This is a genomic window from Vibrio chagasii (assembly GCF_002954585.1).
Classification (GTDB): domain Bacteria; phylum Pseudomonadota; class Gammaproteobacteria; order Enterobacterales; family Vibrionaceae; genus Vibrio; species Vibrio chagasii_A.
This window is the reverse complement of the sequence record NZ_MSCI01000002.1, coordinates 1,511,587-1,569,257: the sequence shown is the minus strand read 5'-3', so window position 1 is coordinate 1,569,257 and position 57,671 is coordinate 1,511,587. Positions and strand designations below refer to the sequence as shown.

At 43.3% G+C, this 57,671-nt stretch carries 48 protein-coding genes and 1 pseudogene; 22 read left to right on the top strand and 27 right to left on the bottom strand.

The genetic code is table 11. The features are described from left to right. Positions 1-3 precede the first annotated feature (3 nt). Positions 4-2,148, top strand: coding sequence for a TonB-dependent siderophore receptor (locus BTO10_RS15400; RefSeq protein WP_258098899.1), 2,145 nt, complete (start codon positions 4-6; stop codon positions 2,146-2,148). A 624-nt stretch (positions 2,149-2,772) separates the two neighbouring features. Here BTO10_RS15400 and BTO10_RS15395 read toward each other — a convergent pair. After that, complete coding sequence (locus BTO10_RS15395; protein ID WP_105025120.1) at positions 2,773-3,624, bottom strand: alpha/beta fold hydrolase; 852 nt, start codon at positions 3,622-3,624, stop codon at positions 2,773-2,775. Positions 3,625-3,725: 101 nt separating this feature from the next. Here BTO10_RS15395 and BTO10_RS15390 point away from each other — a divergent pair, with 101 nt between their 5' ends. Continuing rightward, positions 3,726-4,619: a LysR family transcriptional regulator gene (locus BTO10_RS15390; protein WP_105025119.1), complete on the top strand. Its 894-nt coding sequence runs from the start codon at positions 3,726-3,728 to the stop codon at positions 4,617-4,619. Between the two features lie 25 nt (positions 4,620-4,644). Here BTO10_RS15390 and BTO10_RS15385 read toward each other — a convergent pair whose 3' ends face one another. Further along, the gene (locus BTO10_RS15385) at positions 4,645-5,046 is read right to left on the bottom strand and encodes an ACT domain-containing protein (protein WP_105025118.1); all 402 of its coding nucleotides are present in this window, start codon (positions 5,044-5,046) and stop codon (positions 4,645-4,647) included. Between the two features lie 474 nt (positions 5,047-5,520). Between BTO10_RS15385 and BTO10_RS15380 the strand changes: the two genes are divergently transcribed. From BTO10_RS15380 to BTO10_RS15355, 5 genes are all read left to right on the top strand, one after another. Next, a complete protein-coding gene (locus BTO10_RS15380) occupies positions 5,521-7,113 on the top strand; it encodes a S8 family peptidase (RefSeq protein ID WP_105025117.1) in 1,593 nt (530 codons plus the stop codon). A 469-nt stretch (positions 7,114-7,582) separates the two neighbouring features. Beyond that, the gene (locus BTO10_RS15370; RefSeq protein WP_105025115.1) at positions 7,583-8,398 is read left to right on the top strand and encodes a TauD/TfdA dioxygenase family protein; all 816 of its coding nucleotides are present in this window, start codon (positions 7,583-7,585) and stop codon (positions 8,396-8,398) included. 311 nt (positions 8,399-8,709) lie between these two features. Further along, positions 8,710-10,488 carry an ABC-F family ATP-binding cassette domain-containing protein gene (locus tag BTO10_RS15365; protein ID WP_105025114.1) on the top strand — a complete coding sequence of 593 codons (1,779 nt, stop codon included), beginning with the start codon at positions 8,710-8,712 and terminating at the stop codon, positions 10,486-10,488. Positions 10,489-10,696: 208 nt separating this feature from the next. Continuing rightward, positions 10,697-11,560, top strand: coding sequence for an AraC family transcriptional regulator (locus BTO10_RS15360; protein WP_105025113.1), 864 nt, complete (start codon positions 10,697-10,699; stop codon positions 11,558-11,560). 227 nt (positions 11,561-11,787) lie between these two features. Next, positions 11,788-13,836, top strand: a complete 2,049-nt coding sequence (locus tag BTO10_RS15355; protein WP_105025112.1) for an ATP-binding response regulator — start codon at positions 11,788-11,790, stop codon at positions 13,834-13,836. 28 nt (positions 13,837-13,864) lie between these two features. On the opposite strand, the pseudogene BTO10_RS15350 reads toward BTO10_RS15355, so the two are convergent. Next, a pseudogene (locus BTO10_RS15350) lies at positions 13,865-14,434 on the bottom strand (alpha-hydroxyketone-type quorum-sensing autoinducer synthase); the annotation flags it as partial. A gap of 244 nt (positions 14,435-14,678) precedes the next feature. Continuing rightward, positions 14,679-16,067 (bottom strand): aminotransferase-like domain-containing protein, encoded by a 1,389-nt coding sequence (locus tag BTO10_RS15345; RefSeq protein ID WP_105025111.1) that lies wholly within the window; start codon positions 16,065-16,067, stop codon positions 14,679-14,681. A gap of 105 nt (positions 16,068-16,172) precedes the next feature. On the opposite strand from BTO10_RS15345, the gene BTO10_RS15340 reads away from it, so the two are divergent. Both BTO10_RS15340 and BTO10_RS15335 read left to right on the top strand, forming a co-directional pair. Next, positions 16,173-17,087, top strand: coding sequence for an EamA family transporter (locus tag BTO10_RS15340; protein ID WP_105025110.1), 915 nt, complete (start codon positions 16,173-16,175; stop codon positions 17,085-17,087). Between the two features lie 273 nt (positions 17,088-17,360). Further along, positions 17,361-18,233: an aspartoacylase gene (locus tag BTO10_RS15335; RefSeq protein ID WP_105025109.1), complete on the top strand. Its 873-nt coding sequence runs from the start codon at positions 17,361-17,363 to the stop codon at positions 18,231-18,233. 85 nt (positions 18,234-18,318) lie between these two features. Here BTO10_RS15335 and BTO10_RS15330 read toward each other — a convergent pair whose 3' ends face one another. The 4 genes from BTO10_RS15330 to BTO10_RS15315 form a co-directional block, all read right to left on the bottom strand. Beyond that, positions 18,319-19,332, bottom strand: a complete 1,014-nt coding sequence (locus BTO10_RS15330) for a CobW family GTP-binding protein (RefSeq protein WP_105025108.1) — start codon at positions 19,330-19,332, stop codon at positions 18,319-18,321. Further along, the gene (locus BTO10_RS15325; RefSeq protein WP_105025107.1) at positions 19,322-19,882 is read right to left on the bottom strand and encodes a carbonate dehydratase; all 561 of its coding nucleotides are present in this window, start codon (positions 19,880-19,882) and stop codon (positions 19,322-19,324) included. Before BTO10_RS15325 ends, BTO10_RS15330 begins: the two co-directional genes overlap by 11 nt. A 36-nt stretch (positions 19,883-19,918) precedes the next feature. Next, entirely contained in the window at positions 19,919-21,265 is a 1,347-nt protein-coding gene (locus tag BTO10_RS15320; RefSeq protein ID WP_105025106.1) for a dihydroorotase, read from the bottom strand. Positions 21,266-21,333: 68 nt separating this feature from the next. Beyond that, entirely contained in the window at positions 21,334-21,807 is a 474-nt protein-coding gene (locus BTO10_RS15315; RefSeq protein WP_105025105.1) for a Fur family transcriptional regulator, read from the bottom strand. 583 nt (positions 21,808-22,390) lie between these two features. On the opposite strand from BTO10_RS15315, the gene ihfA reads away from it, so the two are divergent. The 5 genes from ihfA to BTO10_RS15290 all read left to right on the top strand — a co-directional run bounded on the left by ihfA (position 22,391) and on the right by BTO10_RS15290 (position 25,231). Next, positions 22,391-22,687 carry an integration host factor subunit alpha gene (gene ihfA / locus BTO10_RS15310; protein ID WP_004734853.1) on the top strand — a complete coding sequence of 99 codons (297 nt, stop codon included), beginning with the start codon at positions 22,391-22,393 and terminating at the stop codon, positions 22,685-22,687. Between the two features lie 234 nt (positions 22,688-22,921). After that, a complete protein-coding gene (locus tag BTO10_RS15305) occupies positions 22,922-23,224 on the top strand; it encodes a c-type cytochrome (RefSeq protein ID WP_105025104.1) in 303 nt (100 codons plus the stop codon). After that, positions 23,224-24,360, top strand: a complete 1,137-nt coding sequence (locus BTO10_RS15300) for a sulfite oxidase (RefSeq protein ID WP_105025103.1) — start codon at positions 23,224-23,226, stop codon at positions 24,358-24,360. The genes BTO10_RS15305 and BTO10_RS15300 overlap by 1 nt, the downstream gene beginning before the upstream one ends. A gap of 8 nt (positions 24,361-24,368) precedes the next feature. Further along, positions 24,369-24,800: a cytochrome C gene (locus BTO10_RS15295; protein ID WP_105025605.1), complete on the top strand. Its 432-nt coding sequence runs from the start codon at positions 24,369-24,371 to the stop codon at positions 24,798-24,800. After that, positions 24,800-25,231 carry a c-type cytochrome gene (locus tag BTO10_RS15290; RefSeq protein ID WP_105025102.1) on the top strand — a complete coding sequence of 144 codons (432 nt, stop codon included), beginning with the start codon at positions 24,800-24,802 and terminating at the stop codon, positions 25,229-25,231. Before BTO10_RS15295 ends, BTO10_RS15290 begins: the two co-directional genes overlap by 1 nt. A gap of 97 nt (positions 25,232-25,328) precedes the next feature. Here BTO10_RS15290 and BTO10_RS15285 read toward each other — a convergent pair whose 3' ends face one another. Further along, a complete protein-coding gene (locus tag BTO10_RS15285) occupies positions 25,329-26,108 on the bottom strand; it encodes a RelA/SpoT domain-containing protein (protein WP_105025101.1) in 780 nt (259 codons plus the stop codon). Between the two features lie 322 nt (positions 26,109-26,430). Between BTO10_RS15285 and BTO10_RS15280 the strand changes: the two genes are divergently transcribed. Then, the gene (locus tag BTO10_RS15280; protein WP_105025100.1) at positions 26,431-27,084 is read left to right on the top strand and encodes a thiopurine S-methyltransferase; all 654 of its coding nucleotides are present in this window, start codon (positions 26,431-26,433) and stop codon (positions 27,082-27,084) included. A 92-nt stretch (positions 27,085-27,176) separates the two neighbouring features. Here BTO10_RS15280 and purT read toward each other — a convergent pair whose 3' ends face one another. The 5 genes from purT to sbcB form a co-directional block, all read right to left on the bottom strand. Further along, the gene (purT, locus tag BTO10_RS15275; protein ID WP_105025099.1) at positions 27,177-28,352 is read right to left on the bottom strand and encodes a formate-dependent phosphoribosylglycinamide formyltransferase; all 1,176 of its coding nucleotides are present in this window, start codon (positions 28,350-28,352) and stop codon (positions 27,177-27,179) included. Positions 28,353-28,519: 167 nt separating this feature from the next. Continuing rightward, positions 28,520-29,407 carry a cytidine deaminase gene (cdd, locus tag BTO10_RS15270; protein ID WP_105025098.1) on the bottom strand — a complete coding sequence of 296 codons (888 nt, stop codon included), beginning with the start codon at positions 29,405-29,407 and terminating at the stop codon, positions 28,520-28,522. Positions 29,408-29,683: 276 nt separating this feature from the next. Continuing rightward, entirely contained in the window at positions 29,684-30,361 is a 678-nt protein-coding gene (locus tag BTO10_RS15265) for an LrgB family protein (protein ID WP_105025097.1), read from the bottom strand. A 2-nt stretch (positions 30,362-30,363) separates the two neighbouring features. Next, entirely contained in the window at positions 30,364-30,735 is a 372-nt protein-coding gene (locus BTO10_RS15260; protein ID WP_105025096.1) for a CidA/LrgA family protein, read from the bottom strand. Positions 30,736-30,759: 24 nt separating this feature from the next. Continuing rightward, a complete protein-coding gene (gene sbcB / locus BTO10_RS15255) occupies positions 30,760-32,184 on the bottom strand; it encodes an exodeoxyribonuclease I (RefSeq protein ID WP_105025095.1) in 1,425 nt (474 codons plus the stop codon). A gap of 976 nt (positions 32,185-33,160) precedes the next feature. On the opposite strand from sbcB, the gene BTO10_RS15250 reads away from it, so the two are divergent. The 4 genes from BTO10_RS15250 to BTO10_RS15235 are packed head-to-tail and all read left to right on the top strand — an operon-like array spanning position 33,161 to position 37,303. Continuing rightward, positions 33,161-33,595 (top strand): DUF4402 domain-containing protein, encoded by a 435-nt coding sequence (locus BTO10_RS15250; RefSeq protein WP_105025094.1) that lies wholly within the window; start codon positions 33,161-33,163, stop codon positions 33,593-33,595. Positions 33,596-33,647: 52 nt separating this feature from the next. Further along, positions 33,648-34,097 carry a DUF4402 domain-containing protein gene (locus tag BTO10_RS15245; RefSeq protein ID WP_258098815.1) on the top strand — a complete coding sequence of 150 codons (450 nt, stop codon included), beginning with the start codon at positions 33,648-33,650 and terminating at the stop codon, positions 34,095-34,097. Continuing rightward, positions 34,094-34,798 carry a fimbrial biogenesis chaperone gene (locus BTO10_RS15240; RefSeq protein WP_105025093.1) on the top strand — a complete coding sequence of 235 codons (705 nt, stop codon included), beginning with the start codon at positions 34,094-34,096 and terminating at the stop codon, positions 34,796-34,798. Before BTO10_RS15245 ends, BTO10_RS15240 begins: the two co-directional genes overlap by 4 nt. Positions 34,799-34,852: 54 nt before the next feature. Beyond that, positions 34,853-37,303: a carboxypeptidase-like regulatory domain-containing protein gene (locus BTO10_RS15235; protein WP_105025092.1), complete on the top strand. Its 2,451-nt coding sequence runs from the start codon at positions 34,853-34,855 to the stop codon at positions 37,301-37,303. A 70-nt stretch (positions 37,304-37,373) separates the two neighbouring features. On the opposite strand, the gene BTO10_RS15230 is transcribed toward BTO10_RS15235, so the two are convergent. Continuing rightward, complete coding sequence (locus tag BTO10_RS15230; RefSeq protein WP_105025091.1) at positions 37,374-38,120, bottom strand: ADP-ribosyltransferase; 747 nt, start codon at positions 38,118-38,120, stop codon at positions 37,374-37,376. 281 nt (positions 38,121-38,401) lie between these two features. Here BTO10_RS15230 and BTO10_RS15225 point away from each other — a divergent pair, with 281 nt between their 5' ends. Beyond that, positions 38,402-40,231: a ricin-type beta-trefoil lectin domain protein gene (locus BTO10_RS15225; RefSeq protein WP_105025090.1), complete on the top strand. Its 1,830-nt coding sequence runs from the start codon at positions 38,402-38,404 to the stop codon at positions 40,229-40,231. A 51-nt stretch (positions 40,232-40,282) separates the two neighbouring features. On the opposite strand, the gene BTO10_RS15220 is transcribed toward BTO10_RS15225, so the two are convergent. Then, the gene (locus tag BTO10_RS15220; RefSeq protein WP_105025089.1) at positions 40,283-41,131 is read right to left on the bottom strand and encodes a sterol desaturase family protein; all 849 of its coding nucleotides are present in this window, start codon (positions 41,129-41,131) and stop codon (positions 40,283-40,285) included. A 75-nt stretch (positions 41,132-41,206) separates the two neighbouring features. Continuing rightward, entirely contained in the window at positions 41,207-42,220 is a 1,014-nt protein-coding gene (locus BTO10_RS15215; protein WP_105025088.1) for a DUF2804 domain-containing protein, read from the bottom strand. 158 nt (positions 42,221-42,378) lie between these two features. Between BTO10_RS15215 and BTO10_RS15210 the strand changes: the two genes are divergently transcribed. Next, on the top strand, positions 42,379-43,413 hold the full coding sequence (locus BTO10_RS15210; protein ID WP_105025087.1) for an AraC family transcriptional regulator: 1,035 nt from the start codon (positions 42,379-42,381) through the stop codon (positions 43,411-43,413). A 52-nt stretch (positions 43,414-43,465) separates the two neighbouring features. On the opposite strand, the gene BTO10_RS15205 is transcribed toward BTO10_RS15210, so the two are convergent. Both BTO10_RS15205 and BTO10_RS15200 read right to left on the bottom strand, forming a co-directional pair. After that, a complete protein-coding gene (locus BTO10_RS15205; RefSeq protein WP_181143999.1) occupies positions 43,466-44,398 on the bottom strand; it encodes a chromosome partitioning protein ParA in 933 nt (310 codons plus the stop codon). 39 nt (positions 44,399-44,437) lie between these two features. Further along, the gene (locus BTO10_RS15200; RefSeq protein ID WP_105025085.1) at positions 44,438-45,772 is read right to left on the bottom strand and encodes a sphingomyelin phosphodiesterase; all 1,335 of its coding nucleotides are present in this window, start codon (positions 45,770-45,772) and stop codon (positions 44,438-44,440) included. 347 nt (positions 45,773-46,119) lie between these two features. On the opposite strand from BTO10_RS15200, the gene BTO10_RS15195 reads away from it, so the two are divergent. Then, positions 46,120-46,641, top strand: a complete 522-nt coding sequence (locus BTO10_RS15195) for a DUF2058 domain-containing protein (protein ID WP_004741822.1) — start codon at positions 46,120-46,122, stop codon at positions 46,639-46,641. Positions 46,642-46,802: 161 nt separating this feature from the next. Here the strand turns inward: BTO10_RS15195 and BTO10_RS15190 are convergent, their stop codons facing one another. The 8 genes from BTO10_RS15190 to BTO10_RS15155 form a co-directional block, all read right to left on the bottom strand. Next, complete coding sequence (locus BTO10_RS15190; RefSeq protein WP_004741823.1) at positions 46,803-46,985, bottom strand: hypothetical protein; 183 nt, start codon at positions 46,983-46,985, stop codon at positions 46,803-46,805. Between the two features lie 196 nt (positions 46,986-47,181). After that, on the bottom strand, positions 47,182-48,801 hold the full coding sequence (locus tag BTO10_RS15185; protein ID WP_105025084.1) for a M91 family zinc metallopeptidase: 1,620 nt from the start codon (positions 48,799-48,801) through the stop codon (positions 47,182-47,184). Between the two features lie 4 nt (positions 48,802-48,805). Continuing rightward, complete coding sequence (locus BTO10_RS15180) at positions 48,806-51,091, bottom strand: hypothetical protein (RefSeq protein WP_105025083.1); 2,286 nt, start codon at positions 51,089-51,091, stop codon at positions 48,806-48,808. Positions 51,092-51,270: 179 nt separating this feature from the next. Continuing rightward, positions 51,271-52,743 (bottom strand): aerolysin family beta-barrel pore-forming toxin, encoded by a 1,473-nt coding sequence (locus BTO10_RS15175; RefSeq protein WP_105025082.1) that lies wholly within the window; start codon positions 52,741-52,743, stop codon positions 51,271-51,273. A gap of 400 nt (positions 52,744-53,143) precedes the next feature. After that, positions 53,144-53,905: a YdcF family protein gene (locus BTO10_RS15170; protein ID WP_105025081.1), complete on the bottom strand. Its 762-nt coding sequence runs from the start codon at positions 53,903-53,905 to the stop codon at positions 53,144-53,146. 210 nt (positions 53,906-54,115) lie between these two features. Then, on the bottom strand, positions 54,116-55,489 hold the full coding sequence (locus BTO10_RS15165) for an L-cystine transporter (protein ID WP_105025080.1): 1,374 nt from the start codon (positions 55,487-55,489) through the stop codon (positions 54,116-54,118). A gap of 185 nt (positions 55,490-55,674) precedes the next feature. After that, positions 55,675-56,370, bottom strand: a complete 696-nt coding sequence (locus BTO10_RS15160) for an NAD-dependent epimerase/dehydratase family protein (RefSeq protein ID WP_105025079.1) — start codon at positions 56,368-56,370, stop codon at positions 55,675-55,677. Between the two features lie 220 nt (positions 56,371-56,590). Continuing rightward, positions 56,591-57,076: a type II secretion system protein gene (locus BTO10_RS15155; RefSeq protein WP_105025078.1), complete on the bottom strand. Its 486-nt coding sequence runs from the start codon at positions 57,074-57,076 to the stop codon at positions 56,591-56,593. Positions 57,077-57,671 lie beyond the last annotated feature (595 nt).

Below are 57,671 nucleotides of genomic sequence, written 5' to 3'. Positions count from 1 at the left end.
GTTTTGAGTACTCCATCTTCACTTTTTAAGTTATCGCCACTTCCAATGGCTATTTCTGCTGTAATTTCAATTCCTGCGTTTGCAGAGACTGTTGATTCCCCAAATGAGGATATCGAACGTGTTGTTGTTCTCGGCAGTCAGTTTAATCATTACAAGGCAGATGAAGCATTTGGCGCAATGCGAAGTGACATCAGCTTACTTGACACGCCACAATCAGTCGCCGTTATCCCTAGTTCAATGACTAATGAACAATTGGCGCATAACCTGGGCGATATTCTTGAAAATGATTCGAGCGTTACCGCTGGGGGACAAAAGTGGGGCTTTCAATACTTTAAAATTCGCGGGTTCGATTTAAGTGCAAGCTCTGGATATCTTGTTGATGGCCATCAACACTTTTCATATTACCAACACCCTACAGAAATTTTGGAGCGAGTAGAAGTACTCAAAGGTCCTTCAAGTATGCTTTATGGTCAATCTGGTCCTGGCGGTTTGATTAACATGGTTACGAAGAAACCAACATATGAAAACATGGCCAAAGTGGGTTTTGACGTGAATAGTAATGGTTCTACTCGCTATAGCGTAGATGCAGGCGGTAGCTTGAACGATGATGAGACAATTCGTTACCGTACTGTACTTGCAAAGCAGGACTCTGTTTCTGCTAGAAAATACAAGCAAAACGGCAAACACAATGAAGGCGATAAATTTGTTGGCTATTTGAACTTAGAGTTTGATGTTACTGAAGACCTACTATTGTCTCTTGCTTATAGTAAAACCAATGATAAATCAGGCATAGACGGTGGGCGTCTCGATGATGAAGGAAATCTTATTGGTAATCGAGAAACTATTTGGGATATGCCATGGGCGCAAACAGATAAAGAAGTGACCAACATTAGTGCTGATTTGATATATCAAATTAATACTGATTGGAAAGTTAAACTTGGGTATAACGAGCAACAATATGATCGAAACTATGTAGCCTCTCAACCAAATCAATGCAATAAAAATAATTGTTACGATGATATGGAGGATGGATATTTTATTAAACCATTTGATCGTTACGACGATTGGAATTTTCAAACGGGATATGTCGACCTAACGGGGCGAACCTACGGTTTGGGATTAGAGCACCAGCTGCTTTTAGGTGCCAATATTCTTGACTATGATTACGCGCAAACACGTTATACATACAATGATGCAAACGGTAACAACTTCATCGAAGTTAAGCCTGGGGAGAATGTAGCTAAACCGGATTTTTATAACAATAGCACACGGTCGACAAGCGATAGTTCATACAAACACTTTGGGTTCTACGTACAGGACTTGATGACTATCAACAATTACTGGAAAGTTTTAGCTGGTGTCCGATACGACGAACAGCATAAAGAGGGCTATGGTAACAACAGCTATGCGCTTTCTCCAAAAGCCGGTTTGATTTTAAATCCTACACTGGATAGCAGTATCTACCTGAATTACTCGAAAAGTTTCATGCCACAGGGAGCGGTTAATAATCAAAGTGATGCTAATGACGGCCTTAACTTAAAACCTGAATACGGGGAGCAATACGAGTTGGGAGCAAAATGGTCATTATTTGACGAAAACTTATTAATAACTGGCGCTGTCTTTGATATTGAAGTTTCAAACATAAAAGTGACAGAAGAACTCGTTGATAACCCTAGTTTCGATCAAATCACGACTCAGTCTGGTATACAAAAACACCGAGGCTTTGAACTGGGTACACAAGGAAAAGCTACAGAAAAACTTTTCTTAGCTGGTTCTATGATGTATCTGGATGCTGAGTATAAAAGACCTGCAGACGATAGCCTGAATGGGAAGCAACCTGCTGATACACCAGAGTGGTCTGCGAATGTATGGAGTCGTTATGAAGTCAATAACCAACTAGCATTGAACTTTGGTGCAGTGTATGAAGGTAAACGCTTTGCTGATAACCAAAATACAGTATCTAAAGATGGATACATCCGTTTTGATTCGGGTGCCTCTTACAGTATGGATATTGCTGAGACCGATGTTGAATTGCGCTTAAATATTAAGAACCTATTTGATACTGAATACTTTGGCGGCGGCGGTAAAACGAGTACTACGGTCGCCGATGGCCGAGAGTTTACGTTAGGTGTCAATGCGACATTCTAAATAACCTTAACTTATTAGTATCTTTCATCCATATAGATTGTAGCCCTAAATGTCTGAGGGTTACAATCCACTCTTTGAGTGCATTATCTCCCAAAAGAAGCGAATATGAGCTTCTTTTGGGGCTGGAGGGAGGACAAAACCTGAGTAAGCACAATACTTTAGTTATTATTCGCCGCTGAGCAAAGTTGTATGCCCGGGTCTGAATAGAGATGGCACATTTCACCTCCCAATTTTCCATATGGCGTGTCCTTAAGTTTGGCTCTATTGCCATGTGCCACGCAAATCTGAGTGATATACTTTGAACGCTAGGTTTTTCAGCTGGTCACACCACGAATTAGTGCGGTTTTTCTACTTCGGTCTATCTTGCATAAGAAGTTGCGCTGCTATTAAGTATCCTTTCATGGTTAATCATTTCATATGTAGCTAGCTTGAATTATGGTTACGTTGTCACTGGTTGGCGCTGAGGGGACAGGTGAGAATCCCTTTTCTTATCGAGCTCTTCAATATCTTTTAAGTTTACGTATGAAATGAGGTGCGAACTAGGCACCTTAATAACATCTTTAGTCTTGCTAATTTACTATTTTTTTGTGGTAGTCTGATTTGCCAGTAAAGCAGTCTGTTTGTTTAACCCAGCAAGTGAGCACAAATAATATCAATAAACTCTTCTTGAGACTCAAGCATAGGGGTATGAGATACACCTTTAAGCGCCACTAACTCAAGTGAGCGAAATGTCTCTTTTAAAGGCAACCACGTATTCAAAGGCGCAATGCTAAAATCAAGCTCACCAATGGCGACAGTGATATCCAATTGGTTAGCATTAGGCAACGTCGCGAGATTTATCTTGCCAAAGACATCACCCCATAGTGAATCAAGTAGTGCCGTATTAGTTGTGACTTGCTCCCAAAGGGGGAGTTCATCAAAACTAGGATCAGCCCAACGCATCGGCCCTAATCTACGGCACAAGTGCGCGAACTTTCTGTGAGGTTCTTTGTCTATGTCCTGTTTAAGTTTTCCAAGGCTCTGATCCAAAAGCTTCTTTCGCTCGTTTGAGGCATTGTTCTCCCAGTAAAGCAACTGCTTAGCTTTCATCGCCTCCGACAAGTTTGGCGGAGCACCTACTACCATCACTTTATTAATTTGAATATCGGTCAAATTCGCGAAATGAAGTGCCATGTACGCGTGTCCGGAATGCCCCAGAATACTGGTTTTGCGAATATTGAAATAGTCGCAGATAGCTTCAATATCCTTGGAAATAATGTCTAGAGTGATGGTGCTGTTCTGCTTGTCGTTTACGGTTTGAGCAAAGCCTCGATGATCTAGGTACAGACAAGTAAAGTGATCGTGAAGCCTTGTTGGAATCACTCTTTTGTAATAATCAACACTGCCAATAATCAATAATTTCGATCCTATACCATGCTGCTCTACTTTGAGTTGGTATCCATCGCGCTCAAAAATTTTCGATTTGTTTGCTGTCATAATTTGTTCTCCTTAGCGAATTTTCTGTACCTTATCGTGATAAATAATCCTGAAAAATAGGCTAATATGAGATTCAGTATTGGCAGTTTTGGGATAATGAATTGGAAAGGATCGATAACGCTTGGTTGAACTCATTTATTTGTGTCTTTGAACAGAGTAGCTTTGTAAAGGCATCAGAACGCTTGCTAATTCCTAGCTCAACGGTAAGTAGACATGTTCAACAGCTTGAAGCTGAGCTTGGCAATAAATTGTTCTACCGGACAACTAGAAAGGTGACGCCAACTTCTGCCGGTGAAATGCTTTACAACGAAATCCGAGAGCCTCTTCGTCAATTGAGCCAAACACTGCAAAATGTCAGCACTTCAACTGAGTCAATGAAAGGCAGTATTCGCGTGAGCTCACCGGACATCCCTTTCATTGGTGATGTTCTCGCTGATTTTGCTCTTAGCTACCCCAATGTTTCTCTGTTTTGCGAACACAGTACGTCGATAGAAAGCGCGTTAAACAGCGACCCTGATATCGTTATCAGTTTTGAGCGAGGCTCGCTTGATGATCGTGACTGGGTTTCACGGCCATTGTGTCAATGGGAGAGTTCGGTTTTAGCTTCGCCATCTTGTCTGGCGGAATATGGCTCACCGACCACAGTTGAGGAGCTGTCCGCCATGCCTTGTATTTCAAGTTACAAAGCTTTTGCTGGTAACCCCTGGATATTTAGTGGGCCAGAGGGCTTAAAGAGTGTGGCTATTAAGTCAGACATCAATGTTGATGGTGGGTTTATCGCTAAAGCTATAGGTGTCAAAGGGTTAGGTTTTGTAGCGTTACCAAGAGAATTCTGTCGAGATGAGTTAGAGCGGGGCACGTTAGTCGAACAACAGTTAGATCTTGAACTAGCCCCACTAACGATTTACATCCATTATCGGTCAATGAGTTATCACACGCATCTCACCAAGCTCTTGGTCAGCTTTATACGTGAACGAGCGGACTCATCTACTTAGATCGCTTATGTTAAGCTCACTTCTGCTAATTCGCTTCTGAGAATTCTCGAAGTGCCCTCATAGCTTGATCTGCTTTGTGCTTCTGGACGAAGATATGATCGTGATAATAACCTGCAATCACATTGGCACTGATGCCGTAAGAGCCAAGTTTAGTTGCAAACGCGGCTGTCAGCCCTACGGCTTCTAGGCTCGAGTGTACCGATAAAGTGATCATGCTAAACACACCGTCGAAACTTAACTGCGCTTGAGTCGCCACTTCTTCTGTTAGTACTAAAGTTAACCCTTCTTTTTCTCGAAAGGTCGCTATCGGATTGAGGTGGACATAGTTGGCTAGTCCTCCCTCTACCGTACAGAAAACATAATCACCTTCAATGAGCTCGGGTGACATGGACTTCAACAGAATGTCTAAATCGGTAATGGCGGTCATCGTTTTCCCTACGTAATCGCGTTGGTTTATGGTGTTGGGTAATGTAGCCAAGATAGAGATAAGCTGTCGGCGAGTACAATTAATAATATTTATTCACTATAAGTACGACCAATCGCATTTTGTTTGATGCTGCATTTTTTAATTTTTGCGGGATTTTTGGTGTGTTATATGTCAATAGTGAAGATCATTCCTCTCACATACACCATTTTTATCCAACCATTCGACTTTTGTTAAAATTAGAGCTTTTGATCAAATTATATAAAATGTGATTGCATAAGCTTTTCAAAATAGTTTGTCCCGACTCGAAGTTCTTAATGTGATGAATGTAAATTAATAAGCAATCTCATTCGTACTGTCTTAGGTTGAATTTGTAACATTGTTGCTTCACGTATTGAGCGTATAACGCTAGCTGTCTGCATTTTCGTGTTTGTCGTAGGTAACAACCAACAAACCTAAAATATCAAGGAACAATCTATGTTAAAGAAAGTATTAAGTTGTTGTATTGCAGCCACGTTTGGTATTTCTTCCACATCCAGTTTGGCTCAAGATTCGGCTTTAAATTCGACTGAAAACTTACAACAACCTATTGCTCCACTGATGATGGCTTCATCAGATGATGCCATCACCGATCGCTATATTGTTGTATTGAAACAACCGCATATGCTAATGAATGATGCTGCTGGATTACAGCAGTTCACTCAACAAACGGTAGGCCAGATGGCAAATTCGTTTTCAATCAAAACAGACGATGTTTTTGATAGTTCCATTATTGGCTTTGTGGCAAATCTAGACGCACTTCAATTAAAGCACCTCAGACGTGATTCTCGTGTTGAATACATTGAACAAGACCAAATACTCAGTATCGATCCTGTTGTTTCAAATGAAGCCGTTCAAAGTAACGCGATTTGGGGGCTGGACCGAATAGACCAGAGAAGTCTTCCTTTAGACCGAAACTATAATGCCAATTTTGATGGCTCTGGCGTAACGGCTTACGTGATTGATACCGGCGTTAATAACAATCATGAGGAATTCGGCGGTCGCTCGGTTTCTGGATATGATTTCGTGGATAACGATGCTGATTCGAGTGACTGTAATGGGCATGGTACCCACGTTGCAGGAACGATTGGCGGCAGCCAGTACGGTGTGGCTAAAAACGTTAACATTGTTGGGGTAAGAGTACTTAGCTGTTCGGGTTCAGGAACCACATCAGGCGTGATATCTGGCGTGGATTGGGTAGCGCAAAATGCATCAGGGCCTTCGGTCGCCAATATGAGTTTAGGTGGCGGTCGATCAACGGCATTGGATAGCGCGGTGCAAGGCGCAATTCAATCCGGAGTGAGCTTTATGTTGGCAGCGGGTAACTCAAATGCCGATGCGTGTAATACATCCCCGGCTCGTGTAGCAAGTGGTGTGACGGTGGGCTCAACAACCAGCTCTGATTCGCGTTCAAGTTTCTCGAACTGGGGCAGCTGTGTTGATCTATTCGCGCCGGGATCTCAAATTAAGTCTGCTTGGTATGATGGCGGCTATAAAACGATTAGCGGAACTTCCATGGCGACGCCACATGTTGCCGGCGTTGCTGCCTTGTACTTGCAAGAAAATAACGGCTTAACACCGCTTCAACTCGCAGGGTTACTGAACTCAAGAGCCTCGGAGAATAAGGTTTCTGACACAAGAGGAACCACCAATAAACTGCTGTTTAGTTTGACTGATAGTGGTTGTGAACCGGATTGTGGTGGTCCAACACCTGGGCCAGATCCAGATGGAAAACTAGTTTCTGGCGTGCCGGTTAATGGATTGAGTGGCAGCCGAGGACAAAAGGACTACTTCTACATGGACTTAGAACAGGGTCAACAGCTGACAGTGGTCACCATTGGTGGCACAGGGGATGCGGATCTGTATCTTCGCTTCGGGGATAAACCAACGCTTAGTACGTGGGACTGCCGACCTTACCGATCGGGCAACAGCGAGACTTGTACTGTGAATGTCACCCAAAGCGGCAGATACCACGTTATGTTGAATGCATACTCGGCTTACAGCGGTTTGACGCTCCAAGCTAACTTTTAAGTTTAGGTTTGAATGATGGTTTCAAAAAGTTACTCACTAGTTTAGTAAGTTCAGAAGCCAGATAGCCAAAGCCCACCTTGTTGTGGGCTTTGTTTTTGGTTGTAGCTGGCAATAAAAAAGATATGACGTTGCTTTCTTGGGCTGATAAGTAGGAATTGACGCTACTTAGGCGAACTTTCGGTTATGTCTCAGAAAAGCTTGAAGTTTGTATGCTAGATTTAGTAGTGATACACAACTGGAGATATCGATGATCTGGCTTTCAGTGAAAGTTCTACAGATTGGACTTGTCTACGGATACAGGAAGTATCAACAAACGAAAAGAGCTCCAGTGCAGGGGGCTCTTTTCTTTTGTTTTTCGAATAAACCGGTTTTATTTTGCATGGTAAGGAAAGAAAAATCGTTTCTGTCCGGTTTAATAATGAGTAGCTAAATGACTCCCTATTAATATCTCTAACCGATAAGCGAAAGCATGTTGAAAATTGAACCCATTACCCCTCACATTGGCGCTCGTATTCATGGATTAAATCTTTCGGATTGCAGTGAGTGTGAACTTGATGATGTGTACCAGGCGCTTATTACTTATCAAGTCATTTTCTTGGATGAACAAAGACTCGCCCCTGAACAACACTTAGCGGTTGCAAAACGGTTTGGAGAGCTTGAACCCGCTCATCCTTTCTTTCCGCGTGTAGAACAAGTCCCGCAAGTCAGTGTGATAGAAACTACTCGAGGTAATGCGCCAATGGAGAGTTATTGGCATACCGACTTAACTTGGCGGGAGCTTCCATCTAAAGCCTCTCTATTGCATGCTCAACATGTACCGGATGTCGGTGGCGACACGATTTGGTGTTCGATGACCGCAGTTTTCGATTCATTAGATGGAAGCACGAAAGAAAAGCTAAGAGGCTTATCGGCCACGCATTCGTTAGTCGCGTTTGAGGGTATTGAATCGGACCAAATTGAGCTAGATTGGCATAAGTCGTTGCTGAAAACCGCGCAAGAAAATCCGCCAGTGGAGCACCCCTTAGTACAAGTTCACCCAGAAACGGGCAAAGAGACGCTATATATCAACGAGCAATTTACCCGTTACATCAATGAGCTTGAGCGTGAAGAGGGTGATGCACTACTTAGCCAGCTATTTGAAATTGCACGACGACCAGAGTATCAAGTGCGTTTTAAATGGAACAAGGGCTCGATGGCGATATGGGACAACAGAGTCACTCAGCATTATGCTGTGATTGATTACGGTGGTACGCCAAGAAAAATGCACCGAGTAACAGTGACCTAAGGTTGTAAATCACGTACAAGTCGAAGCGCCTAAATATTTTGACTCATCGATCAATGTGATTTATTTTTAGCGCTAATGTTCAACTCAAGACAAATATAAGGAGGATTTTTATGAAAGTGTGTGAATTTAACTTCGCGCATATTTTTTGGTACGACCAAAACTCAAGTTTTAACACTATCGTGCTGCGATAACCAAAACTTGAGCGAAGCATTTCAATATAACCTTCAATAGAGTTTCTCCACTCTTGTTTACTTGGTTGTTGTCAGCGAATGACGACAGCGCTTTGTTGCGCTTGAAACTTGAGTAAACAAATGACTACATTAATATCTACATCATCCATTTCTTACGATCTAACATCATGCCGACTATTTGATGGGCTCTCCTTTACGATTAAGAAAGGTGACCGCATTGGCCTTATTGGCAGTAATGGCTGTGGCAAAAGCACCTTATTACGTCTGTTAAACAAAGAGTTACCTGACTTTGTTGGGAATGTTTCCTTCGCCTCGAATGCCGTCATTGCCTTGATTGAGCAACACTTACCTAAGCGACTGTTAAGCCTCTCAATGCTAGATGCTGTAACCGATAACCTTCCTTTAAACATGCAGCAAACAGAACAGTGGCGTGCGCAAATTACTCTTTCTAATTTAGGGTTTGATGAAAGCTATTGGAACCAGCCGATAGGCACTTTAAGTGGCGGTCAATACGCGCGAGTGTTAGTCGCGAGAGCATTGATTCTTGAACCGGATGTCCTGTTACTAGATGAACCAAGCAACCACTTAGATCTACCGACATTACTTTGGTTAGAGCAGTTTCTGAAAGATTGGAGAGGTACGTTTGTCATGGTTTCGCATGATCAACGATTACTTGACCACGTCACCGATTCTACTTGGGTGCTACGTGACAAAAGGGTACTTACCTTTAGCCAAAAGTGCACCAAAGCTCGAAAAGCATTGGAAGATAAAGACCGAACGGATGCGGAAAGGCAACAAGCAGAAAAGAAAGAGATCGACCGCATCGAAAAGAGCGCTCATCGTTTAGCGATTTGGGGGCGTGACTTTGACAATGAAGGTCTGTCACGAAAAGCAAAAAGCATGGAAAAGCGCGCCGAAGGGTTACGCTCGACCATGACACATTTGGATTCTGTAGAACCATGGACATTAAGTTTGTCCGGTGAACCCATGAAGGCCAATCGAATACTTGAATTGTCAGAGGTGCCAATTACCGCCGCTGACGACCAAGCGCCACTGTTTGAAGTGCTGTTCCAGCAGATAAAGAGTGGTGACCGTGTTGCTGTGCTAGGCAAAAATGGGGCGGGTAAGTCGTCTCTTCTGAAAGTATTGTGGGCGAATTATCAGGCTTCTCAACTTGGAGATAATGGTTATTTTCACCCAAATGCCGAAGTCGGGTATTACGACCAAAGCCTGCACCAATTAAGTGATGACCATTCACTAATAGATTCACTTTACTCATTTTATCCAGTTTCGCAGGAAGCTAGAAAAATGGCTTTGATTAGCGCAGGTTTTTCCTATGAAAGACACGAGCAAAAGATCGCAGAGCTTAGCGGTGGAGAGCGTTCTCGATTGCTGTTCGTTGGGCTATCGCTAGCGAAGTATCACTTCCTGTTGTTGGATGAGCCCACTAACCACCTTGATATTGAAGGTAAGGAAGAGCTGGCGAATTGCTTAACTCAATTCGACGGGGGGCTACTGTTGGTCAGCCATGATCGAGAGTTGATCGAAAAATCATGCAATCGATTCTGGTATATCAATGACGGTCAACTTGTGGAAATGACTTACTTAGATGCGGTGTATGAAGCGATGTCTGTCATCCATCAAGGCAAAAACGCGGAATCTTGCTCTGCTTCGATTCAGTCTAACTCTATAGTCTGTGTCGATTCTGGTTCTGAGCTGCCTAAAACAGATGATCAGCAGTCGCAAACTGATGAAGAGGGTCTTTTAGAAAGGCTATTAGAGCTCGAAGAATTACTCAGTAAGGATCAAGCTCGTAAGGCAAAGCATCAGAAGCGTAATCTGCAAGTGAAATGGCAGCAAGAAATAGTTCGGATTAATGCCATGTTGGAACTTAATTAGCCTGGCTTGTAATGAGCTGGGTATAACAGTGCTCAATATCTGTTGTTAAGTAGGCTTCGGCTCTTTAGTGCTGCATTGGCTAAAGAGCCTTTTGTTACGACTTAATATAGAATTAAACACAACAGTTAATTCAGTCTCGCAATCTCAATCAGGCGAACTTAACGCCTCGTCGGTATTATCTTTCCGAATTCTTTATTGGGTAACAAAAATGAATGTAGTGAAACATCACGAGCGACGAATACGAAATGTGTGTGACTTCATTGATAGACATTTGGATGAGTCATTAACTTTGGATCAGCTGAGCTCAGTGGCGGCGAGTTCAAAGTACCACTTTCACCGTATCTTCAAGTCGTTTATGGGGATTAGCACTATTCAGTATGTGTTGTTTGCTCGGTTAAAGCGCGCTTCTTTTCGTTTAGCTTTTGAGCCCGAGTACAGTGTCACCGATATTGCATTGGAGGCTCACTTTGAGAGTCTTGAAGCATTCTCTCGAGCATTTTCGAGGCACTTTGAGCAGACACCCTCTCAATTTAGAAAACAACCAAACTGGTCATATTGGCGTTCAAAGTATGAGTTTAACTTACCAAAGAGTGGAGAAGAGATAATGGATGTGAAAATCGTCGATTTTTGCGAAACAGAGGTTGCACTGATTGAGCATAAAGGGAGCCCAAAGCTGGTTTACAATACTGCTGCTAAATTTATTGATTGGAGGAAGTCGACGGGTTTCTCTCCGGTAAAAACCAGTGACACATTTGGTGTGGCTTATTCTGACCCTTCAGATACCCCTGAAGATGAATATCGCTTTGATATTTGCGGAAGCCATAACGGGGATGTCCCAGAAAATATCTTTGGTGTTAAGAAGGGGATCATTCCGGGCGGTCGTTGTGCTGTCGCTGTTCATAAGGGCAACCATGATTTAATCGCTGACACGGTAAGCTACTTATATCGTGAGTGGTTACCCAAGAGTGGCGAATCTTTGAGAGATTTTCCGTGCTTTTTCCAATACGTGAATCTAGTCCATCATGTGGATGAATGTGATTTGCTCACTAATATTTACTTGCCGATAACCTAGCTTTATGTGTCACAGATAACAAGAAATGAAATCACTATTAGGCCTCGTATTAACGAGGCCTTCATGTATTTGGCTGCAGGGTTAAAACAGATTAAATGCAAAAGCGCGTATATATTTGATTCAAACCTCATTGCTTGGAGGTGATGTGTAATATAATCGCTAAGTTATAATAAAAACAAAATAATAAGAATGGTAAATGTCAGAGTTTAGGGAATAAAGAATTTCGTATGGGCGCTATTCGTAAAGTTTATCAATATGCTGAACCGAATTTAACCTTCTTAGGTTGGATGGGCTTAGTCGGTTTCCCTGTTTACTATGTAGTTTGGGAGTATCTGTTCCCGCAACCTTATGAAAATCTGCCTCTCCGGCTGTTATGCTCGGTGTTGTTCTTCGGCATCATTTTCCGTAAACACGTACCGTTTGAATGGCGAAAGTATCTGCCTGCGTATTATCAAGTCGCGATTACGCTCTGTCTTCCATCTTTCTTCTTCTATATGTTGCTGATGAACAATTGGTCCAACATTTGGGCCATGTCTTTCATGTCTGCAATATTCCTTCATATTTCTTTGGTTCATGTCACTAAGGTGATGTTTGCGCAAACCTTTGTCGGAATAGGGATTGCGACGTTTTGTGCTTGGGTGGTTCAAGGCTTTTACCTTGAGATAACCATGAATTGGACGCATGTGCCAATTTTCTTATTTATCTATCTATTCGGTAACTTATTTTATTTCCGTAATCAGGTGGAATACGAGAATAAGGTATCTCTAGCGAAATCTTTTGGCGCTGGTATTGCACACGAAATGAGAAACCCTCTTAGTGGCTTGTTAACTTCTATTGATGTTATTCAATCGATACTACCAAACCCTAAAAGTGGTGACATTAGAGAGCCATATGCACTGAGCGCTGAAGAGTTAAAGCAGCTACGTGACTTGGGCGACGAGGCCATGGAAATTATCCACTCAGGTAACGAGACCATCGATTTATTGTTGACGTCAATTGATGAGAACTGTTTATCCCGTTCAACCTTTAAAAAGCACTCTGCACAATCGGTGATCGAATATTCAATTGATAACTTTAACTATAAGCGTGCGTCAGATAAATCAGCAATATCTTTGGATGTACAACGTGACTTTGATTTTTTAGGAAGCGACACTTTGTTGAAGTATGTGATGTACAACCTGTATAAAAATGCGTTCCATCACCGAAGTCCGGAAGATTTTCATATTCATGTTACCCTGAGTAGCGATGATGTTACTAATCAAATTGTAGTGACGGACAACGGGGCTGGTATCTCTAGTGAGGCAATACGTCACATTTTCCAAGATTTCTATACGACAGGTAAAACAGGAAACTACGGGTTAGGCTTATCATTTTGTCAGAAGGTGATGCGTTCGTTTGGTGGTGAGATTAAATGTCAATCAGAAGTCGGAGAGTGGACGCAGTTTACAATGACGTTTCCTTCTTTGACGTCAAATTCAGTCAATCAGATTAAGTGTGAATTAAGAAACTTAAAGTCGGCATTGATGGTGAGTGAGCAAACTGTCCTGAATAAGAAAGTGACGGAAATGTCTCAACTTATGGGATTTGAACTTACGATTTTGGATGTGGCATCAGCACTTAATAACACAGAGTATCAGTTCGATTTTGATTTAGTATTCGTCGACTTGGAAAGTATCATTTTGAGGGCAAGCAGCCTTGATGAGCTTGAGTATTTATTATCGCTCACAGAAGCGAGAATTGTGTACTTATATGAACATTATCCTATTCAACGAGTGAGGGATATTTCATTTGAACCAATTTGGATAGAAACTCAAGTCTTGCTACTGAACACTAAAGCAGCGATTGATCATTTACTGTTTGACTCCAATTACGAGACTCCACCGGTAGCCGTTAAGCCGATTGAAAATGCAAATAAGCGCACCGTTATGGTAGTCGACGATAACGAGTCTCTACGTCGTCTTACAGCGATGTTGCTGGAAAAGCAAGGCTTTGATGTGGTACAGAAAGAAGACGGTCAGCAGGCATTAGACGCTCTAGACTCAGAGACCATTGACTTGGTTTTAATGGATATTGAAATGCCTATTATGGACGGTGTCGAAGCTTCTCGACTCATTAGAAGCGCGAATAAGCCTTATTCTTGGGTGCCGATCATTGCTCATACAGGGGACAGCTCGCCCATAACTCTGCAGAAGATGGAGTCATCAGGAATGTCTGATCTTATTGTAAAACCGGCAGACAAGAACCGATTACTCAAAAAGATTACTCATTGGATATAGTGGGTTTGCACGCGAGTGTATTTGAGATTTGAAGTGGGGCAATTGTTCCAATGGTGCTATAGGCCGAATCTACAACAATGACGCCAGAGCCATAGCGCTCAAGCTGCTTGCGCAGATGGTTCATATTGTTATGCATGAACGGATGCGCGCTCGCACCTGCGGCTCGAATACCTTCCCATAAAGACATGTGGGCAAAGAAATCAATATACACAGGAGCTTGTGGTGGACAGATAGTTTGCAGTAAGCCTATGTTCGCCGCCCAACCAGACTGAGAGAGCAAGCAGCTTTCCATTCCTACATAGCTCGCTAGCTCATTTTCAAAGGCGGGTTTTGAATCCTCGTCTTGCAAAAAGATAGCTGACATGACGATGTTGTCATCATGTTCAGCAATCGCTTGCTGGTGGGCTTGTTGAATCTGTTTGTTGTGTGACAGCGCGAGGTAATCATTGCTTTGCATCACAACTGAATTGCGCCTAGGACGTTTACCCAGAACTAAGTGTGTTTGGCTTTCGTTCTGGGTAATGAGATCTTCAATATAATGGTTTAAGCGTTCTTCAATAAAGGAAGGTAGTGGTTTATTTTTGGTTTTATCACTCATAATTATTCTCTTCATATACGGGATAGCGCCAGCGCTGACGGGTGTATATTGAAGACAAAAAATGAGGTGTCATTAGCTAAGTTGCATAAATGGGCACACCCTTGCAAACTCAACATTTAAGGGTTTTAAGGTGAGTGGATTTCCTTACGGTAACGGGCTTTAGCCACGTTCAAATCAGAAAAATAAACGCCTTTTTATAACAAATCGCGATGAAAAAATTAAAGATCAAAGCGTGGGCCAAAAGCTATTTGCTGACACATTGTCGGATAAGTTCAATCAAGTCATCCAGCTGTTGTTTGGCCTCTCCCTCTAGCGCATAACCAAAGTTGATGCGTAAGCAGTTGTTGTAGAGATCAAGAGTGCTGAACAGATGCCCAAGCCGAATATCAATCTTTTTCTCAGAAACCGCTTGAGCAAATGAGATATGGTTGAGGTTAGGGATTTGTAGCCAAAGTACCATGCCACCTTGTGGGCTGCTTATTTTGACGTCATCAGGAAGGTTTTGAGTTAAATAACTCAGGTATTGCTGGCGTAAAGAGAGAATTTGAGCACATCTTCTTCGAACGTGTTTTGCGTATTGACCAGATTCAATAAAGTCAGCGACCGCTAGCTGAGTAGGAAGGGCAACGCCGTAGCTTGCAGAAGAAAACTGCGCTTTGTACTCATCAATATACCTTCCTGGCAAGCACCACCCTAAACGATAGCTTGGTGATAAACTCTTCGAGACAGAACCACACCATAAAACATAACCACCTTTGTCATAGTATTTGGCAGGCAGTGGTGTGTACGAAGAATAAGAGAGTTCTAGATACACATCATCTTCAATGATCGGCACTCGATATTCATTCGCCAATGCCGCCAATTTCTGCTTTTGGCTGGCCGACATATTGATCCCTTGTGGGTTCATATGCGAGGTACAGAAGATAGCGGCATCGACGCGTTTGCTTTTGAGATGTGTTTCTAACTGTTGCAGGTCTACACCGTCATCTAGAGATGGGATCTCGATGATCTTACGCGACATCTTGCCAAGTAATTCGAGTATTCCGTTGAAACATGGTGAGCTAATGGCAATGGTATCGCCTTCTTTGGTGCACGATTCAAGAGCGGCTTTTATTGCCGACATACAGCCAGCCGTGACCACCAGTTCGCCTGGTGAAAAATGCACATCAAGCTTTGCAAAGTGAGTGGATAATGCTTGTCGTAATATCGGCTCGCCTTGAGTATCAGGGTAATGGTTGAGCCTGTTACCCATGCGTTTTACAGAGCGACGGAAGCTGCGTTCTAGTTCAACGACCGATTGCTCATCATTGGTGGTGCTAGAGACTCCTAAAGGCCCATTGATTGAGTTGTGAGTCGATGAGGTTTGTCTCACTCTGGAAACTTTACTCTCAAACTGTGCCCATTCAGGTGTTGAGTGAGCTGGCTTATGAGGAGAAACAAAATACCCGGCTTGTGGTCGAGAGTGAATCCAGCCCTGTGACTCTAGCTCTTGGTAGCAACTTACTACGGTCGACATGCTAACGGCTTGTTGCTTAGCTAATTGACGAAGCGAAGGCATCCGCCCACCTTCTGGTCTTTTTCCACTTTCAATCTCATTAATAAACTGATTCGCAAGTTTTCGGTAAATGCTCATGGTAACGGTTGTGGTTAACTGTACTGGTTTTTTTTAAAAAAATTGTATCTGTACCCGTTTTTTTGTTCAAGGGATACTTTTTTAAAAACAAAAGAGGGGGACAGTATGAAAAGAAATGATTTGTTGTTAGCGGTGTTGGTGATGGCAATTTGGGGATTCAATTTCTCGATGATCAAAATGGGCGTAACCAATGTTCATCCTTTGTTGGCAACGGCCGCGCGTTTCTCGCTAGCGGTGATTCCAGTGATATTTTTTGTGGCGAGACCAAATGTCGCTTGGCGCTATTTAGTGGGTTACGGCTTCGTGTTTGGTGTGGGTATTTGGGGGATGGCTTCATGGTCAATAACAGCAGGGCTCTCATCTGGGCTTTCCTCAGTATTGCTTTCAAGCAATGTGCTTATTGGAATGGCTGTTGGGGTATGGATTTTCAAAGAAAGTGCGTCGGTTCGTAAGTTAATTGGTGCGATGTTAGCCCTGTGTGCACTTGCAGTTTTAGTCTCAGCGGCGAAAGGGAATGTCACCGTTAATGGCGTTATCTTGATTATGATTGCAGCGTGCAGTTGGACCTTAATGGGCGTCATTGTTAAGGCTTCCAAAACTAGACAGGCGTTTGCGTTTAATGTGTGGGGAATGCTGTTTGCACCAGCGCCGTTGGTGTTGTTTGCTGTGATGTTACACGGAGATAAAATCATTTGGCAGGGGATTGAACAATGGGATTGGAACACAACGATTGCGGTGCTGTTTCAGGCTTATCCAACCACGCTATTTGGCTATTGGGTGTGGAACAAGTTGTTAATCCAATATCCATTAAGCACTACTGCACCGTTAACCTTGCTGGTGCCAGTCTTCGCGCTGATCAGCGGATACTTTATGTATGACGAAGTGTTGTCACTCGCTCAAGTAGTGGCATCGGTGTTGTTCTTAATCGGGATTGGTTTGATCGTTAAACCTGCAAAAGCGCGGAGTAGCGGTACATCCGGTGACAGAGAAGTGGAAAGGAAACTCGCTAAGCAATCATGATGTCGTTTTCATTAACGAAGAGGGGTTTGAAGTCACCTTTATAGTCGTTATACCCCGATGACCATGTATGAATTAAAGCCTCGCAAGCGCGGGGCTTTCTTATGATGAGATGAGAACATGAAATATGGTCGTTATCTAAGGTTCTCGATTTTCCTTCGAATTATCAGGTGTTTTCTTGTTCTTTCTTTTAGAGAATGATTTGTCTAATTGTTATGTTATATTGTAACGGCAATGCGGGGTAACTTGCACCTTCGATACTTGGAAATCAAATACATGGAAAACATAAAACAAGTCTTACTGGTCGCCGGAACTCACGGTAACGAACTCTCTGGAATTTATCTACATAAACTCATTAAAGAGCGCTTCTATGCCGCTGATCGTTCGACATTTTCTACCGATTCAGTTATCGCAAACCCAAAAGCGGTAGATCAGAACGTAAGGTACCTAGACACGGATTTAAATCGTGAGTTTTCTCAGCTCAACAATGACGACACGCTAGGTTTAGCCGAGCATACCGTAGCTCGCCAGTTTGCAGAGCGATACGCAAGCAAAGAGCAGCAACTCATTATCGACCTACACAACACAACCAGCAATATGGGCGCGACACTGATCTTGCTTTCCAATGATGCTTTCTATCAAAAAATGGGCGCGTATGTGAAACAGCGAATGCCGGAAGCGAATATTCTATTTGAAGATAGGAAACCATGGGAAGAGCAGCCTTACCTTTGTACTACAGGGAAGTGCGGTGTAATGATTGAAGTGGGTGCTCAGGCACATGGTTCGCTTAAATTCGACACGCTTAAACTGATGAAGCAGATGCTGACCATGGTGCTTGATTATGTTGAGAAGCATAACCTCAATCAGCTGCAAGCATTAGAGGACTACGATGCGTTTTTCTATGTTGAAGAAGTTAATGTTCCTCTTGGCCCAGACGGCATGCGTGTTGCTACGGTGCATCCTGCGATATGTGGTCGGGATTTCGAGGTCGTTAAGCAAGGACAGCCGATATTGGCGACGTTCTTTGGCTATGATATTTATTGGGAACGAGAACAAGACATATACCCGCACTTTATCAACGAGAGTGCTTATGCTAAAGCTAACATTGCGATGGCGTTAGCAGAGAAACGATTGGTGTCGGTAAACTAACGTAGTGATGTTTACTCCAATGTCTAAAAGCCCTATGAATGTTCTATTTCATAGGGCTTTAGTTTTAATCATCGATAGAGCGAACTTAGTTAACAAGACAATCTAGAAGCTGGCTTTCCAGATCACTCTCTATGTCCTGACCAATTACTTCAATTCTGGTTTCACTGCACTCATCGAGTTCTGACTCGGTCAAACCATCCTCTGTTAAGTTGTAGCCAAAGATACCATTTGGAGTAATGAACACCGCCTTCATACGTTCAACTTTCAAGCCGACTAGAAAGTGTCGTAAACGCTGGTGGTCAAACAGTTTATCAGCTGCAAATCGCCATCCAATACTCTCAAAGCCTTCGCCTTGGTTGGTCGCTTTGAGCATGCCGCTTTCTGGCATCGGGAGTTCAGACGCGAGTGGCCTATCTTGTTTGTGATGATGGTGGTGATGGTGCCCATGAGCTTGATGATGGTAAAAGCTGGTGTCTCCATCAAACTCATCGAAAGGGATCTTACCGTGATGGGCAAATATGAGCTTAGTTTTATTCTGACAAACCTGTGCGACGTACTCGGCAAGCTTTTCTGCATCCCCCTTGTTATAAAGGTCTACTTTATTGCCGACGACCGTATCCGCAATGGTAATTTGTTGGTTGAAAGTATCGTGGTCAGAATAACGAGTATCAGACAGTTTGCGAGCATCTACCAAGGTGATGTTCTTTTGCAGTGATAGCACTTTACGATAATGTTCAGAAGATAATACTTCTAACACTTCTTTTGGGTGGCCAAGCCCAGTAGGCTCAATCAGTAAGCGGTCTGGCTTCGCCTCAGAAAGCAACTGATTGAGTGCTATCTGCATCGGTAAACCCGCTGCACAGCACATGCAGCCACCGGGTACTTCGCGAATAAAAACTTGCTGTTGTTTGGTTTGATTGCCTTCGAATAAACTTCCATCAACGCCAATTTCACCAAACTCATTCACCAAAATAGCCCAATTCTCATCGGCTGGTTTGTGCTTCATTAAGTTAAGAATCGCAGAGGTTTTTCCTACTCCGAGAAACCCAGTAATAATGTTAGTCGGAATCCCAAGCAAGGGGGATTTATTAGAGTTCATTAGCAATCCTTCTATAGCCTTGAACAAGAGTATGGTTGGCAGAGACAACCGATTCTGAAAAAGCCGAGTATTCTGGTGGTACTTTTGAAATGCTGTTTAGATCAAAGCCTGAACCTATGTTGGTCATCGGTGGTACATGAAAATTCTCAGGAAGGTCGAGTCCGTCCACCACGCAGTTATGACGAATCACGCAACCTTTACCAATGACGGCATTGAAAACGACAGAGTTGAAGCCGATAAAGACATCGTCACTGACTTCACAAGGCCCATGGATAATGGAGCGGTGAGCAATAGAGGAGCGTTCTCCTATGCTTACCGCAGCACCGGCCTTCGAATGGATAACCACACCATCTTGAATATTGGTATCGCGCTTAATCACGATAGCTTCCATAGCGCCGTGTTCATTAACCTCATCGGCACGTATCACGGCATAAGGACCAATGAACACGTTATCTTCAATGATGACCTTGCCACAAATAATGGCTGTTGGATCAATGAAGGCGGTTTCCGATACGTTTGGCATATGACCGTTAGGGTTTCTTCTTAACATATTGATTTCTTTTTATTGATGGTAATAACTGCTCAACTAGCGCTTGAATGACAGCCTCATTGCTGGAGAGTGATTTGTATCTAGGAGCAAGCTCGAATCTGCATTGCTATAAACCTTGGTGCCATTTACCCAAGTATGTTTGATCTGGGAAGAGAACTCGTGACCAGTGAATGGAGACCAAGCACATTGATAAAGGTTGTTTTCCTCATCAACTAATGTTGATGCTTTTGGGTCGACGAGTACTAAGTCTGCGAAGTAGCCTTCACGAATATAACCGCGCTCTTGTATCGCATACCGAATGGATGGGTTATGTGCTGTTTTTTCTACGACTTGTTCTACGGTCATGGTTCCGGCATGTACGTGGTCAAACAGAGTCAAGAGGGCGTGTTGCACAAGGGGTAAACCGGCAGGCGCTTGCTCATAAGGAACTTGTTTTTCTTCCCATGTGTGAGGAGCATGGTCTGTGGCGATGATGTCTATTTGATTGGTGCTAAGGGCGGTAAGTAGTGCTTCTCGATCGCTTGGAAATTTGATGGCTGGGTTGCATTTGATTTGGTTCTCTAATTTTGGGTAATCTTCATTACTGAACCAAAGGTGATGAACACACGCTTCAGCGGTTATGCGCTTGCCTTCGATTGGCCCTTTATCAAATAGTGCCAACTCTTTCTCTGTAGTGATATGCAATACATGAAGCTGGCTATTGTGCTTTTTTGCGAGCTCAACAGCATAAGAAGAAGAGGCATAGCAGGCTCTGTCATCTCTTAGGATAGGGTGGTCTTCAATCGTGAAAACTGCTTTCTCTTTTCTTAATTGCTCTTGGTTTTTAGCGATAACAGGCCCGCTTTCACAATGGGTGACAATCAGGACGGGAGAATCACGGAATATGGCATCGAGTGCTTGAGGCTCTTCAACCAACAGGTTACCCGTTGAAGCACCCATAAATACCTTTACGCCACAGTGTTTGGTCGGGTCGAGCTGCTTGATTTGCTCTAGGTTATCTTCAGTTGCACCTAGGTAAAAAGAGTAGTTAGCCAGTGAACTCTGTGCTGCGATATCAAATTTTTTCTCTAAGGCCTCAATGGTCGTAGTAGCAGGGGTTACGTTTGGCATTTCCATGTAGCTAGTAATACCACCGGCGACAGCGGCACGTGACTCTGTTGCGATTGAGCCTTTGTGGGTTAACCCGGGCTCGCGGAAATGGACTTGATCGTCAATCATCCCCGGGATGAGGTAGCAACCTTTTGCTTCAATGACTCCACAATTTGAATTGGGCTGTATATTGCTTGCAACCTTTTCAATTCGTTGGTCGACAATTAATACATCTGTCTCGGTAATGGTACCTTCATTGACCACGTAGGCATTTTTAATGAGCGTTGCAGGCATAGCGTTTCACTTTCTCCTTGTTAATTAGGCTAATACGGTTGGAATCTAGTTATTAGATGTAGGTATTCTTAGCAGGACGCATTCACTTCGGGCTTAGCACACTCATCACAAACACAGCTGATCTCTAACTGAGGGCTTGTGACGGTGAATCCTTGTTGCTTCGCGTGAGATTTAAGATCGCGAATAATAGAAGGGTTGATGGTTTGTTCACTTATCTTGTCGCACTTAGAACAAATCAAAAATTGTGGGATGCCATGTTCGTGCTCACAAAGGATGTGGTCACAAAGTATGTATTTATTTGATACCTTAATCTTGTGTGCTAAGTGGTGTTGTTCTAAAAAATCCAAGACTCGGTAGACCGACATCGCTTGAACATGTTGATCAAAATGCTCTTTACAATAGTCGACTAACTCGTAGGCAGACAGCGCTTTATCGGCATGTGCCAACGCACGCAGTATCAGCAGCCTTTTGGCGGTGAACTGTTTTCTATTGTCTTTACACCCTTGTTTGACGTGCTTAATGATCGCTTCAATATCTTTCATTCTAAGTACTAAAATCCTTTTGAATTGATATGTTATAACATAACAAACCGACACTGTGAAATGTACTTTGCTGCAGAGCGTCACTGAAGAGGGAGGTTGACGGGATAGGAATACAGATGAATCACAGTAAAAGTCAGTACACAATCAGTGATAGCATTGACCGATTCGAATTAAATTCTGAAATGATACAAATCTCATATTTAATAATGATTATTTCATAACCTCTGTTGAGATGGATATCAAATCAAGTGGCTGATTTTATTGGGGAACGGAGAAAAGTCTCAAAAATTATCATTTAGACCGGTAAAGTTTTAAATTCTAATTTATCAATAGTAATTGGAATATAGTTCTATTTGATAGCTGTTAAGTAGATGTTTTTTAGCTATATATGTGAAATTAAGAGCGAGTTATCTTTCTGATTTGAAAGAATAATCTGACGGTTGAGAGAAAAAAGTTGGCGAAAATCAGAAGCTTGGCATACACTTTCCTTGTAAACGACCTTATCTCATTGATTGAATAGGGTAAATGCTTTGGCGCTACTGGCGATAGTAGCAATGATTAACATAGCTTTGAGGAAAGTTTTATGGCACTCACGAAGGCCGATTTGGCTGAGAACCTGTTTGAGACACTCGGATACAGCAAGCGGGATGCCAAGGAAACGGTTGAAGTGTTTTTCGAAGAAGTTCGTAAAGCGCTTGAAAATGGCGAACAGGTAAAACTGTCTGGTTTTGGTAACTTTGATCTTCGCGAGAAAAACGAGCGACCTGGTCGTAACCCGAAAACTGGTGAAGACATTCCAATTTCTGCTCGACGTGTTGTTACTTTTAGACCGGGACAAAAACTTAAGGCCCGTGTCGAAAATATTAAAATCGAGAAGTAGCCAAGCAATAGACCACGCCTAGCGTGGTCTTTTTGTTTGTATCACAGTATTTATTCTTATCACTCGTTTTCATTCTTTTATCTTCTCGCATCTCGCACGATTTCTCATCAGCGTTCAGTTCTCCTGAACGGTAGTTAATTCTAATTGAATTTAAATACACCGCTCTATTTGCTGTAATGCGTCCACTTTATGACCGATCAAACTGATTTTTTGATCCAGATCTTAGGAGGATGTGTGCGAAAAGCCGCTTTAGCTTGGGTATTGCTTTTATTTCCCGCGATAGGCCAAGCAGCCGATTACCAACAAATTGCCAATATGTGCGTCGCTTGCCATGGCAGTACTCAAGACTCTTCTTTTCCTTCTATTCCGAACCTGAAATGGCAGAACAAGCCTTACTTGGTTGAACAGCTCACGGCCTTTAAGAGTGGACAACGTTCCGATAAGACCATGTCTAAAGTTGCCCAGCTTTTGTCTGAGCAAGATATTGAGCAGCTTGCCACTTACTTTTACACACTGAATCACAAAGGATCGCAATAATGAGTTTAGATAGAAGACAGTTCCTGAAAGCTGCGTTAACTGCAACCGCGGCGTCTGCGTTGCCGGACTATTATACCGTTTTAAATACCAACCCTTTGAATGCTTATCTGCCAGAAAGCATGCTTGCTCCCGCTGTTACGCCTGCCAATGTTCCATTTGTTCGATGGAATGGTTTAATGCCAGATTTCAATAAAATGGACCCGGATACTTGGACGTTCGAAGTGAAAGGGGAGTCTGTAAAACAGAGTAAAACTTACACAATAGCGGAACTCAAATCGAAATTTAAGCATCACACTCAAAGTCTAGTATTGGAGTGTGGTGGCAACAGCCGCAATAACTTTTACCCAAGCACAAAAGGCAATCAGTGGAACAACGCAGGCGTGTACTGCGCACAGTGGACAGGTGTGTTGCTTAGTGATGTGCTAAAAGACTGTGGTATTAAAGATGACGCGGTTTACGTGGGCAACCATGGCTTCGATAAGCACTTAAGCGGTAAAGGTGAGGCCATCTCACGTGGTGTACCGATTGAAGCCGCAATGACTGATAACGCTTTGATTGCATGGGAAATGAATGGCGAACCTATTCCATATCTTCACGGTTTCCCACTGAGAACGGTATTTGGAGGACGCCCAGCTTCTGTCTCTCAAAAGTGCACCACGGGTATCAATATCCGTAATAAAGTGCATGATGGCCATAAAATGGCAGCACCCGCATATCAAGTGCCCAAGCACCCAATCGCACCTGGTGAAAAAGTAGAAAACAAGGATTTTAGAATCATTGAAGAGATGATTGTGAAGTCGCTAATTACGTCTCCTAAAAGCGGTACTGAGTTTACGCTAGGTAAAAAGGTCAAAGTGAGCGGGCATGCATGGGCTGGGCTGAGAACTGTCGACAAGCTCCAAGTCAGTTACGATTACGGGACAACTTGGCATGATGCAAACCTCAAGAAACCCGTTAACAAAGGCGCATGGCAGCAATGGGAGCTTGATCTTGAACTTCCTATGACGGGTTATTACGAAATTTGGGCGAAGGCCACGGATAGTGAAGGTGATAGCCAGCCTGTTGTTCAACCACAATGGAACCCAAAAGGGTATCTGTTTAATGGTTGCCATAGAGTTGCGGTAAGAGTCTCGTGAGGAAAGCCATGTGTGATCATTTAACTCAGCACAACAAGCGCTCTTATCGTAAAGACATTATGAGAGCGGCGCTGGTCTGTAGCTTGTTAACCTCAATGCTTGTTCATGCCGATGAAGTACCGGATAACCCAAAGGCTTTCTATGGGGTAGATAAGAGTTCAGGTTTAATCATGGCTCCGGGATGGGAGTTAGTGAAAGGTCAATGTAATGCGTGCCACACGAGCCTTATTGTGGCGCAGAACAGTGGTACCCGAGATCAATGGCGTGAAACGATTCAATGGATGGTAGACACTCAGGGACTATGGGATTTGTCTGATACATGGGACCCGGTACTGGACTATCTGAGTACCTATTATCAAGACAAAGGGATCGATATGAACAAGTATCGACGAAAACCTATTGATAGCGCTCTGATGCCGCCTATGCCGAGAGAGCAATAATGAATCTAACTAAGTTCACGCTGCTCTTTGTAGCGTCGACTGCTGCTGTGATGTCACTCTCCGCATGCACTGACGACAACACTACAACGGTGGGAAAGGTTTCGCCAAAACTGACAGTACAAAGTGACAAAACAGAACCTTATATACCGAGCCTGATGGCTGGTGAAAAGCTCGTTAACAACCTATGTAGCCAGTGTCACGGTGATAAGATCATTCCTTTCGTGCAATCTTACCCAAATATTAAGGGGCAGAAATCCAGCTACATCCTTAAACAATTGCGTGATTTTAAAAGTGATGCACGTCAGGACTTATATATGCAGTCAGTCGTGAAGTCTCTATCTGATAAGGATTTACAGGATGTCGCTGCTTTCTATAGCACCTTAAAACCATTGGATTTGTATGAACGCTCACAGGAGTATTACCAAAAATAGCGTTCACTTATGATTGATCAAAGATACGCTAAAATTAAAAAGGGCTGCGAGTGCAGCCCTTGATCGTTTTTGTTTTGTAGTAGCGGTAAGGTTGGTGTTAAGCCGCTTTTATATGAGTCGTAATGTATGGTTGCCATGCTTGTTGGTACAGCTCTAAAGATTGGCGTCTTAGGTTGTTAATTTGCGCCACTTCAATGTCGTTGATTGGACGTTTTTCAGCAATGGCATGGCGCTCAATACCTTGAATGGTCTCGTATAGCTCATGTTCAGGACCACTTTTCACATCCGCTATTGCTTTTAAGTGAAGTTGAACCTCGGCGATCATGTTAGTTTTTGGTAGCCGAACCAGTAAGTTAAGGTCACGGTAGCCTGAGTCAGCTGGTGACTTAAACTTGTTTTTCACTTTTACCACGTCCGCTTCACGGCTCAGTGCTTCGTACACTTCAACTAAGCTTTCTACATCATTAGCGATGATTGTTGCGCGAGCTAGGTCGGTAATTCTTGTGTTGTCACCATCCAGTTCCAATTCAATTTTCTCTTGAGCACGAGCTTGAGATTTAACACCAGCGAATAGGGCGTCTGAATTAGTGAGAAGAGCAGTACTTTTACAGATTGTCTCTAGCTCTGCTTGCGCTTGGTGAGCTTTGCTGTAAAGGATGTCGAAGTCGGTATAAGGCTGAGTTGGACGCGAGTCGAATGCCTTGATGCCATATAGCCCGCTTAGGCTGTGGCGGAATACGTTTGATGAAACTTGGTTTTGCGAAGACGCTGTGCGCGATTGATCAGTTGAACTCGTTGAAACAGGTGCTGCTGCGAATGCAGGCGCTCGGCTCAATACTAGAAGCATTAGGGCCGTCGTACGGAGAAATACACTCATTCAAACTCCAAAATACAAGGTTACAAAATCGGGTAGTTAAAAGGGGTAACCAGTAACGCATAAGAGTAAAAAGCTTAACTAAACTCACTACATATTAAATGGGGCTAGCTAAGACAGAAACCAACTCTAACGTTTAATATTGCTTTAAAATGTGAACATATAGACAAATAATCCAAGCGTTTGTTCCGCAATTTTAAGAACTTTGAACCTAGCCAGTTTGTGGTGTTACTCGAAACCATTTTGCCACTTTAAGCCAAGCTAAGGTTGCTCTTACTTCTCTATACTGTACCCTTGCATTATGACTGTTTAACATGAACGAAAGATGAATAATCCTGAATTTTGGCACAATAAATGGGCAGCCAACCAAATTGGTTTCCACCTTGAAGATGTAAACCCACTTTTGGTTGAGTTTTGGAAAGCAACTGAGCCTAGCTATGAGAAGAGTGTTTTTGTTCCTCTATGTGGCAAGAGTGAAGATCTGATTTGGCTGGCGTCTAAACATGAAGACGTTCAAGGTGTGGAATTGAGCCAGATTGCGGTTCGAGCTTTTTTCTCTGAGCATTTCTACACGCCAACCGTAACTCAAATAAACGGTCAGCATGAGCTTTATCAATTTGATGAGTTGAGTGTTTACACTGGGGATTACTTCACTGCGCCAATTCAGCCTGTCGATATTATTTATGACCGCGCTTCTCTAGTCGCTTTGCCTGCTGAAATGCGTGTGCCATATGTAGAGCGCTTAAAGCAACTGCTGAAACCAGGCGGCAAGATCCTACTTGTAACACTAGACTACGACCAAGATGAAATGGCAGGCCCTCCGTTTAGCGTACCTAAACTAGAAATCGATCAATTGTTTGCGGGTTACAAGATTACATTGTTGAACCAAGATATTGCAGACGACGATCATCCTAAGATTGCTAAGAAAGGTTTGTCTCGATTCAGTGAAGAAGTGTATTTGATTGAATCGGAAGTCTAAACTAAGTTTACTTTCGAAGAGATAACACGAATGAAAAGACGGGCACATGGCCCGTCTTTTGGATCGTTAAGATTCAAGATCTAAGAACTTGATTAGTAAATCACTTTTACCTTCGACGCGCTGTTGATTGCATCTTCAATCGCGGTTTCTGTGCTCTTACGGCGTGTCAGTGCAACACCAAGGCGACGACGACCATCGATGTCTGGCTTACCAAACAGACGAACTTGTGTTTGTGGTGCCTCCAATGCTTCTGCAAGGCCTTCAAAACGGATGTTTGTTGATGTGCCTTGGCCAAGGATTACTGCAGATGCACAAGAGCCATACTGAGTAATTGATTTGATAGGCATACCTGTGAATGCGCGTACGTGCAGTGCGAACTCTGAAGAGTCTTGAGACATCAATGTCACCAAACCTGTATCGTGTGGGCGAGGGGATACTTCGTTGAAGATCACATGGTCGCCTTTAACGAATAATTCAACACCAAAGATACCATGACCACCTAGAGCATTAACCACTTGCTCTGCCGTGTACTGTGCCGCTTTTAGAGCGTTGTCTGACATTACCTGTGGCTGCCATGATTCACGGTAGTCACCGTCTTCTTGACGGTGGCCGATAGGTGCACAGAAATGAACACCGTCGACTGCACGAACAGTGAGAAGAGTGATCTCGTAATCGAAGTCGATGAAGCCTTCAACGATCACACGCCCAGCGCCAGTGCGACCGCCTTCTTGTGCATAGTCCCACGATTTTGGGATGTCTTCTTCGGTTTTGATAACGCTCTGGCCTTTGCCCGAAGAACTCATTACTGGTTTAACAACGCAAGGCATGCCGACAAATTCAACCGCGGCAGCGAAGTCTTCAAAGGTGTCTGCAAAGCGGTAAGGAGATGTGCTGAGCTTCAGTTCTTCTGCCGCCAGGCGACGAATGCCTTCACGGTTCATCGTTAGCTTAGTTGCGTTAGCTGTCGGAACGACATTCAAGCCTTGTGCTTCAAGCTCTACCAACTTGCTGGTGGCAATAGCTTCAATTTCTGGTACCACGTAATCTGGTTTTTCTAGTTCAATGATGGCTTGGAGTGCATCGCCATCTAACATGTCTAGTACATGACTGCGATGCGCAACTTGCATAGCAGGCGCATCGGCATAACGGTCACAAGCAATAACTTCCAAACCTAAACGTTGGCACTCGATAGCCACTTCTTTGCCAAGTTCACCTGAACCTAATAGAAGTACACGAGTAGCATTTTCACGAGTAGCAGTACCAAACATAGATATTCCTTCCGATCTTTTGAACGATTGATTGAAAACGGGGTGATCATACTTATTTAAACGACAAAAGCAAACGTTTGCGTGGGTTGTGGTGTTAATTACAAGCATAAAAAAAGCAGCCCTATAAAAATGGGCTGCTTATTTAAAAGGTTGTTAATTAGATGTACTTAGATTGCTAAGTAAGTCACTGGAATGTCAGGATTAATCGCTTCTAATGTAGATTGCGTATCCGCTAGGTGACTGATGCTACCTTCGGCGATTTCAACCAATGCTGCGCTTTCAATTTGTTCAAAGTCGAAGCCTGCAAGTTTTAGTTGAATCAACGCAACTTGTAGTGGCGGAAGGCTAGGATTGAATGCTGCGTTTTCAGCGTAAGCACCAGTAAAGATCTCACCAGTTGTTAGCTGTAGTGACACACCACTTAAATTTTTGGTGTATGGCGCATGGCTGCGGTTAAGCGCGGCTAATGCTTCAACTACGATAGGAGTCGTCTCTTCTGTCGTGTAATTATGATCGAGCTCAGACATTAAGCCTGTTGTTACGCCAAGATCAGAAGGTCCAAATGAATCAGGTAGGTATTCTTGTAGTGACATTTCATCACGCTGCGGAAGCTGAACTTTAAGCTCTTTCGCTGTAGTCAGTTCATTCATAAATTGACGACAGTGACCACAAGGGCTGAAGTTAATTGTGATGTCTGAAATACCGCGCTCACCTTTCATCCAAGCGTGGCTGATTGCCGATTGTTCAGCGTGTACGGTTTGGCCAAGTTGCGCACCAGCGATTTCAAGGTTTGCACCAAAGTATAGAGTACCGGACAAACCACGCACGATTGCACCAACGTAAAAGTCAGATAATGGAGCGTATGAATACGCAGCAGCAAAAGGAAGAAGTGCAATACGTAGTTCGTCATCCGCTAAACCACTTGCTTCAAGCAGGCTAGAGAACTGTTCTGGAGACAATGTCGCGTCAAAGTTGTCTGCTAATACGATGTCACTTAAAAGCGCTTTCATTGATGATGGAGCACTTTCCAGCGCCAGGGTAATACGACTGTTCATGTTGAATCCTTAATTGACCTTAGGCTTTAAGTTTATGCAATACTCAGGAATTTTCTGTGACAATGATCACTATTATATTGTTGTTGTTACATTGGCTTGCATAATTAGAGTGAGGTCACACTTGAAATCGATTGCAAGGACCATTTTTACAGCTGATATCGCACTTATTGTTCAAAATCGCCTGTTATTAGCTGAATAAATGGCAATAAAAAGCCCAAGCAAGCACTGATATCGACAGGGCTAGGCTTGGGCTAAATCGGGTTGTCGGCGTCTAGGCTAGGAATAGAACCAGACCACCATACCAAACACGCTAGGTGCGATTATTGAGGTGATAACGCCACACAGCACTAACGCCAGTGAACTGAAAGCCGCATCTTCTTGGTTCTTTTCAGCGCAAGTTGCCGTACCTAGCGCGTGAGAAACCGTGCCCATGGTTAAACCCCTGGCAATAGGGCTCTTAATGCCAATTAGATTGTAGATAGGGTAAGCAAAAATTGCCCCAAATAATCCGACGATAAGAACCAGTATTGCAGCAATCGCCGCTTCACCACCAAGATGGCTTGATACTTCCATCGCAATAGGGGTAGTGACTGATTTGCCCAATAGACTCGCAATCAAACTTAGGTCTGCTTTGAAAGCGACGGCAATCATTGCTGCTGTTGTCATCGACATCGCACTACCCAGCGTGCATGCAAAGGTAATGATTCGCCAGTTGGCTCGAATTTGAGGTAGCTGCTCATATAAAGGATAAGCTAGGGCGACAACCGCTGGCTGAAGCATGTACGTAATCCAAGTATTGTCTGCGTAGTAAGTCTCGAACGGGACTTTAAAGAACGTCAAAATTGGAATGATGATGCCAATGCTTATTAGCAGCGGGTTACATAGCGGGGAGTTCACTTTCTGACTTACCCAACGAGCAAACAGAAACACCACAATAGTTAATAGAATCCACATGATTACTTACCTCTCGCTAGCAAACGGTCTAAGAACCATGATAAGGAGACTAATACAATGAGCGTGCCACCCACTGCACTCGCCATAATCGGCAGCGCGTTAGCGATCAGCATGTCAAAGTGTTCCATAAGCCCGACACTGATCGGGACAAACAGTAAAATCATCAAACGAATAATCAGGCTGGCACCAGGCTGTACCCAGTGTGCCGGCAGAATACCAATCACCATGGCAGTGAACAGAATTAACATGCCAAAAATACTGCCTGGGATTGAGGTATCTAAGTATTGCTGTAACGCGTTGCCTGCAGTGAGAGCACCTATGATTAAGGTGAAGGAGATTAAGCAGTAAACGAGTTTGATCAATCTTTCTTTCAAGGTTTTACATCTCTCGATAATGGGTTAACTAGCTAGCTTTTCTACGTATTGATACACCGCTTTCAGGATAGCCATTTTCTTCTCGTCACTTTCATGTTCGTGTGCGAGGTTCTCTAGGTTGAGCATGTACTCTTCTAAGCGGCTTTCGTAAAACTCACGACAATGGTTTGCCCACTTAAGTTGCTCGGATTCATCTAGCGTCCATGGGAAGTTACGTGCGCGGTAACGGAACAATAAAGGCTTAATGCGCTCGTCACTGAACGTGATGTCTAACGCTGCTAAGTTATTTGGGTCAGTCTCACGAATGATGTTCATCGCGGTTTTATCTGCCGGTGAGAAGAAGCCATCGTAAAGCTGTGTATCTACATCGTCGCTCTTTTCGTACTCACGTTCCTGTGAATATAAGCCAATCAATTTTTCACGAATCTCTGGGTGCTCGCGCAGGATCGCTAGGTTCTTCAAACACTGCTGACGATCAATACCAATGGTTTCTGCATTTTCAGCGGTTAACGTTTTTGCTGGCGCTAGAATAGGGCACTTGTTGAGTTGAACCAGCTTAATTGGCACTGGCAGCTCGTCTTCATTTAGGTCGCTGCGCTTGGTGTAAAGTCTTTCTCTGAGTTCATCAGTATCAAGTTCCAATAGCGGGCTTGGGTCTTTTGCTAGGTCGACAACAATCACCGCATTTTGATTGGTAGGATGCCACGCCATAGGAACAATCCAGCTTGTGTAATTGCAGTCACGACCGAACATACCCGAAACGTGCATTAACGGTGTCATGTTTACGATGTCGACCAGCTCATTCAGCTTACGTTTGTGGCGCATGTTGTAGAGATAGTCAAACATCTTAGGTTGTACGGCTTTCAGCTTTTTCGCCAATTCAATCGTCGCAATAACATCGGCCATCGCATCGTGCGCGTTTTCGTGTTCAATGCCATTTGCCACAGATAGATGTTCCAGTTTGAAGCTTGGGAAACCTTCTTCGTTTTCTGGCCAAACAATACCGTCAGGACGCAGGGCGTGTACGGCACGCATCACATCTAACAGGTCCCAACGAGAGTTACCGTTCTGCCAGCTCCATGCATACGGGTCAATGAAGTTGCGGTAACAGGTGTATCGCGTGACTTCGTCATCGAATCGAATACTGTTGTAACCAAGGCTTGTGGTGTTCGGCTTTGCAAGTTCAGCATGGATCTTAGCGATGAACTCTGGTTCCGGCAGGCCTTGAGACATGGCTTTTTGTGGAGTGATTCGAGTAATCAGTGCAGCTTCAGGTGCAGGAAGGTAATCAGCAGGAGGTTGGCAGTAGATGACCAATGGCTCACCAATAATATTGAAATCTTGGTCGGTACGAACGCCGGCGAACTGACTTGGACGATCTTTCGCTGGGCTTACGCCCCATGTTTCGTAATCGAAAAAGAAGTAGGTTGGCTGATTATCTGAACTCATTGAATTTCCTGAACAGTCTACGGTTAACTGTGTACTGTGGCTGAAGGTTAGTTTTATTCAGTATCTGATAGTATGCGGTACGCGTGCAACCCAGATCACAAATAAATTACAGGAAAGTGCTGCATTCCTATTCAATCAGACCGCTATCAGCGGAATGGAACCTTAGATTGATTATTTCTTGGCAAGATGAACCAACAAAGTGGTGCGGTTAAAGGACTCGAGGGGGAGACAATTTTGGGTTTGGAGTCAATCATAGGAAGTCAAAAGACAGCCAAAGCATTCTGAGTCTAAAAATGAGTGTGTTACCGCTGCATTTACCTTGCATCAAGCTTCCAATATCACAAGCTTTGCTGCATTTAAGGCTCGTGAGAAATGAAACAAAATAGGTCATTAGAGCAAATTATAGGATCGGTCATTAATATCAAATTATCCTCCTTTTTAGACGTCATTTAATAGTCTTAATTACCGTAAAAAATAATAATGTTAGATGATTTGATATGTCTTATTTTTAATACACTATCAATAGGGAGGTTAAATAGTTAATGCCTGTCCGGTTAATATTTCAATTTTATTACAAGTTTATGGTTTCTCTAGTTCGTTTCAAATTTGAGACTTTATTGCAACACGCTGATCTATATACGTCGTTTTCTCGTCTTACTTCAAATTTATCTCGTACTGTATTTTTAATATATTCTAAAAATTTAAGTGTTCTTGATTAAATAAATGGAATTATTAACTGGTTAGAATGTAAAACAAGTTTTATATATTGTTGGATGAAATACTCTAATACCATTATTTTTATTGGTGTTATTTCTATCAATTGGCGTGATCTTATTCTCAATGCGTCCCATTTCTTGATAAATAAGTGTCAATATATATATTTTCTAAATAGGATTGTTGTTACTTAATTGTTAACTCTGTTTGACTATTAGGTAACCCTAATAATAAAGCCAATTTTATATAAAGGATTAAAGAAATGAATAAAGTCTTTAAGGTTGTTGCCGTCTCTGCACTTTCTATCTCTTCAGCAAACGTTTTTGCTGTGAGTGACACTTTTGATGCAACACTAGAAGTAAAACAAGCAATTACAATGACAAAAACGAGTGATTTAGATTTCGGTATCATCACTTCAGATAACACGACAGATGTTGTTGTTACTCAAGGTGATGCAGGGGCTGCGGCGTTTACACTTACGGGTGAATCAGGTGATACGGTGACAGTAAGTATTTCTGATACCAACTTAGTTAACGGTGTAAATACGATTGCTGCTGAGTTTGATTTTAACAACGCTATAACCCTAACTGGTGGTACAGCGGATCTTAATATTGGTGGTACGGCTCGTACTTCAAGTGCATCGTTGGTAGCTGGTACTTATGCTGCAAACGTTGCAGTTGATGTTACTTACCAATAATTAAGTAAAACTAGTGTAATATTGTGGCTGTAATAGAGCAGCCGCTTTTACTATGAAGTCTCTATTTGAATGCGTAGTTAAATACGCGATATATATCGGACTGACTCTATACTCAAGCCCGCTCTATGCTCTGGAAATAATTCCTGAAAATATGGAAGTGAAATTTCCTGGTATGTATATCTCTGGTTCTGGACAAAATGCCGATGCTAATCCAGCCAATGGTCAGATTTACGTGGTTCGTTTTTATGTTGAAGGCGAGCCGGGAAAAAAGATCGTGGTTTCGCTCCCTTCTAATCAATATCTCAACCATTCTCAAAAATCGAAGCGTCTTCGTATTAAGAAATTCTATTTTGGCTGTGGCTTATCTAAGAGAGGCCGAGCGAAAATTAAAGGGAATGGGAGAAGCAAACTTCTGTGTATTGGTGCAAAAGTAAAAATTGGCGCTAATCATCCTGCTGGCCTTTATACCAGCACTATTCCTTTTGAGGTCAATTATAAATGAAGCTATTTATCTCATGCTTTTTCGGCTTACTTTTCACTGCACAAGCCTACGCTCAACTCCTTATCGCACCGACTCGCTTTGTGCTAGACGCTGATACCTCAGTCACGGAGAAAATTGTAGTGGAGAATAATTCAAATGAACCGATCCGACTAGAGATAAAGCCCATCTACCGTTCAGTAAAGGCAAGCGGCTTAGTTCGCACTGACGCCAATATTGCTGAGTCAGAAAACATTGCTGATTGGATTAAGGTTTCACCACCAATCATCCGTGAACTAAAGCCTAATCAAAGGCGCACTGTTCGTTTGCGTATGAACGCCTTACCTGACGATATGCCTGATGGAGAGTACCGTGCTTATCTATGGTTTTCACCAATAGCGAAAGCACCTGAAGCGACTGATTTATCAAGAACGGTGCGTTCGAACAATGGTTCAGCATTTGAGCTTAATTTCCATATCAATAGTTATGTTCCAGTGTATGTTCAAAAAGGCGAGCAAGTTCAGGACGTGAAGTTCCAATGTGCTGATCAGAACCTTAAGATCACCAATGATGGTAAGTTTCAGTTTAGCGCCAAACTGAATGTTGATGAACACAGTGAAAAGGTAGTGTTACTTCGTAATGCGGAGTTAACCAAGCCGTTTCCGAAAGGATCTAAGGTGTCATTAGTACAAAACGACCAACCTTTGCACGAATGTGTTCTGTAGGCCGGCATCTCTATTATCAGTGATCAGGCGTTCAACTGAGTGACGGCAAGAACCATGTTCCATCATCTGGTTTTCCGACTTGTCTTGATTTACTCATTATTGCCTTTTCCCGCGCAATCACAGCTACAAGGCGAAGATGAGGCGAGCGAACTCTATCCTGCTCATATCGAGGTTCGAGTAGGACAAGTCGGTGATAGCTTTTATCGCGTGATGATGGATGACTACGAAGAGCCGTTTGTTTCGATATCCAATGCGGCATTTTCTCTACTAGAGATGAATGGTCAATGCGATGAAGACGGCTATTGTGAAATCTACCTGCCGCAAGATGTAGGTAGAGAGTCTCCTCCCTATATCGTCGATACCCAGCAAGCAATTTGTTATCGCGATGATACGAATATCCAGTCGATTAAGTTTGAAGTGATTGATGCAGAAACGTATATCCACTGGTACAGCTTACAAGCCTGTATTCCCGCAAAAGTCCGTTGGGATATTGATGATTATCGGTTAACCGTGTCGCCAGAGTTCAGCTCGTTAACTGAACTGGAAGCGGTGATCTCCAAGATCAAAAATGAATCCCGAAAGAAAGCCGAAGAATTGAAACGAGCCTCTAACGTGCCTGTCGTAGAGCCTCAAGCAACAGTGGGTTTAGCGACACGCGTAGCAACGTCTGTATATCACTATAGTGAAGAGGGAGGTGATGTCTATGCCATTTCCGATACCATTCTCAGTACCGAACACTCCTTATCCCGATTATCTATCGATTCGAGAGAAGACCAACCCATCGTCTATTACAACATCGCGGTTGAGACGAACGATGGTGAGGGCTCGCTTGAGTTAGGGCATGTATTGTTGGATGGCAGCGTCTTTACGATTAACCAAACCCTTGAAGACGGTCTCTACTACACCAATCGGAACCGTCAGCCAGAGTTCGGCAACTTACAATTGGAGCGTACAACTCAACCGAATATCAGCATTGATGTGTTGGTTAATGGCATCTACCAAAGGACTTATCGCTCTGATGAGTTTGGGCGTTTTGTTATTGAAGAAGACAACATTTCCCCCGGTGACACGATTAAGTTTCGTTACTACTTATCAAAAGGGGTGTGGCAGGAAGAAGAGATCACTGTTGCTGGGTTGGAAGATGCTTTTTTGCCGCGCAATGAGTGGGGTGTTGAGGTGGTAGGCAACGAGGGCGCAGATCGAGCAGGCGCAGTGTCTCTAGAATATGGCCTCGCTGATTACTTTACCGTGGGTAGTGCTTTCAGACGGCAGCATGGCAAAGATTTAGTCGGTTTTCAGGGGCGATATTTACCGACACATTGGTTTGCTGGACATATTGGTTGGTTACCTGATTTTAATCGGTTCCCCATGGAGTTTGATATCTTGTTAGGTGGCGATCAGTCTGCATCGATTGAGCTTAATAAGACCGATGAATTGGCTTTAGAGTCGATGGAGTATGATGTTTTTAAATACAACTTGTCTCTTGCCAATCTCACCGCCTTTTTAACGGTAATAAACGATGACGACGAGTTAAGTGTAGAGCCAAAAGTGAACGCCAAAATGTCGAGCAATCTGTTCCTCTCTTATGCTGGCGATTATCAATACACGAAAGATACTTACCAAGACAGTTACTTGCATACTGTCGAGCTCGCTAAAAGCGGCTTTTCTGACACATCGTGGAATATATCTGGAACAGTGAATGGATCTGGGCATCACGAACGCACTGAGCTTTCATGGAGAAATGCCTGTAAAGAGTGCGTGCTTGACCCTCTAGAGGTGTTTCAAGAGCTGACCACGAACGTTTCCGCACGTTATCAGAAACAAGAGGTCTCATTTACAGCCTCTTTGGAAGCTCGTGTGAATCCGTACCTGCTTTTTAAACTGGAAGGGACGGAAGATCGATACGGCGTAGAAATGACCACGGAATTTGGCGCAAAAACATACTTTGATGAAGATATTGGCGAGTTCGTCGAATGGAATCGATACAACCACTCTAAACTGACCGGCATAGTGTATGACCACCATAAACAACCCATAGCCGGAGTCAGTTTACAGGTTCTCGATCAACGTGCTGTCAGTGACTCGAAGGGAAGATTTGAGTTCTCAAGTGTGCCAGCTAGAGAAAAGCTACCTATTTATATCGATGAAGGGGCGTTAGACCTCAACTTAACCCCAATTCAGAATCCAGTGTTTGTGAATACTAAGCAAGTGGGACAGACTCATGCTCCTATTGCAATGGTGGTGTCGTTTGGTGTGGATGGCACAGTGGAAGGGGATATAGAGAGCAATGCGTACCTGCACTTTAAACACATCCAGAAAGGCACCGAATATTCCAGTGAAATAGAAAGCGATGGCTTTTACATGGTAGAGGGCCTGATTGCTGGCAAATACATTATCACCCTAGAAATGGGGGGTAATCGATTCGTTCAAGGCGCCGATTTAGATGGCGACTTCTGGGTCAGCGACCTAACATTCCAGCTGATCGACTTTCATAAAGTTTATTGATGCCTGTTTAGGCCGAGAGTTAACGCTCTCAGCCTTGACCTTAATGCTTAACGCGCAATGGTTAAACTCACTAGTAGATACAGGCTTCGGTCACTGTGAGGTTTTCTCCTGAATGGAGATCTTTAATAGGGCGCGTGCCGACTTGTTCTGCCGAGACTTCATGATAGATCACTTGATTTCCCTCTGGTGTGGTATTGATAGCCGTGACCTCAAACAGAGAGTTTCTATTGATGAGTACTTCTAGTTCATCGTCACGCACCGTGGGTATCACCATTCCGTGTTGACCAAGGTTAAGTTCAAAGCGAGAAAGTTGCCCATTATGAAAATTATATGACAACGTTTTCGAGATAGACGTGGACAAGTAGGAATTGGGACTCACGATATCTCCTACTTTTACGGTGTCTCCGTAAGCGGAGAGTAAGCTCTCCCCACGAAACACCGTCCCTTTGTACTTGATGCCATGTTCGAACGCAGAGTCTATTTCATTGATTAAGGTTTCTGTCTCCGAGTCCATCCTCCCTTGCGCTAAGCCTTTTCTTATCGGCTGATAGGCATCATCTTGATACCTTTCTAGCGCGTCAACCTCACTAGAATTTAGGTGTTGGTTCTGCATTCCTGCTTGTTGGTAAAGCTGCGACCGAATCTTTGCGAAGTCTCCATAATTCGATTCGAACCCTGGGTCGGACATATCTTCAAGAACGGCCTCAATGCTATCAGCATTGTAATACTGGGCGTTATATTTGAGGGCGGCAAGTGATGTAAATGGTATTGCAGTAAGGCAGAGGGCAAGTAAGTAGTGAATATGTGAAGAACTCATTTTAGTAATAATAATCGTTGTTTTAATAGTTTCCCATTATACATAATATGCACTTGGTTAAATATTATTAATTCTCTATCTATCTGATTATTTATAGATAATTCGCGCTCTAGTTAGTTCAGAAGATAAATGGAGGTGTTATTCGAAAGGGAATCACAGTTTGATTTATTGGTACGATCATGAAATTGATTTATCGCATAAAGCGAACCACTCTGCTTACTTTGCCGTGTTAATGGTAATTATTATCAATAACAATAGTAACTGAGAGAGTAGAAATTTTAATGAAAACGATTGTAACTTTACTGTCAGCGGTGCTCCCATATGCTGCAATCGCAAGTGATTCACAAGTCACTGAATTCATGGAGGCGTTTCATGAATCTCCCCAAACAGTCATGGATGCTGTTCCTGAAAAGAGTGGTCATGTTACCTCTGCCGATCACTCTGAGTATCTGAATCGCCATCGCGACTTGATGAGAGACACGATAATGAGAATGGGGGAAGCAAATCCACAAATATCAGAATTCTTATTGTCACCGATTCGACAAAACGATAATCCAGCTCGTTTGGTTGACGCAGGGAACGGTCTGATTCGCAACTTAAACCACTTGGCTCAAGCGGTACCGAATCAAACACGACTTGATGTACAACCTTGGTCAGATACGTATTGGCCTCTGTATTCTGGTGCACTTGCTTGGCGCTATGCCGATAAGGAATTGAGAGCGAATAACTGGCAAGCCTATTTCGACTTCAGTCACTTACAAAAACCTTTAGAGTATTATCAAGGTCAAGATCGTGATGATTTGTCGCCAGCGGAAAAATATGATCTCTTGGTTGGAGATGAGAATTTTACGTTGACGCAACGTTCATGGGATTCGGGTAAGGGATACTATGAGTCTCGTGGTCATGTGGAGCGTTGGATGGGCCTTTGTCACGGTTGGGCACCTGCCGCCTATATGCTTCCTCGACCAAAGCAGTCGCTGATTGTGCCTGACGCGAATGGAGAGCCGCTTACTTTTTACCCTTCAGATATTAAAGCACTCGGGACATTGTTATGGTCTGAAGCGCCCTTCAATTCCCGTTTTATTGGTGGCCGCTGTAACGTAAAAGACCCGGAGAAAGATGAAAATGGTCGTGTTGTCGATCCAAATTGTGTGGATACCAACCCAGCCAGTTGGCACTTATCTATCCTAAATCAACTGGGTATTTCCAAACGTAGCCTAATCATGGATGCAACCTACGACTATCAGGTTTGGAATCAACCTGTTGTGGGTTATAAGGTCACCTACTTTAACCCACAAACGAACCAAACCGCTTCTCAACCAGCCGCAGTAACTATTGACCTGAGTGATTACCATAGAGATAGATTTTCTAGTTACCGTTCTTCAAATACCCAAAGCGTGGTTGGCGTTCAGATGGTGGTCAGTTATGTAGTAGAGACAAACCCAACTCATAGACGCAGTGACTCGCCAAGTTATGATGGTATTACCAACGTTACTTATTATTACGATTTGGAGCTTGATCAAAATGGTAACGCAATCGGTGGCGAATGGTATCAGAACCGACATCCAGATTTCTTGTGGACACCGACTCCTCAATCAGTAGCTAAGTCTTACTATGATGGTGAAGGTCAGTGGGACATTACACAGCCTGTACCTCAATCTTGGCAAGAAAGCGCTCGCAGAGCATCTCGGAGTACTCAACCACTGACATCGGTAGTAAAGGCTTTGTTTGAAGCATCGAGTGGCACGGCGACCGATGGTGAATGGCGAGGCATTGTTACTGAGTCAGAGGATGGATTGAAATGTTTAGATGCCGAGGTAGATGGTTCTAAATCAGGTTTAGTCATTTATGGTTGGCGTTGTCACGATGGTGACAATCAAAAGTGGAAAATGAATGCGGACGGCAAGTTAATCAACAAAGCCGCCCCAACTATGTGTCTTGACCAAAATGGTATTGATATCAGCTTAGAGGCGTGCCGAAATCACGAGACTCAACAATGGCGGTGGGATAATGGCCAGGTTAAGAACGGCTTGGCGAACTCACTAAAATGGAATGAACGCACTTGGTTGGTGGGCGCTGATATTAACGGTAGTCAGTGGCGTTGGAAATAACTCAATGGATAGCCCGCGTTGTGCGGGCTTTTTATTTCTAGACTAAGGGTGTCAATCAGAAGGGGGAGAAAGCATTAGCTTAATTTTCTGTATCCGAGATAGCTGTGTATTCTTGAGGTCTGTCCATATTAGCCTCCATTCTTGGAAAGTAACCGTGATAGGGTTGAAGCTGTTGACTGGTTTAGTGACGCCGTAACGTACAGTTTCCACTTCCGGCTCGAAAGTACCAAACAACTTATCCCAGACTATTAAAACGCCAGCGTAGTTTTTATCGATGTATTGTGGGTTCCTGCCGTGATGCACTCGGTGGTGCGATGGTGTGTTAAAGATGTATTCAAGAGGCCCTAAGCTTCGAACCCACTGTGTGTGGACAAAAAACTGCAAACCAAGATTCAAAAGCACGACGAATATTACCCATTTCGGATCGAAACCTATGATGACAAGGGGAACCCAGAATAGCCACATCCCTGCGATTGGGTACATTAAGCTTTGACGAAAAGCGGTACTAAAGTTCATCCTTTCTGAACTGTGGTGCGCGACATGAGCGGCCCACATCCAGCGAACACGATGACTCGCTCGATGGAACCAGTAATAGAAAAAATCCTGTAAAATCATGAGCACCATGAAACTCAACACGCCCATCTCTATTTCCATTAAACGCCAACCAAATAACCAGAGGTAAAGCTGAACGATCAGCAGTCCGGTCAGTAGATCCGACAGCTGATGCATGCCTGCCAATGTGAAATTACAGATCACCTCGGATAGCTTATAGCTGGAGTTATCTGGTAATCGTCCTTGTCTCTGACCAATGAAATACTCGGCCAGCATGCAAATCATGAATAAAGGTGCCAGTACCAACAGCAGCCATTCTGGATGATTGATTAATGCGTCGATATTCATGTTTTATCCTTGTTGAGAAGTCATACTTGAGGTGTCTAGGTCATTGATTGTGATTGAGTCACCACAAGAGTTTTGTTACCAACGAGCAAAGTGGTCTTCCGTTAAACCAAGTACATTATTGAGTTGGTGCGTGATGCCATCATTGTCTTGGATTGAGCCAGAAAAGTGCCCGATGAACTGGCGAAAGTTACTCTTTAACAGCCATAGGTTGAGCTTCTCGCTGCGATGGTTGATGGGAGTAAAAGTCAGGTTGATACGACCATCAATAGACGTTATCTGCCAAGGTAAATGAGTATCTTGGCGGCTAAATGTAAACTGAGCATCGCCAAGTAAGTGCCGGGCGCTGTTAATCCACAGTACGTTCTCACAGCCACCCGTCTCATTAACTCCGGCCGCGAGATTAAGGCCAATGTTCGTGTTATTGACTAGCGCGTTGATGCTAGCCCAACGCCAACTGGTTTCACGCCTCATGTATCCAGCGGAAAAGTCATAGCCAGCACTTGCATTGATAAGAGAGACCTCATGTTGGTCTATCTCAAGTGTCCCAGTTACTTTGAGTGCATTGTGTTTTTGGGTATAGGTCCACCCTGAATAACCGGTTGGTGTGCACATCGACATAGGTAAGCTATCGGGAGCTGGCAGCAAGCAAAAATCAGCTTTAATGAGCTTGGTGTTGATTGCTACGTTCCATTGTCCTTCTTTGATATTGAAAGCGATGCTTTGACCTGCAATTTTTGTCGTACCCTCAAAGGGGGAGTGGGTGATTTGCTTATCAAGCCCCAAAGGTCGCAGCCAATTGGACTCTTCTAGGTGATTATTCTCTATGTCGTATACGTAACAAAATGCCGAACTCAAGTAACGAATGTCAGCAATAGCAACGCCAATGATGTGAGTCTGTGTAACTAAGCTTACAAACTGAAATTGTTTGTAGTGGAAGTGTTTATGCCAAGGGTTTGCTTTTGCGTCCATGGCATTTCGATAATCGAAGTTTTCTATGTTTAGTTGTTTTGGGATGCCATCGAAATGCCCGATGGTTGGTTGACCATCGGAGTTAATCACGCAGACTGGAGCTGGAAGTGTGTTTATCATTGCGAGGCTTCACATTAATTTAACAACTAATCCTATTGTGCGGTGAGTTTAGTAGAATTTGGAGGTCATATTCGGACAAGAGTACGCGTCAATTCACGACTTGAACACTATGGTATACCTCAGTGACCGAAGTGCAATGAGTGATGAGGGAGGTTGGATTGGAAATTATCGCAGAGTATATGCCAACGGAGCATCGGCACCAGTTAGGTACCTTAGATGTCACACTTTTACTCAATACGTTAGAGCAAAAAGGCGTGAACGTTGAAACACTGCTTGGTTGTGCAGGGTTGGAATGCCTAAATTGGAGAGATCCAAATGGAAAGCTCACATACGGGGATAAACTGTCTATCTTTCGGGTCGCGAATCAGAACTTCCCGAATGAGGGGTTAGGTTTGTCGCTTGGGGAACATGCAAGCTTGAGTCATTTTGGGGTGTTAGGTTATGCGTTATCAACCAGCCCAAATGTTGAAGAGGCGATCAAAGCCGGCTTTAAATATCTTCGGCTAAATGGTCCTATCTTTTCTGTAAAGTTGATTCGTGATGGCGAACTCTCTGCGATACAAATCGAGAACACGCTAGAGGTCGGCGAATTGCTTCCTTTCTGCAGTGAATACTTTCTTAGTTCAATCGTCTCATTGTTTAAAGAACTGACCGGAGAAGCGTTATCTATTGAAGCGCTTTCGTTACCTTATCCCAACCCAAATTACGCAAAACTTTATGATAAGCGCTTTCAGTGTGAGGTCACTTTTAATCAAAATGTCTGTGAACTCAGGTTCGATACCTCTGTTTTATCTCAAGTGTTACCGACTCATGATGCCTCGACTCTAAAACGTTACCTTAGGTCTTGTCAGTCGATTGTTGAGACGTTGGAGTCTGAGCATCTGCTTACTAATCAAATCAAAACCATCTTTTATCAAACTGCAGGTCATTTCCCGAGCATAGAGCGACTGGCAGATCTGTTTGGTTGCAGTTCTCGTACCCTGAGGCGCGAACTGAGCAATTATGAAACGAGTTATCAGCAGCTACTGACAGAAGTGCGAGTTGAACTGGCCAAAGAGCTACTGCTCGCTACAAACATGAGTATTGACGATGTTGGTGAAAGGCTTGGCTACAATGATCCTGCCAATTTCAGAAGGGCATTTAAGGGCTGGCTTCATAAATCACCAGCACAGTTTCGCGATGGCCTCTGCTGATCCGCTCTCACGCTAGCTGGCTAGTGATTTGAGGCTATCTTGTTGAACTACGCTATTTAAAGAAGTTCTCCCGAAAGCCAGATATCTCTTGTTGATAGTAGCTATCCCATTCTTGGCTACTCCAGTCTCTATGGCTAGTAGATCGCAGCACAACTAAGGACGACTTCAGTTGAGCCAATTGTTCGTGATAATTCGCCACCGTTTGCTGTTGCTGCGCTACTTGGTGTTCACGAGCCACAATGTTGTTTGCTTGTGAGTCATCCAAATATGTCTCTTGCAGTTCTGTCTTAATGGAGGCTAGCTCGTTTGGACTAAAGCTACTCGGAAGTAACGAGATAGCGAGTTCGTATTTTTTGAATGCGGTGTCTGCGTTTAATACTTCGGCTTGTCCGTCCCATTCCATAATTAAGTTTCGGTAATGTGAAACAAACTCCGTTGCTTCGACTTCTTTGATTAAGCTAGCGCTAAGCGTGAAGTTTAAGTGTGCAAACTGATCTGAAAACAACTGGTGGGCGAGTTCTCCCCATACTTGTAGTGCGGACTGTTTAAATACGCTTACTTTTTCCTCTAAGGTCTCTATCGATTCAAGAGGCATAGTGCTTTCTACCGATTTCCATTTTGCAGAGAGAGTTGGGTAGTGGCTGAGTAATTCAAACCATTCGCTCGTTAACTCATCTTGTAACAGAGCGAGTTGTTCTCTGCAGTTGCTAGTTTGTTGGCACAGCCCCCAAAACTGGTCAAGCTCATTAAACAAGGCTTTACCCTCGAGGTCTAACAGTAGCTCTGCAAAAACAACGTGATCAAAAGATTCTGCTTCATCTGTTGGGTATGAAATGCTTGTTCGATTGTCGTCGATATGACTAATGGTTACAGGGCGTGCTTCGATGGGGGCAGAAACGTGCTCGTATTCTACCGAAGCATAGGTAGTTTTAGGTTCTTTTGATGACCATGAATAGCCAACCATGCCCACCAATATGGTGAGCATGATGATTAATATAACGCGTAACATAGATTCTTTACCGCGCTACTTGATCACTGCACTAACAGGGAAGTGGTCTGAAAGATTGTAATGCTTCCAAAGTTCACTGCTGGTGGAGCGAGGCACATCGACGCGGTTATTGTTTTGAGTTTTAACCGCGTACTCAGAACTGACGACGACATAATCAAGATATTCAACGTTTTCTCCACCAGACATTGGCTCGCCAGCGAAGTTATTAATACGTGGGTCGAATGTAGACGCCGTATAGCCTGAATACTCGGGTTCAATTGCTTGAAGATTGGTAAACATCTCTTGGTAATCGCTAGGGAATTTAAGCTTGTTTACGTTGAAGTCGCCGCTGTAAATAACAGTTTCTGATGCTGGGATATCAAGGGATATAGCTAACTCGCGCATTTGTCTAAATTGACGTTGTCGGTAGTTGCGTGCCGTTGTGGTGTCGAATGATGCAGTGTGAGTGCCGAATACGTGGTAAGCCTGGCCATTTTTGATGATCTCAGCGTAGTTCACACCCTTGTCAGCAAAGCAATCAGTGCCGGTACAGTCGGGAAATACATACTGAGCTTCATTAACGATAGGGTAGCGGCTGACAATGATCACACCGCCGTCATAGATGTTGATGCCATCTTTATCGAGCATTTTAGTTTGATAAGGGTACTCTTTGGCCAGTTCCCGCAAGAATTCATGTCGACCATTGGCAAACACCTCTTGAAGCGCGAGTACGTCATAGCCTTTGACATATTGGGGGATCAGGTCGTAGCGATCACCAATGTGGGATGCGATTGCAGGAAGAGCCCAAATGTTATACGTCATGACTTTCAGCGTATTCGCATCAGGTTCTGGCTGCTCGTCTATTTTTTCTGGAGTGATGGTGTAGTAAATATCATCGTAGCGTGCGGTGTTATCGGCTTTTAGTGCAAGCTCAGTATTCACGTTAAAGGCATCGGTCGTACTGCGGTGGATATTACGGTCATCATAGAGTCTCAGATTAACATCAGCGGCACTTAAGCCATGTTGTAATGTCGAGTTATACCAGTGTCCCTTCATGGTTTGATTGAGAGTGATACTTTCACCCACAGTATTCGAAACCACAGTGTTGAATTGATAAGTTTCCCCTGATTTGACGCCTGTCCAACGATTAAAGCTGATCAGTTTTTTTGTTTCCCATGGACCAATTTGCTCAACGTGTTGTTGCCATTCCTCTCCATATGTAAGGAGGTCAGTACCACTGTGACTGGCTTGAATCGTCATTACTTGGTTGGTGTTATTGGTCAGATACACGTCGGTATCGGCGATAGCAGAGGGAGCTAAGAATGAAGCTGATGCGAGTAATGCACTTAAACTAGTCCATTGATTTTTCATTGGTTACGTTATCCTTACTAATGGGTGTAATGAATAACGTAGTCAATAGATATTGCGCTTGAGTTATAACTCTATAAGCAATATTAAATTATGAGATACACGCCAAGGTTTTATAAAATGAGTCATCTATTGAAAGTGAAAACATTGCTCTAATTGAATGATAAGTGTTACGCGCGCGTAATAAAAAGATGGAAGGTGAGTGGGTATTGACTAAGAGAATGGTCGATAAGCCGTTTTGAGAGGACGCGATTATTTTGGAATTGTTGAGTAATTTACTCTTGTCTGGTAAACAGAAACTTGAAAAACAGGTATGATAGTGTCGTTTTTAATCCTGAACTGGGAAAGTCATGGCAAAGTTAACACTCCAAGAGCAGATGCTTAAAGCTGGCTTGGTAAATGAGAAAAAATTAAAGAAGGCGAAGAAAGGCTCTAAAAAGTCTCGTGTTCAAGCTCGTGAAGCAAAAGCGGCAGCAGAAGAGAACAAGCTGGCGCAGCAAGCGAAAGATAAAGAGCTAAACCAACAGCTGAAAGAAAAGCAGTTGAGCAAAGAGATCAAAGCTCAAGTGAAGCAGCTGATCGACATGAACAAGATCGACCTGAAAAATGGTGAAATCAAATATAACTTCACTGACGGTACTTTGGTCAAATACCTATACGTTGAAGAGCTGACTCAAAAGCAATTGAGTAAAGGCATCTTGAGTATTGCACGTCAGGGCGAAAGCTATGTTGTGATTCCAACAGCGGTAGCAAACAAAATCGCGATGCGTGATGAGGAGTCAATCGTTGATACTCAAACAGCAAGCACTGATGAAGTTGACGAGGATGACCCGTACAAAGACTTCGTGATCCCTGATGATCTAATGTGGTAACACCAAGTTAACTGCTGCTTGATTCGCTGTATGTTTATGGCGCTGAAAGACAAAAAAGCCCTGATGATATTACCATCAGGGCTTTTTAATTTTGGAGAACGTAAACGTAAGCTGAGACGCTTTACTAGCGAGACAATCTCCGTTTTTCAACCCTGTGAGAGTTAGTCAGCGATGACCTCTGTGATATCGAACGCAGAATCTTGTGGGTAGTCTTTGAGCTGATGATATTCAATATGAGATTGCTCATAACCATCAAAATAACAGTCACCAATTTCGTTACGTGGACAAATATGGATATCGTCTCGTTCGATTAACTCTGTTGAACAACATGGACAGTATTTCATAGCTCCTCCTGTAAGGGATCTCTGTCTTTAGCCGGCTTCATTAACTCAAACTTTTGTGTCATTGTGATTGCATTTTTAAGTCACGTAACAGGTTTGCTTCTCATAAACTGGCCCTTTGGAGTTGCGGTTAGCCATTAACAAAGGGCCAGCTGTATATGATGTTTAACTGGTCGCAAGCCGGCTTTTTGAGCCTTGTTTACTGGATGCTACATATATTGAAGCGAGAGCGGCTGCCACCTCCAAGCATTCTCACATTGTCTTTTCTACCTAGCGCTTTCCATGCCGTGCTTTCTTCTGCGCTAAGGTTTGATGGTTGATAATCCAAGTTAGCGTATCGTGATACAACCACTTGTTTTTGCATGCTTTCAGAAAGGCTGTCGATAACATTTGTTGTTACTTTGCCGTCAGAGTAGGCCATCACTAACACTTCGTCGTTGTCTTCCAGCGCTGAGGTTAGGGCTGTTTGGTTACCTTCGTTGTACTTAACATCCCGGTAACCTCGAGTCTCTTCTGTTTTTTTACCTGAAATAGCTCGGTATAACAGATTCTTTTTCCGTTTTTTTAGCGAACTCAAAGGCGTTTCGTTCGCGGCACTGTATAGGTTGACCACTTTGATGTCGTTTTGTGCTGCGTACTTCAAAATTGAACTCTGGTTACTAAGGCCTCTTCGTGTGAGCGCTGGCGAGTTTTGCAGGCTTTGAGAAAGACGTTGTTCGGTTGCATCAACGATAACAATCGCAGGGTTATTCCCTTCACTCAATGATTGTTGGAGCGCTTGTTTAACTTCTATATGAGCTTGTTTTCCTTCTACAGTATCCCATTTAGGGGCATGCTGAGGTGTTGCCGATGGTCTAGTTTCAAGAGTGTAGGGTTGATAGTTGTAGTGCTCTTTCGGCCAATAAGTATTGCGTTTCTCTTTTCCTAGCTCATCAGCCAAATGAAATTCGCTCACGACTTTTTCATTTTTTAAATACGCCTTCGCCTTCTCTTGTCCCAGTGCTTTCCAATGGAAATACATCTCTTCGCGAAGGCTGATCATTGATTGTCTGGTACTACTGATTTCCGTTACAGGATCTCGCCCGTTTTCAGCGTTGTTGTAGTGTGCAATTCCTGTTGTTTGGTACTCATAATTCGGAATGACATATTCTGTGATTTGGTTAGTATCGGGATGTCGATGAGATTGAGGTGTACTGCCTTGTGGAACAGCGCCAGAAGCAAAGTCACGAGCGTGAATGAGTTCATGTCCTAAAGCGACAGTTTGATCAAATGGTGTGTTCTTCCCTGGAATATTAACCATCTCGGTGGTGGAGAAGAAAATCGTATTTGATACTCCTTTACCATTAGATTGTCGCAGCCATGCTAGTGAAGCCTTTTGCTGATCTTCGAATATCGAAGGTACTGTCTCGAATAGTCGACCTGGGCCTTCAGGTTCTCGGATCACAGTGACAACAGTAGCCTTTGATTGATCGACGCCGATCGTATGTTCTATTAGCGGTTCAATAGCATCATCGGGTGCATTTACTGGTTCGTAGGTCGCGATTTGTCGCAAAATCTCACGTCCTGTTGGCGATAGTTGCAGGTTGCGAATCAACACGCTCATGTCTGCAAGGTAGGCATCACTCTTGGTTTGCACGTATAGATTTTTCGACATGCGATAAAGGTTTCCATAATCCGCAGAATTGTATCCCTCGATGACTTTTACGCCGTCGGGAGTATCATAGAAGAGCCCAAATTCAGACCCTTTTCCTGCAAATGTCTGACTTGAATTAATGAGCAGCAACAAGGTCAAAACGGTTCGTGTAATTGTGAGTTTCATAGACTTATTCCTCTAATGCCAATTGGATTTCAATCCAATCTTCTAGTTCTCTGAGCAGCATATGGTTGATGTGTGGAAACATAGTAAAGTCATTGTTTTTAACGATGGCCCCTAATTGCGTTACTGCCGCCTGAATATCCCCCCGGCTCAACGTACCTTTGATTTCGGTAAGGTGAGACCAGAGCTCATGGTTTGAGATTCCCCCGATTTGCAACTCAATGGCGTCATGGTGAACTTGTGATAGGTAACTCAGATGGAGTGTTGATAGCGTGCTATTGAACAGCTGATGCTGATGAGCACTGTCTAATGAAGTATTGGCTTCAGACTGCTGATGCTGTGCGATTTGAAGATAGAGAGAAAGATCGCCTAATAAGTACTGAAGTTGGTTAGCACTTGTCGCTTTCAGAGCCTTTTCCGTTATGCTGTCAATAGCTCTTTGGAAGTTTCGCTCAAACTGAGCGCTAGGTTGCGATATCACGTCGTCGAGTATGTCTGCCATTTGAGGTGCATAAAACCTAAGGTTTGCTGCAGAGTAAACACTTGGAAATGGTATCGAGTAATTTAGAGAACGAATGTAAGACATTGAAATAGCAAGTTTAAATTGAGGCTGAATTAAATATTTGAAAATTTCATATTGTTTGATTTGGTCTAACGCTCCACCGCTTGGTCGCTCGGTTAATAGCAGTTCATACCAACGACTAATTTGATACCAATTTTTACGATTGTTGGGGTCAGAGCTATCAATACCTTTACTCTCTAAGTATTCGCTGAGAGGTGTTTGGTAGCGAAGAATTTCGATGTGCGCTAGCTCAGAAACAAGTTGCTCAAACAGTTTGTTCGATGATTGGCCTGAGATGTAGGCGTTAGCCGTGTTGATCAACTGAGTTCTAAATAGGCCTGCGGGCCAACCGTTAACAATCTTTGATGCGATGTATTGATCAACATTAAAGTCGACTCTCCTCATTAAAAGTTCGGATAACTCGGGATCCTTTTTAGGGTGATAAGTATCGTATAGAGCGCCCGAATCTTTGCATGCATCGAGAGAGGCTTGGACTCCTCCAGGAACTACGGAAGGAATGCCCCAGCAAGTCCTGGCAGGGCGTACTTCTACGGTCGCAGTTTTAAGTTGCTCTTCACTCAGATAATCTATTCCCCATACTTCGTTTGCATACTCCCTTAATCCACTTTGTCTAACTTGAAACTCCAAGGTGCCTCGGTTGAGCGTGCTTTGATTGATCATCGCTGTGATGTGTGGCTTTGCTCTATCACTTACTCGGTTGATTAATCGTTGTCGGTGTTTTGCCAACTGACGTAAAGCAATGTCGACAAGCTCTGCTTTCTTGGTATGTGTTTTTAAAGCCAGCTCGTGATAGGCGCTCGAATTCAACTTGTTGATTAGGTCATCAATTCGAGCTGGTCCTTGATGACGAACGCAGTTTTCGAGATTACTAGGGGAGGTATACGATTCCTGACATAAAGGTTGGTGCAAATTTGTATCAACAGAAACATGGCCCAGAGATTTCAAAAGCTCGAGATCGATTCGTGCCATTTGCTTAGATAGTTGTCTGTCATATGCAGAGGCTAGCCGACGATGCTCGGTGTCGGCTTGTAGGAGTAGGTGATCGACATACATAGAAGCGCTCTGCTTTACGTGATTGTCATATTTATTGAGTAGTGTAATTGCGTCTTCTTTTTTGTGGTGAAACCGAGCAAATTCTGATGAGTGATTAGCGAATACGTAGTGTGTTTGTTGCTCAAACTCTTCAATTTTCTGTTTGGCCGCGAAGTACTTTATATCACTCGACAACAGGTTTAACTCATCACCCACTAGCGGAACGATGGAAAAAACAGAAGCGGCTTCATCAAGGCGGGTAGAGGATTCCTGAGAGAATGTACTCACCATATTGTCGAGCCAAAACCCTACTGCGACTGCATCTCCAACTGGCCCTAACACTTCCAACGTAGAAGATCCCGCTTTACCGAGGCGGTTGAATAAACTTTGTTCGCTCAGTGGGCTTTCAAAAGTTTGCGGGACGCTCGCGAGTGCTTGCTCTGTTTGTGGCCAAGCTGCTGAGAAAGAGCTCGCATGAGCATCATGCTCGAGTTCGCCTAGTGCAATGCCAAACTGTGGCTCTGAATAAACTTCGTCGCGAGCCCATGACGTTATGCGATTTTGGTTAATCTCGTCTAATGATTGAGTATCTTGGACGCCGTCACTAAGACAAAATGCAATGGATATGGGGCTATAAATAATGGCTGCGAATTGCCATAAATGGATTTTTTTTGTCATATTTAAATGTTGGCTTTCATTGGTGGTTAGAAGGAAAAGTACTTTTTGAACAGTGTTCCTGACGACAGGAGAAACCAGCCGAGAACGGTTGTTGAGTAAGTGCTTCGGCTTTTGGATATGGAAGAAAAAAAAGCTCACCACCAGAGTGATGAGCTTAGTGTTGGGATACAGATGTGTTTTTAGTGCTGTATTGGAGTAATCATTAGCTGGGCATCGTGATAACCGAGTCGATTTAGCGCTTCAGGATCGAAATCGGTCACGACGGTTATATCGCCCGCATAGTAGGTTTTGTGGTTGGTTAATATGTTCACGATATCAAATGAATCGACGGAGTGCTCCGCACCGATATCGATCATCCCAGAGTATTGTGACTCGGCATTAAACTGACCTGAAACATAAGAGTAGAAGGGGCGAACACTCGCGCCAGCGGCATATTGCATGCTGCTCAGGCCATATTCGTTGATGGCCCAACTCCAGTCCCACCATTTCATCTCACCAGGAATGTAACGATGGTCCCATTGGTAGCGAATATTGGCTTGCTCTTCGCTGTTGGTACCCATGGTAAATGTGTGTGAAACGGTTGGACGGTTAGTCGGGTGTGAAACTAACGCATTACCACTATAGCGAAGAAAGCCTGTGAAGTTTACGTCGTAACTCATATTAGCTTTGATGCGATAAGGGTAAGAGATAGTAGAGCGCAAGAACTCAACTCTAAATGGTAATACTGAACGGGCGGGTACCGTTAAGATGGCTTGCAGCTCACTCGCCTCTGAACGCTGTCCACTATTGATGTCGGCGAAATGTTGGCCTTTTTCTAACACCACTCGAACATCGGTTTTTCCTGCTTGAGGCCAGTGAAAGTCCTCGTCGAGAGTAACAACGTCCGCGAGATCAAAACGATTGGTCTTGTTCCACTGTGTTGATTGTAAAAAATGAAGATCGACGATGACCTGCTTCGGCTCATCTGTCTCGTTGATTGCATAAGCGGAAAGGGTGTTGATCAGCTCTTGGTCTGTCTCTTTAACGGTGCCGTACGAGAACCCTTGAGTATCAAGTGTGTAGGAGAAGTTATCGACTTTAATCGTCGTTTTCTCATTGCAACGGTCACCTGAACAGCTTCCATTACTATTCCCTTTAATTTCCCAACCGCTGTGAACTTGATTGATCCCCATATCTTGACCAACGTAGCGCCCGTTATCGCCGCCCACCCACGCATAACCAAGATTGTTTGCTAGGTAGGCTAATGGTCTAACGAAGTTCGCATTGTCGTTGACTAAGGCTCTCTGTACTTCGAGGTTACTGTTTTCCTGGATAGCGTGTGCTTCATAGTATGGTAAGCCCGCTTCAGGTTTATTAGGGTAACACCAGGTTTTGTCATTTGGCTGACCATGCTTGATAAGGCCGTGATAGCCAGAGCCCATGATCACCCAATCATCTTGAAGACCGATGATATCCCAAATGTTCATTCGAGAAACGAGGGCCGCTTTGTGCTCCTGTGCTTCTGAGTAATTAAGTGGGCGATAGTCATGACGACAACTATCCTCGCCAAGCTTGTCTAACACGACTTGGTCTGAGTAGATCTTTGCGTTAACGGAATGAGGCGTTAACGATATGGCAGCGCTAATTAGTACAGTTTTACTGACGTTGAACATGAATGAGTTCCTAATGGCCATTGTTTGGCTATTTTTATTAGATATTTTTTATATGTATTATTTTGAAGCCGAGGGCTCCTAGCGGCGTGTACTCTGTCACATAAAAGGAACGCAAAAATACTGAAATGAATTGAAAATAAATCCATATATATTTCATAGCCTTACAGTTGGGTGAGCGTTGCTTGATAAAGCTTTTACTTTTTGTATTCTATTTTGATGAGTAAATAGGTTGTATTAGAAAGTGACGAGTGTTGAAGAGTCTAGAAATTGAAGGGAGATAGTTTAACTTTGGAGTATCACTGGCATAAAAAAATGCAGCGATAACCCTAGTGTCGTCGCTGCATTTTCATCTATTTGATTACTCTAGTTAGAGCTTTATCGGTAACCAAAGAGTAATGCGTTATGCATCACCAGGCTTCTCGCGTTTGCTGTTCCAACCCATAAAGTTGTAGATATTGTACCTCGCAAAACCGATTTGCTCGTGCAGTGCGAAGTCAGTTACAGCAAAGTTGTACCATAAAGGAAGCCATGAAACCTGAGCCGCCATGTAATCGGATCTAACCGGAATTACCTCTAATCCGAAGTGGTTGAAATAAAGCTCACTGCGGCGAATATGTAGGCCAGATGAAACCAGAATAATGTTGTTGAATTGGTGGTGCTTCATCAGGTCGCTGGTTAGCTGTGCATTTTTCCATGTATTCACGCTGTTTGGCTCTTGGATGATGTCAGCTTTTGGTACACCAAGTCTCAGCAATTGTTGCTCGTAAATTTCCGCTTCTGTTACGCCATTGCCTTGTGCATCGCCACCACTGATGATTACTTTGCACTTTGTGCCCGATTTTGCACAATCTTTATATTGGCTTGCCGTTTCACTGATTCGGCCATAAGAGAAAAATGTTGGTTCGAAACCTTGTGTGCTTTGAATAAACTGAGTGCCAGCACCGAGAAGAACAATTGCATTATTATCGGCCCATTGTATATCTGGTTTACTTTCGTAATTTGCTTGTAGATCATCTAATAAATAACGAGGAATTGACCCCGTACCAATCAGCACAAATGACGATAAGAGAACAAAGGAGAGAAAATAAGAGGTTTTTCGCCACTGAAGTAAACGAGTCGTGAAAACGAATAATAGAAGAAGTAAAAGTATAATAAAGCTCATTGGAATCCTGTTATCGAACTTTTGCTATGGGTAAACGCTATGTTTGAAGTGGTGCATCATATATCATTTTTATAAAATCATTCCAGATAACCCATTGTATTATTGAACAAATGCACGCTTAACATTTAAAAAGCAACTCCGGCACCAAATAGACAATAAAAAACCGATGCATGAGCATCGGTTTTTTTGGTCGAGCAGTTTGATTCAGAATTAAGCGTTCGCTTGTTCCAAATCTTGTTGCTTGTCTTTCTTACCTAACAGGCGACTTGTGATCGTACCGGCTGTCATTGCACCAGATACGTTAAGCGCGGTACGAGCCATGTCGATAAGTGGTTCGATCGAGATAAGCAGTGCTGCGATTGTTACTGGCAGACCCATCGCTGGCAGTACAATAAGTGCTGCGAACGTTGCACCACCACCTACACCTGCGATACCGAAAGAGCTCACTGTAATGATTGCAATTAGAGACAGGATGAAGTTGATGTCCATAGGGTCGATGCCAACCGTAGGTGCAACCATCACTGCTAGCATTGCAGGGTAGATACCCGCACAACCGTTTTGACCAATTGTCGCACCGAAAGAAGCTGATAAGTTAGCAATTGCTGGTGGCACGTTTAGTTTCGTGATTTGAGCTTCAACGTTCAGTGGAATCGTTGCTGCAGAACTACGCGAAGTGAAAGCGAACGTTAGAACAGGCCAGATTTTTTGGAAGTACTCTTTTGGGTTTACGCCAACAAAAGAAACTAACACACCGTGAACAACGAACATCAGCAGAATTGCAACGTAAGACGCTACGATGAAACCAAGCAGGCTTAAAATGTCAGAAGCGCTTGATGTTGCAACTACTTTCGCCATTAACGCTGCGATGCCGTATGGCGTTAGTGCCATGATCATCTTAACTAAGCGCATCACGATAGATTGAGCGGCTTCAACGAACGTACGAATTGGAGATTCTAGCTCTTCTTTCTCTGCCATTACTTTGCGACCTGCAATACCCGTTAGCACACCAAAGATAACAACCGCGATGATAGATGTAGAGCGAGCACCGGTTAGGTCTGCAAATGGGTTGGTTGGAATGAAGCTAACCAGCATTTGTGGAATCGTTAGATCCGCAACCGTACCAATGCGGCTTTCTAGTGTTGCGATACGCGCTGTTTCGCGAGCACCTTCTGTTAAACCTTCAGCAGATAGGCCAAATGCTTGAGTCACAACAATACCTACAATCGCAGAGATTGCCGTTGTCGCAAGTAATACAGAAATCGTGATGCCAGAAATTTTGCCCAGTGAACCGCCTTTCTCAAGTTTCACTACTGCAGCAATCATTGAAACCAATACTAATGGCATGATCACCATTTTCAGTAGGCCAACGTAACCACGACCGACAATGTTTACCCAGTCTAGTGTTTCTTTGATTACAGGGTTACCTTCACCAAATAGCAACTGAAGGCCAAGACCAAAAGCACTACCAAAAACTAAACCTAATAGAACTAAGCGCGATAACGTGTTTTCTTTTTTCTGCTGTCCGTGGAGAAAGAAGAGGATACCAGTGAATACCGCTAAGGCAGCGATAGCTGAAAGTGACATTTGTTTTCCTTATGAGTTTCTTTAAATTGATAGATTACTTGGATATATGGGCGCAAATACTGTTAGCTACAGTAGCGACCTGTAACAAAACGTAAAATAAGGAAAAGTAATTAAATAGAACGATAGGTAATATCCACTGAATGGTATGAGTGGATAAACAACATTATGGTGAATAGATGAGCTTTTTAGCGATATTTTGCCAATAAATTGAGCATGTCATTGGATGAGTAAATTTCGATATTTTGGAAATTATTTTCGAACAATCGGAACAACATGGCCTGAGCGACATCTTTTGATTGGATAGGGCGTAGGTTTTTGAATTTCCCAAACATAAAAGGCGACAGAAGTGGAAACACGCTTTGTAGCAGTTTTTCGTCGGCTCTTGGTTCTTCTCGCTCGCCAACCAATGGCCCTGGACGTGCAATGAAGAGTTGCTTGAAGCCGATACGCTTTAAGTTCTGCTCCATTTGACCTTTGCATTTGAGGTAGTGTGAATAGGAATCGACGGATGCTCCATAGCTTGATACGACCGCGACCCGTTGCACTCCCAAGAACTTCATCGACTGAGCTACTTGACTGACAAGTTCAACATCTACCTTTCGTAATGCTTCTTTCGAGCCTGCCTTTTTCTTGGTGGTGCCTAAGCAGATGATCCCAAGGTGGGGTGTGGTTTTGGTATCGTCCCAGCTGGTGACTTGCAGATCACTATGAATCAGCGTGTGGAGTTTTTCTGAGTGGAACTGTGAATCGAGTGCTCTTCGGGATAAAGCGTAAATGTGCTGTATCGCAGGCTCGTTGATGAGCAGATTCATCACATGATGACCAATTAGCCCGGTAGCACCAGCCACTATGATTGATGTCTTATCTCCAGAAATGCTCATAACTATCCCTAACGTTTACCTAAGTCACTGTTTCAATTTAAACCTTCTTGTTCAATGACGAAAACTTGTTCGCCTTTAATGTGAAGGCACGTGCAAATTAGATACGAGCGATAGGCGTTCGCTATAGGAAAGTTGTGTCGTGGGAACAAAAAAGTCCGCGTATACGGGCTTAAAGAGATTAGGCAACATAATGAACGTAATAGATTTTCAAGTTAAGAGATTAACACCCGTCATAGAATTTATTGATTGTCAGATCGCCGATGTTGATGAGTTGGGTTTGATCTAACGTGTAAGACCTAGTGAATTGAACAAAACAGTTATAGCTCTTTAGCTCTCTAAATTGCCTTTCTCTGCCCGTGTAGACTATGAGGGTTGGGTTGAATTTCGGTCCATAGCTGAGCAACTGATAGTCATCAGTCTGCATCGCGTTTTTGATATTGTCAGAATCTAATGCAATAGCGCCCCATTGAATCCATATATCTTGGTCCGAGAATTGCGCGAGCTTTTCATTCTCTAAACCTTCAATGGTTGCTTTGCCCATGACTATTTCATTGGTTGCGTTGAAGGCTCCAATGAACCCATCGAGAGTGGCTATGGTTGCGTCAGACTTGATGTTCAAAAAGCGCGGTGCTGCTGCCACAGCGATAATGCCTAAAACAGCGATTACGGCGACTAGCTCGATTAATGTAAAGCCTTTGTTCTTCATAAATCCCCTAATGGTTAATGGGGCGATACTAACAACTAGGATTCGAGAGTAAATAAACCCTAGTTACTCATAAGCTTTTGAAATATAAGGCTAAGTCTACGGAGTATGACAAGTGAGCCAATGCTTGATTTTTGGGCGGCGGAATGGCTTTAAAATGAACTGATTGTCTAACTATTGAGATTTTAATGAGCCAATGAAATCTTGTGTTGATATGATTTAAAAACTCAAAACCCCAAAAATAACAAAGCCCGTTGGGCGACGGGCTTGCTACTTTCTTCGCAAATTTTAGGTGAAGGACAGTGGGATTTTCCTTACCTTTTTGCTAGCTTTCTTGCTTGATTTATTTGGTTTCCTTTTGCTTGAGTTTGGAATCATCGCACCTCCTAAATCAATTTACTGAGCTTTACTTTTTTCAACCGGTTGTGTTGCTTGGTGTTGCATTTTGTAGCTAACAGTGTGGGTGTTCACTGTATGGGTACTTATCAATGGAGAGATTGACAAGTACTTTAGATAAAGCATAAAGGGTGCCAAAACGTAAGTTATTGATTCTTTGTTGTCATGGCTAACGAAGTACAATCTGTTAGTCTTTTTGATT

Excerpts from the sequence above, each read along its gene's own strand:
- sbcB (WP_105025095.1), bottom strand. The coding sequence starts at position 32,184 with ATGAGTTCAGATAATCAGCCAACCTACTTCTTTTTCGATTACGAAACA.
- purT (WP_105025099.1), bottom strand. The coding sequence starts at position 28,352 with ATGTTTGGTACTGCTACTCGTGAAAATGCTACTCGTGTACTTCTATTA.
- BTO10_RS15365 (WP_105025114.1), top strand. The coding sequence starts at position 8,710 with ATGACTACATTAATATCTACATCATCCATTTCTTACGATCTAACATCA.
- BTO10_RS15380 (WP_105025117.1), top strand. The coding sequence starts at position 5,521 with ATGTTAAAGAAAGTATTAAGTTGTTGTATTGCAGCCACGTTTGGTATT.
- BTO10_RS15170 (WP_105025081.1), bottom strand. The coding sequence starts at position 53,905 with ATGAGCTTTATTATACTTTTACTTCTTCTATTATTCGTTTTCACGACT.
- BTO10_RS15245 (WP_258098815.1), top strand. The coding sequence starts at position 33,648 with ATGAAGTCTCTATTTGAATGCGTAGTTAAATACGCGATATATATCGGA.
- BTO10_RS15230 (WP_105025091.1), bottom strand. The coding sequence starts at position 38,120 with ATGAGTTCTTCACATATTCACTACTTACTTGCCCTCTGCCTTACTGCA.
- BTO10_RS15180 (WP_105025083.1), bottom strand. The coding sequence starts at position 51,091 with ATGACAAAAAAAATCCATTTATGGCAATTCGCAGCCATTATTTATAGC.
- BTO10_RS15250 (WP_105025094.1), top strand. The coding sequence starts at position 33,161 with ATGAATAAAGTCTTTAAGGTTGTTGCCGTCTCTGCACTTTCTATCTCT.
- BTO10_RS15290 (WP_105025102.1), top strand. The coding sequence starts at position 24,800 with ATGAATCTAACTAAGTTCACGCTGCTCTTTGTAGCGTCGACTGCTGCT.
- ihfA (WP_004734853.1), top strand. The coding sequence starts at position 22,391 with ATGGCACTCACGAAGGCCGATTTGGCTGAGAACCTGTTTGAGACACTC.
- BTO10_RS15395 (WP_105025120.1), bottom strand. The coding sequence starts at position 3,624 with ATGACAGCAAACAAATCGAAAATTTTTGAGCGCGATGGATACCAACTC.
- BTO10_RS15215 (WP_105025088.1), bottom strand. The coding sequence starts at position 42,220 with ATGATAAACACACTTCCAGCTCCAGTCTGCGTGATTAACTCCGATGGT.
- BTO10_RS15200 (WP_105025085.1), bottom strand. The coding sequence starts at position 45,772 with ATGAAAAATCAATGGACTAGTTTAAGTGCATTACTCGCATCAGCTTCA.
- BTO10_RS15240 (WP_105025093.1), top strand. The coding sequence starts at position 34,094 with ATGAAGCTATTTATCTCATGCTTTTTCGGCTTACTTTTCACTGCACAA.
- BTO10_RS15360 (WP_105025113.1), top strand. The coding sequence starts at position 10,697 with ATGAATGTAGTGAAACATCACGAGCGACGAATACGAAATGTGTGTGAC.
- BTO10_RS15235 (WP_105025092.1), top strand. The coding sequence starts at position 34,853 with ATGTTCCATCATCTGGTTTTCCGACTTGTCTTGATTTACTCATTATTG.
- cdd (WP_105025098.1), bottom strand. The coding sequence starts at position 29,407 with ATGAACAGTCGTATTACCCTGGCGCTGGAAAGTGCTCCATCATCAATG.
- BTO10_RS15335 (WP_105025109.1), top strand. The coding sequence starts at position 17,361 with ATGGAAAACATAAAACAAGTCTTACTGGTCGCCGGAACTCACGGTAAC.
- BTO10_RS15185 (WP_105025084.1), bottom strand. The coding sequence starts at position 48,801 with ATGAAACTCACAATTACACGAACCGTTTTGACCTTGTTGCTGCTCATT.
- BTO10_RS15160 (WP_105025079.1), bottom strand. The coding sequence starts at position 56,370 with ATGAGCATTTCTGGAGATAAGACATCAATCATAGTGGCTGGTGCTACC.
- BTO10_RS15345 (WP_105025111.1), bottom strand. The coding sequence starts at position 16,067 with ATGAGCATTTACCGAAAACTTGCGAATCAGTTTATTAATGAGATTGAA.
- BTO10_RS15195 (WP_004741822.1), top strand. The coding sequence starts at position 46,120 with ATGGCAAAGTTAACACTCCAAGAGCAGATGCTTAAAGCTGGCTTGGTA.
- BTO10_RS15205 (WP_181143999.1), bottom strand. The coding sequence starts at position 44,398 with ATGCTCACCATATTGGTGGGCATGGTTGGCTATTCATGGTCATCAAAA.
- BTO10_RS15285 (WP_105025101.1), bottom strand. The coding sequence starts at position 26,108 with ATGAGTGTATTTCTCCGTACGACGGCCCTAATGCTTCTAGTATTGAGC.
- BTO10_RS15385 (WP_105025118.1), bottom strand. The coding sequence starts at position 5,046 with ATGACCGCCATTACCGATTTAGACATTCTGTTGAAGTCCATGTCACCC.
- BTO10_RS15155 (WP_105025078.1), bottom strand. The coding sequence starts at position 57,076 with ATGAAGAACAAAGGCTTTACATTAATCGAGCTAGTCGCCGTAATCGCT.
- BTO10_RS15175 (WP_105025082.1), bottom strand. The coding sequence starts at position 52,743 with ATGTTCAACGTCAGTAAAACTGTACTAATTAGCGCTGCCATATCGTTA.
- BTO10_RS15325 (WP_105025107.1), bottom strand. The coding sequence starts at position 19,882 with ATGTTAAGAAGAAACCCTAACGGTCATATGCCAAACGTATCGGAAACC.
- BTO10_RS15330 (WP_105025108.1), bottom strand. The coding sequence starts at position 19,332 with ATGAACTCTAATAAATCCCCCTTGCTTGGGATTCCGACTAACATTATT.
- BTO10_RS15280 (WP_105025100.1), top strand. The coding sequence starts at position 26,431 with ATGAATAATCCTGAATTTTGGCACAATAAATGGGCAGCCAACCAAATT.
- BTO10_RS15370 (WP_105025115.1), top strand. The coding sequence starts at position 7,583 with ATGTTGAAAATTGAACCCATTACCCCTCACATTGGCGCTCGTATTCAT.
- BTO10_RS15295 (WP_105025605.1), top strand. The coding sequence starts at position 24,369 with ATGTGTGATCATTTAACTCAGCACAACAAGCGCTCTTATCGTAAAGAC.
- BTO10_RS15225 (WP_105025090.1), top strand. The coding sequence starts at position 38,402 with ATGAAAACGATTGTAACTTTACTGTCAGCGGTGCTCCCATATGCTGCA.
- BTO10_RS15300 (WP_105025103.1), top strand. The coding sequence starts at position 23,224 with ATGAGTTTAGATAGAAGACAGTTCCTGAAAGCTGCGTTAACTGCAACC.
- BTO10_RS15190 (WP_004741823.1), bottom strand. The coding sequence starts at position 46,985 with ATGAAATACTGTCCATGTTGTTCAACAGAGTTAATCGAACGAGACGAT.
- BTO10_RS15320 (WP_105025106.1), bottom strand. The coding sequence starts at position 21,265 with ATGCCTGCAACGCTCATTAAAAATGCCTACGTGGTCAATGAAGGTACC.
- BTO10_RS15355 (WP_105025112.1), top strand. The coding sequence starts at position 11,788 with ATGGGCGCTATTCGTAAAGTTTATCAATATGCTGAACCGAATTTAACC.
- BTO10_RS15340 (WP_105025110.1), top strand. The coding sequence starts at position 16,173 with ATGAAAAGAAATGATTTGTTGTTAGCGGTGTTGGTGATGGCAATTTGG.
- BTO10_RS15165 (WP_105025080.1), bottom strand. The coding sequence starts at position 55,489 with ATGTCACTTTCAGCTATCGCTGCCTTAGCGGTATTCACTGGTATCCTC.
- BTO10_RS15265 (WP_105025097.1), bottom strand. The coding sequence starts at position 30,361 with ATGTGGATTCTATTAACTATTGTGGTGTTTCTGTTTGCTCGTTGGGTA.
- BTO10_RS15315 (WP_105025105.1), bottom strand. The coding sequence starts at position 21,807 with ATGAAAGATATTGAAGCGATCATTAAGCACGTCAAACAAGGGTGTAAA.
- BTO10_RS15220 (WP_105025089.1), bottom strand. The coding sequence starts at position 41,131 with ATGAATATCGACGCATTAATCAATCATCCAGAATGGCTGCTGTTGGTA.